Consider the following 57,671-nt stretch of genomic DNA (forward strand, 5'->3'; position numbering starts at 1 on the left):
CAGCAGCTCGGTGTCGCGGCGGCCGACCACCTCGTCGTGGCTCTTGCCGAATAGCTCGGCACAGGCCTGGTTGATGCCCATGTAGCGGCCCTTGGCATCCTTGAACCAGATCGGATCGGGAATCGCGTTGATCAGTGCCAGCAGCGTGCTGCGTTGGCGCTGGGCCTCGGCCTCGGCGCGCTGGCGCTCGGCGATCTGCACGGCCAGGCGGCGGTTCCACACCAGCACGAAGGCGATCAGTGCGACCAGGCCGAGCAGATAGGGCCAGCCCACCTGCAACAGGCGCCGCCAGTTGAAGGCCGTCAGCGGTGGCAGCCAGCGATCCTTGATCGCCTCCTGCTCCTCGCCGCTCAGGCTGGCCAGGGCCTTGTCCAACAGGGCGATCAGCGGCGTATGGTCGATCCGGCTGGCAAAGCGGAACTCGCTGGTGGAAAGGCCCGTCTCGCCGCGCAGCTCCAGGTTGGTCAGGTTCAGCTCGCGGATCAGGTAACTGGCCACGATCATGTCGCCGACATAGGCATCGGCGCGCCCCGACGACACCGAGCGCAGCGCCGCCTCGGTGTCCGCCACTTCCAGCAGCTGCGCCTGCGGCACCTTGTCGTGCAGCGCCTGTTGCAACACGTAGCCACGCTCGATGGCCACCACCTTGCCGGCCAGGTCGCCGGGGCGCTGCACCGCCACGTCGGCGCGGGTGAAGATCAGGCTGCTGCTGACCAGGTAGGGGCGAGTGAACGCCATGTAGGCCTGGCGTTCGGCGGTCATGGCCACCGAGGGCAGCAGGTCGACCTTGCCCTCGCGCAGAGCGCTCAGGGCCGCGTCCCAGTCCTCCAGCAGCACCGGCTCCAGGCGCAGGCCGAGGCGCTGGGCGAGCAACGCCAGGTAATCGCCGCTGAGCCCGCGATGGCGGCCCTGTTCGTCGAGCACGTCGAACGGCGGCCAGCCGCTGCGCTCGATGCCCACCCGCAGTACCGGGTGCTCGGCCAGCCAGGTGCGCTCGGCCTCGTCCAGCTGCAGCGCAGCGGGTGCGGCCAGCGGCAACAGGCAGAGCAGGAGCAGGCAGCAGAGACGCGGCATGGGGTACTTCCTTACCAGGCGGATGCGCTCTCAGCATAGGCTTTGAAAGTCAGATGCGGATTGGCAGGCCGCCGCCCCGGGCCGACAATCGAGCCATGCCAATCAACGGGACCTTCGCCATGCTCGACCAAGACCACTGCTGGCAGGCCGTGTGCGACCGCGATGCCGGCCAGGACGGGCGCTTCTTCTTCGCCGTGAAGAGCACCGGCATCTACTGCCGACCCAGCTGCCCGGCGCGCCGGCCACGGCGCGACAACGTCAGCTTCCACACGAATGCGGCCAGCGCCGAGGCCGCCGGCTTCCGCCCGTGCAGGCGCTGCTCGCCCACCGGCAAGAGCAGCGCCGAGCAGCTGGACGAGCTGGTGATCGCCGCCTGCCGCCTGCTGGAGAACAGCGACACGCCGCCGACCCTGGACTGGCTGGCGACACGCATCGGCCTGTCCGCCTCGCACCTGACGCGCGCCTTCAAGGCCCGCACCGGGCTGACCCCGCGGGCCTGGTTCGATGCCCATCGCCGTCAGCGCCTGGAGGCCACGCTGCCGCAGTCCGGCTCGGTGCTGCAGGCGGCGCTGGACGCCGGCTATTCCGGCACCCGCGCCCTGTACGAACAGCCCGCCGGACTGAGCCCGGCGCAGCGTCGACAGAAGGGCGCCGGCGAGGTGCTGCGCTACGCCATCACCCTCTGCCCGCTCGGCCTGCTGCTGCTCGCAGCCAGCGACAAGGGCGCCTGCGCCCTGCTATTCGGCGATGACGAGTTGGAATTGGAAGCCGAGCTGCAACAGCGCTTCGCCGCCGCCGAACTGCGCCGCGACCAGCGCGGCCTGCGCGACTGGCTGCGCGAGGTGGTGTCCCAGGTCGAGGAGCCGAGCCGCGCCGCCAGCCTGCCGCTGGACATGCGCGGCACCGCCTTCCAGCAGCAGGTATGGCAGGCCCTGCGCAACATTCCGCCGGGGCAGACACGACGCTACGGCGAGCTGGCCGAGCAGCTTGGCAGCCATGCCCGCGCGGTGGCCCGTGCCTGCGCCAGCAACCCGCTGGGCCTGCTGGTGCCCTGCCACCGGGTGATCGGCGCCAGCGGCGCGCTCACCGGCTACCGCTGGGGCGTGCCGCGCAAGCAGGCGCTGCTGGACCAGGAAGGCGCCACGCTGGGTGACTGATGCCCTCCTTCCCTCGCTGACTCCCCTCTCCCCCTGGGAAAGGGGCCGGGGATAAGGGACTGCCAGGCTACTGCGTGTAGCCCGTGGCACCCTCACCCCAACCCTCTCCCGAAGCGAGAGGGAGTCAGCTCCCAGACTTGCGACAATCCTCTGCCGGGCCGAAGCTATGCGGCCTGAAGGAGAGCCCATGGATATCGCCGAACTCACCCGCCGCCTGCACGCCATTCGTGACCACAACGACTGGCGCCGTTTCCACAGCCCGAAGAACCTGGCCATGGCCGCCAGCGTGGAGATGGCCGAGCTGGTGGAAATCTTCCAGTGGCTCTCCGAAGACCAGGCCCGCCAGCTCTCCGCCGAGCAGCTGGAACATGCCGGCCAGGAGGTCGGCGACATCGTGCTCTACCTCCTGCTGCTGTGCGCCGAGCTGGGCATCGACATGGAGCAGGCGGTACGCGCCAAGCTGGCCGACAGCGAGAGGCGCTTCACATGAGCGACAGGCACTTCGACGAACTGGCCACCCGCTTCGCCGAGAAGATCTACGGCGGCGCCAAGGGCGCCATTCGCCTGGCGGTGCTGCAGGCCGACCTCAAGGAAGCGCTGCCGGAGCGCCCGCTGCGGGTGCTCGACGTCGGCGCCGGCCTCGGCCATATGAGCCTGTGGTTGGCCCAGCGCGGCCACAGCGTGACCCTGGCCGAGCCGGCCGAACCGATGCTGGAAGGCGCCCGCCAGCGCTTCGCCGAAGCCGGTGTGGAGGCGCAGTTCATCCAGGCGCCCTGGCAGGAGCTGCTCGGCCAGCTCACCGAACCCTACGACCTGGTGCTGTGCCACGCGGTGCTGGAATGGCTGGCCGAGCCCCATGCCATCCTGCCGGTGCTGCACCAGCTGGTCGCGCCCGGCGGCTGGCTGTCCCTGGCCTTCTACAACAAGGACGCGCTGGTCTACCGCAACCTGCTCAAGGGCCACTTCCGCAAGCTGCGCAAGGAACGCTTCGCCGGTGAAGGCCAGAGCCTGACGCCGCAGAAGCCGCTCGACCCGCGCGAACTGGCGGCGCAACTCGACGGCCACTGGCAGGTCGAAAGCCAGAGCGGCGTGCGCGTTTTCCATGACTACATGCCGAGCGAATTCCAGGCCAAGGCCGAGCTGTCCGATCTGCTGGAGATGGAGCTGGCGCACCGCCGTCACCCGAGCTTCGCCGGCCTCGGCCGCTACCTGCATTGGGTCTGCCGGCCGCTGTAGCTGACTCAAGCCTGCGCACGACTTCCGGAGCCAATATGAAAGTCCTGCTCATCTCACCACTGCTTCTGCTGCTCGCCGCCTGCCAAAGCGACAATCCCTACGTCGCCGGCGGCAACCCGCTACCAGCGGCGCCCGCCAACGCGGCCAATCATTTCGACCGCAGCGCCTACCCGGTGGCGCCGCGCGACTACGGCCGCTATCGCGACTGGAGCTGGCGCCAGCAGCCGGCCGGCAGCGCCTGGGCCGATGGCGCGCTGGTGGCCGAGGCAGTTGGCGGCGGCCTGGACCAGCGCGGCCTGCGCCCGGTGCGTGCCGGCAAGGCCGCCGACCTGCAGGTGAGCGCCTACCTGAGCCTGGAGCGCCGCCAGTACCAGGTGCGCGACGACTACGGCAGCTACTACGGCCACGGCCCCTATGGCGACCACTACGGCATGTACGGCAGCGTGCCACTGGTGCGTACCTACGAAGTGGAAGTGGCGGTGGTGCAGATAGAACTGTTCGACGGCGCCAGCGGCGAGCCGGTGTGGAACGGCAGCGCCGAGGCACGCAGCGAGGGCAGCCAAAGCGAACGCGCCGACGCCCTGCGCCGCGCCGTGACAGATGCCCTCGGCGCCTACCCGCCGGAGTGATGCCGGGCTTGCCGAACGGCGCCACTTGGAGTTCGATAGAGGCTCTACCTCGGAGGTTTCGATCATGTCCCCGCGTCTGTTGCTGATCCCGGTTCTGCTGCTCCTGGCGGCCTGCCAGAGCGCTCGCGTCGAACGCGATTTCGATGCCAGCCGCGACTTCGCCGCCTACCGCAGCTGGAGCTGGCAGGAGCCGGCCCTGCAGTACCGTCCGGACGATCCGCGGATCAAGAGCGACCTCACCGAACAGCGCATCCGCAGCGCCGTCGGCGAGCAGCTCGACCAGCGCGGCCTGCGCCCGGCCCAGGCCGGCAGCGCCGGTGATCTCAAGGTGCAGGCCTGGCTGATCGTCGACGAGCGCCAGGACCAGGTCAGCACCAACTACGGCGGCTACTGGGGCGGTTATTGGGGAGGCTACTGGGGCGGCCCGACCTATACCGAGACCCGCACCGTGGACTACAAGGTGGCCACCATCCAGGTCGACCTGTTCGACGGCAAGGACGGCAAGCTGGTCTGGCGCGGCAGCGCCGAGCAGATCATGCGCCAGTCGCCGCCCAGCCCCGAGGAGCGCGAGGCGGCGATCCGCGCCACGGTGACCCAGGTACTGGCGCAGTATCCACCGCAATGAGCGAGCAGCAGCTCGGCCATCGTCCAGCCAGCGACGACGACCTCGACCAGGTGGTGTGCTTCGTGCGCAACGCCGACGAGCTCTTCTATGCCTTCCCCCGCGCCCACTGGCCACTGACCCGCGCGCAACTGGCGGCGGCCTGCGCGGAACGCCAGGGCAGCACCCTGGCGCTGCTCGACGGACAGCCTGCCGGCTTCGCCAACTTCTACCAGAGCGTGGCGGGCGAGTATTGCGCCCTGGGCAACCTGATGATCGCGCCCTGGGCCCGCAGCCAGGGCGTGGCCAGTTACCTGGTCGGCGTGATGGAGCAGCTCGCCCTGCGCGACTTCGACGCCCGCGAGCTCAAGGTCTCCTGCTTCAACGACAATGCCGCCGGCCTGCTGCTCTATGCGCGCCTGGGCTATCGCCTTGCCGGCCTGGAGGAGCGCCAGCGCGGCGAGCAGCGGGTGGCACTGCTGCAGTTCGTGAAGAGCCTGCGAAGCTGACCGCCAGGACAGCAAAGCGCATACTACCCGCCCCTTTTCCCGGAGACCGCCATGCCCAACTGGTGGCTGCTCGCCCTGCCCCTGCTCGCCGGCGCCGTGATGCCGCTGCAGGCCGGCATCAATGGCCAACTGGCCAAGCACCTGTCCAGCGTGATGGCCGCCGCCCTGGTGTCGTTCCTGGTCGGCACCCTGGCGCTGCTGATCATCGTGCTGTCTCAGCGCGAAGTAGCCGGCCTATCCGCCTTCAAGGGCCTGACCTGGTGGCACTGGAGCGGCGGCCTGCTCGGCGCCTTCTTCATCGCCACCGCGGCCTTCGCCGGGCCGCGCATCGGTGCCCTGCTGTTCATGGTGCTGGTACTGGCCGGCCAGCTGGGCATGGCCTTGGTGCTCGACCACAACGGCTGGGTGGGCTTTCGCGAAGCACCGATCACGGCGGGCAAGGCCGCCGGTCTGGCACTGATCGTCGGAGGGATCTGGCTCATTCGTCGCGGTTGACGACGGAATGCTGGCACATTGCTTTCCTTGCCCCTGCGGCAACGCTATGCTGCTGATATGCCGAATTTGTGATCACAGCAGCACATGGCCCCCGACGCGCAGTTCCCCCGCAGCAGCTCCTTTATCCTCCTCCGCGAAAGTCAGGACACCCGCGTCCGCACGCGCCTGGGCGGCATCTACTACCTGTTCGCCTGGGTGCTGACCTGGAGCTTCAGCGCCGCGCCCAACGCCATGCTGGTGCTGGGCCTGGGCGGCACTGCGTTCTTCGCCCTGATGATGGTCCTGCGCTGGCTGCATCGCCTGCCCGTCCACCAGAACGACGAATACCTGCGCCAGTGGATCGACCGCCACTGGGCGCTGATCCTGCTCACCAGCCTGGCCTGGGGCCTGGCCCATGCCTGGGCACTGCTGCGCCCCGATTTCGAGCCGTCACGGCTGATCGCCACCCTCAGCACCGTGGCCTTCGGCACCGCCATGGCCTTCAACTTCCCCATGCGCAAGCAGCGCTGCGTGGTCGCCATCCTGCTGCTGTACGCCCCGGGTATGGCCGTGCTGGCCTGGCAATGGCCGAACCAGGAAGCCCTGGCGGTGACCCTGGCCTTCTATCTCAGCTACCTGCTGCTGGCGCTCAACCGCAGCCATCGCGAGTACCACGCCACCCTGACCATGGAGCAGCAGTTGGTCGACCAGCGCGAGCGCTACGAGCAGCTCAGCCGCACCGACAGCCTGACCCAGCTGGGCAATCGCCTGCAGTTCAACGCCCTGTTCCCGGCCATGGTTGCCAACGCCCGCCGCCAGGGCACGCCACTGTCGCTGGTGCTGCTGGACATCGACTTCTTCAAGCGCATCAACGACGAGCATGGCCACAGCAGTGGCGACGCCTGCCTCAGCGACTTCGCCGAGCGCATGCGCCAGGTGTTCCGCCGCGACAGCGACGCCCTGCTGCGCCTGGGCGGCGAGGAATTCGGCGTGCTGATGCCGGGCACCCCGCTGGACGAGGCCTGCCAGTTGGCCGAGCGCTTCCGCATGGAACTGGCCACCCGTGGCTTCGAGCTGCACGGCCAGCGCCTGCCGCTGACCACCAGCCTCGGTGCGGGCTGCCTGGACACCGAGCTGGACGAGAGCGCCGAGGCCTTCTTCAAGCGCGTCGACGACGCCCTCTACCGGGCCAAGGCCGAGGGCCGTGACCGTTTGGCCCTGGCCCTCTCCTGAGCCTATTCGCCGACCTGGAATTCCACCCGCGCCGTCGCCCCGCTCTGATCGAGCAGGCTGAGCTGATACAACCCAGCCGCCGCCAGCTTCTGCTCGACACTCTCCCCGGGCTGGCTCTCGCCCACCGGCGCGCCGTTGAGGAACCACCAGCGCGTACCGCTGCCACCCAGGGCCGAGAGCTTGAGCTGCAACGGCCCGTCGCTGCTGGCCGGGCGGCGCAAACGATCACCCTCGCGCACCCCGACGATGGACAGCGGCGCCGCCGGTGGCGGCAATGCCGGCGGACACTCGGCCGAGGCCGCCGGCAACCGCGCCGCGCGCCGCTCGCGGCGTGGCAGCCAAGGCTCCAGCGGCGCCGGCCACAAGGCGATCTGGGTTTCCCGCGCGCCCGCGCAGTTGGCCGCCACCTGACGGCCATTCGCGTCCAGCCAGACCCGTTGACTCAGGCCCAGCCCCAGTGGCTGGTCGGATGCCTGCAGGGTCGGCGGCGTGGTGCCGTCCAGGGTCCAGGCGAAGCGCTGACGCCGGCAGTTGGGGTCGCTGCGCGCCAGCTCCTGGCCCAGCGGCCAGCAGATCGCCGCCACGCCGAGGCTCGCCGGCACCTCCTGTACCGGCGGCGCCAGGCCGCGCTGGCGGTCACGGTTGACCAGCAGATCGTGCACCTGCAGCAGCAGCGGCGCGGCCGAGGCCAGGCCGAACTGGCCAGGCACCGGAGTGCCGTCCGGCCGGCCGATCCACACCCCGATCAAGTGGCGCGGGCCGACGCCGACGGCCCAGGCATCGCGGAAGCCGTAGCTGGTGCCGGTCTTCCAGGCCAGCAGCGGGCGCTGCACCAGCTCGGCACGCGGGTCGCGGTCCGGACGCGCCTGGCCGGCGAGGATGCGCCGCACTATCCAGGCCGCGCCGGGCGACAGCAGGCGCCGCTCATGCAGTACGTCCTGCGGTTGCAGCCGTGGCCGCGCGGCCAGACCATTGCGGGCGAAGGCGCTGTAGCCGGCCACCAGTTCCTCCAGGCGGCTGCCGGCGCCGCCGAGGATCAGCGCCAGGTTCGGCTCGGCGCCGGCCGGCAGTGCCAGCGGTACCCCGGCGCCACGCAGCTCGCCGGCGAAACGCTTCGGCCCATAGGCCTCCAGCAACTGCACGGCAGGCAGGTTGAGCGAGGTTGCCAGGGCCTCGCTGGCCGACACCGGGCCGATAAAGCCGGCGGCGAAGTTGCCTGGGCGGTAGTCGCCATAGCGTCGTGGCACATCCTGCAGCAGCGACTCGGAGTGGATCAGCCCGGCGTCCATGGCCAGGCCGTAGAGAAACGGCTTGAGGGTGGAGCCGGGCGAGCGCTGGGCGCGGATCATGTCGACATGGCCGAAGCGGCGCTCGTCGCCGACATCCAGCGAGCCCAGGTAGGCGCGTACCGCCATGCTCTCGCTGTCCACCACCAGGATGGCCGCCGAGGTGCGTTCCGGCAGGCGCGCGCGCCAGCCCAGCAGCAGGTCCTCCAGGCGCCGCTGCAGATTGGCGTCGAGCGTGGTGCGGATCAACGGCGGGCTGCCCGCCACATTCAGCCGCCGCGCCAGCAGCGGCGCCAGGTCGGGCTCGCGGCGCGGCGCCAGCAGCACCGGCTCCTGCAGCGCCTCGTCCACTGCCGCCTGCGGCCATTGCTGGAACTGCGCCAGGCGCCGCAGCACCTTGTCGCGTGCGGCCTGGGCGCGTTCGGGGTGGCGGTCCGGGCGAAGCCGGCTGGGCGCCTGGGGCAGCACCGCGAGCAGCGCTGCCTCGGCGCGGGTCAACTGGCTCGGCGACTTGCCCAGGTAGGCCCAGCTGGCCGCCGCCACGCCCTGCAGGGTGCCGCCGAACGGCGCGCGGTTCAGGTACAGGGCGAGGATCTCGTCCTTGGACAGGTGCCACTCCAGCTGCAGGGTGCGCCACAGCTGCTTGAACTTGCCGACCAGGGTCCGCTCGTGCGGATCGAGCAGGCGCGCTACCTGCATCGACAGGGTGCTGCCGCCGGACAGCACCCGCCCGCCGGTGAGGTTCTGCCAGGCGGCGCGGCCCAGGGCCAGCGGATTGACCCCGGGGTGCGCGTAGAACCAACGGTCCTCGTAGGTCAGCAGCGCCTGCAGGTAATAGGGCGAGACCTCGCCCGGCGCCACCGGGTAGCGCCACACGCCATCGGCATCGGCGAAGCGCCACAGCGGCGTGCCATCCTCGGCCAGCACCACGCGGGCCAAGCCGTCCTCCGGCAGCGGCAGGGGGAACAGCCGGTCGGCCGTCCACAACCCCAGCAGCAGGACGAGTGGCAGCCCCAGCCAGGGCCGGCGCAGGAGCCGCCAGAAGCGCTGAAGAAACGGCATGTTCATCGGCTCGGGTACTTCGCCATGGACGGGCTCGGACGCAACGGGGGGAACTCGGCTCGGGCCCGTGCAGCCCAAGCTTGAGGATCACCCACAGAGTGTAAGGAAGGATCGATGGGAACCGAGAGCTTCTTCGAGCGACTGGGCGAGGTACTGGGCAACTTCATTCGTGTCCTGGTCGAGGCCCTGACCGGCTTCTTCCGCATGATCGGTCAGGCCGGGGCCAACTTCATCGACGGGCTGTCCCGCTCACTAGGCATGGACCCGAACTGGATCAGCATCCTGGTGCTAATCCTGGGCCTGCTGTTGCTGTTCAGCGCGATACGCGCCTTCCTGCGCGGCTCGATAGTCTGGGGCCTGATCGTCCTGTTGCTGGCACTCTGGGTGCTTAGTCTGCTGATTGGTTGATAGCTGCTGGCAAAGGCATCCATCCGCGTCAGAGTACTAGACGTGAGCAGATCTCCAGTCGAATGCTTTCCAGCACCGCCTCCATCTCTGCCAATACCTGGTGATTCCAGAATCGCAGCACGCGATAACCTCGCCTGCTCAGATATTCATCCCGCTCGCGGTCGCCATTTGTCTGCTCCGCGTGCTGCCCACCATCCAACTCGATTATCAAGAAATGCTCCAGGCAAACGAAGTCGACGATGTAGCGGCCTATGGGCTTCTGCCGTTTGAACTTGAGGCCCATGCAGCGATGAGCACGCAGGTGGTACCAGAGCCGCGTCTCGGCGTCGGTCATATGGGTTCGCAGCGTCTTGGCGTTTTCCCTCAGGCCCATTGGAGCCTCCTTGCTCCCACTACCCTCTCCCCCGCCCCTCTCCACTAGGCGTGCCCCCACAAATGGGCGAGGGGTGACTCGGCCCTCATCTCCCTGCACGATCAGTCCCCTCTCCCGTTCCCGGGAGAGGGCTAGGGAGAGGGTGCTGCTCAGCGCTCGCGCACCACCAGCTGCGCCGGCGCGGCGCCCAGCGCATTCCATGCCGGGCGATACATCGACTCCACCTGGGGCGGCGGCACCCGGTAGGTGCCGGGGGTGACGGCGCGGGCCAGGTACAGCAGGTGGGTGGTGTCGTAGCCGTTCACGTCCAGGGCGGCGACGAAGCGGTCGTCGCGGAACTCCTGGTGCTTGATCGCGGCGTTCTGCATCGACTTCTGCCACTCCTTCACCGCGCTGCTGGCGTCGTCCAGGCTGGCGGCGCTCTGCGCCAGGTTCTGGTTCTCCAGCTCCAGGCCGGCCGGCAGCAGGTCCACCACCAGGGCGTCGGGCACTCGTTCCTCGGCGCGCACCGCCAGGTGCACCAGCACCAGTTGGCCGCTGGCCAGGTTGTTCAGGTCCAGCGGGCGACCGTCCAGGCCGTAGAAGCCGCGCTCAATGCCGAGGTTGTTGCTGCGCGCCGCCGGTGCCGAGGTCGGGTAGCCGGAGATGGTCAGCTGCTGGTAGAGCTTGTCGGCGAAGCCGGTGCTCAGGCTCAGCGGCTCGCTCAGGCTGGCTCCGTCCAGCTTCAGCGCCGGTTGAGCGTTGCTCAGCTCGCGCACTTGGCCGCCGGCTTCGAGCACGGCGTTCCAGCTCTTCTCGGGGGTCTTGATCAGGCCGCGACCGGCGAGGAACAGCGCGTTGCGCTCCTGGGTCGACAGGTAGTCCTGCAGGGCGCGTTCCTCGGCCAGGCTGAACAGCAGCTGATCGCGGCTACTGGCGGCCAGGTCGTTCTCCTCCAGCAGGGCATAGATCAGCGCCTGGTCGCGCAGCGGGCTGCCGTAGTCGGCCAGCCACTCCTGGCGCTGGCGGCCGAGTCCCAGGCCGAGGGCCAGGGCCTCGTCGGCGCGGGGCTTGTCGCCCATCTTCTGCAGGGCCACGGCCAGCTGTACCAGCGGCAGGCCGGACTTGGCGTCGGCGCGGCGGTCGTACAGCGCGCGCAGGCTGCCCAGCGGCGCCTGCTGACTGCGCGCCAGCACCAGGCCGGCGTAGGCCTGCACGGCGAAGCGGGTGTGGTCGAGGTTGTCGCTGTAGCCGGCATCCACCAGTTGGCGGTCCTGCAGGTAGCGCAGCAGGCGCTCGTTGGCCTTCTCCAGTGCCTCCGGCGGCACGGCGAAGCCCTGCTCGCGGGCGCGCAGGAGGAAGTCGGTGACGTAGGCGGTCAGCCAGAATTCCTCGTCGCTGTCCGAACCCCACAGGCCGAAGCTGCCGTTGTAGCGCTGCATGCCGAGCAGGCGCTCGATGCCGATCTCGATGGAGTTGCGCCGTTGCTCTTCCGGCTCGCCCTCCAGGCCGAGTTTCTGCAGCGTCGCCGAGTCGGCATAGAGCGACGGATACAGGCCACTGGTGGTCTGCTCCAGGCAGCCATAGGGGTAGGCCCGGAGCGCCTGGATCTGCTCGGCCAGGTTCAGCGGCGGACGGCTGGAGACACTGAGCAGCGCCTCGCGTCCGGCCGGTTCGAAGGCCGCCAGGGTGCCGGCCGGCAGCTGCCAGCTGTCGCCCTGCAGCACGCTGCGCAGGTGCTTCTGCTGCGCCGGCCAGGCCGAACGCACGCCGATGCGCCACTCGCGGGCGAAGGCCGGCAGGCTCTCACCCGGCAAGCTCAGGCCGTTGACCTTGACCCGCAACACACCAGTACCGTAACCGCCAACGGCACGCACCGGGATGCGCAGGGTGGTGCGCTGGGCCTGGTCGAGCTGCAGCGGCGCCATGTAGCCGCCGGGCGTTTCGGACAGGCTCAGTTGGCCTTCGGCCTCGATCTGCACGTCGAGCTTCTGTGCGGCACCGGACAGATTGGTCAGGTCCAGGGCCACGCTGGTCTCGTCGCCACCGGCGAGGAAGCGCGGCGCCGACAGCTCGGCCACCAGCGGCGCGGCGACCACCGTCTTGCCCTCGCCCATGCCGTAGTGCTCGTCGGTCCAGGCCTGGGCCATCAGGCGCAACTCGCCGTTGAAGTCGGGGATGTCCAGGCTGACGTCGCCTTCGCCCTGGGCGTTCAGCTCGACCGGTACGCTCTGCAACGCGACGATGGTGACGCTGGTGTCCGGGCGCTTGCCGCCCTTGGCCAGCGCCGCGTCGCCACCGAAGGCCAGCTTGGCCAGGCGACCCTGGCCGGCCTCGATCAGCTGGCCGTAGACGTCGAGTTGGTCGACGCCATAGGCCTTGCGACCGAACAGCTCGGCGAACGGATCGGGCGTCTTGTATTCGGTGATGTTGAGAATGCCGACGTCCACCGCCGCCACCAGCACGTTGACCTTCTGCGCCGCGCTACCGTCGGCATTTTTCGCCTGCACCTTGACCTTCAGCGGCTGCTGCGGACGCATCTTCTCCGGCGCGGTGAGGCTGACCTGCAGCTGGCGTGGCGCGCGGTCGAACGGCAGGTGCAGCAGGCCCACGGCACGCTTGGGCGTGGCATTGGCCTCGCGCTCACCGGGGCGGATGACCAGGGCGCTGACGTACAGGTCATGCCGCGCCCACTCCTTGGCCAGGGGGATATCGAAGCTCTTGCCCTCGGCGGGCACCTCGATTTCCTCCCACCACAGCGGGCCGTCGCTGGACTCGACCATCAGGTAGCCGCTGCCACCGGACGGCGGCGTGACGGTGACCTTGGCCGTATCGCCGCTACCATAGGCCGGCTTGTCCAGGGCCAGCTTGACCTGGTCCGGGCGCACCGCGCCGCCTTCGGTGTTGTCCTGCCAGGAGTAGCCGGCCCAGAAGCGCAGGCTGCTGGTGATGTCGGTCTGGGGATCGGTCACTTCGACGCGATAGGGGCCCCACTCCACCGGGAAGCTGACCTTGGCGGTGCCGCCGGCGGCGACTTTGATGCCCTCCTCACCGAGGTTGAGGAACTTCTCGTTGTAGTGATAGTTCCAGCCCTCACTCTCCGAGAAGCTCCAGTAGTAGTCGCGGCGCTCGCGGATCAGGCGCACCTGCAGGTTGTCGCTGGCCAGCTTGTTGCCGGCCGGGTCGGCCAGCAGGATCTCGAACTCGGCCAGGCCATCGCCATCCACATTCTCGCCATCGAACAGGCCACGCAGCCCCGGCAGGCGCTCGGCCGGCCACACCGGCTGCACCAGGCGCCGGGTGATCGGGCGGCCGCCGGATTCCTGCAGGCTGGCCTGGAGGATCAGCTGCAGCGGCGACTTGGCCTCGGCCCAACGGTTTTCCACACCGACCGTGGCCTTGCCCTGGGCATCCAGGGTGGTTTCTTCCAGTTCCAGGTCCTGGCTCAGCTCTTCCTCGGTGACCGAGCCGAACTGGTAGCCGGGCAGCGCCTTGACCGCCTCGCGCAGCGGGCGCACGTAGACCTGGCCCGTCAGGCGATTGCCGGACGCCGGCGCACCGTAGAGATAGCGGCCTTCGACCTGGAAGCGCGCCTCGTCGCTCGGCTTGATCGGGTTGTCGCTACCCTTCAGCTCCAGGGCCAGGCGTTCGGGAAGGAAGTCCTCGACGAGGAATTCATAGATCTGCTGGCGGCCGCCGCCGAAGTCGAACAGCAGCTGCCAGCGCCCGGTCGGCGCCTCGCCGGCCAGTTGCAGCTTGTACTGGTACAGGCCGTTTTCGCCCGGCTCCCAGACGAACTTGCGGCTGACCTGCTCGTCCGGCCGGCGCACTTCCACGTTGACCGGTTGCGGCTTCACCGCGCGGCCATCGGCATCGCGCAGCAGGGCGTTGAGCAACACCAGCTCGCCCGGGCGATACAGGTCGCGCGGGCCGAACACGAAGAACTGCAGCGGGTTGGCCACCGCACCGGCGATATCGAACTCGGCCAGGTCCAGGGCCGGGCTGCCGAGGTTGAGCAGGCTGGTCTGCTCGCCCTGACGGGCCAGCACCACGGCGGCCTTGTCCGGCAGCGGCAGTTCGGCATGGCCGGCGCCGTCGGTCTTGGCGCTGGCCAGCACCTGGCCGTTGCCGCCGAGCAGTTCGACCTCCACACCGGACAACGCCTTGCTGCCTTCCAGGGCCTGGGCGAAGGCGTCCAGGCGACCGTGGTAGCGATGCACGGACAGGCCGATGTCGCTCAAGGTGAACAGGCTCGCCGGCTGCGAATAGTTGTAGGTGCCGGCCTGGCGCATCACCGCCAGGTACACGCCGGGCTGCTTGAAAGGCTCCAGGCCGGCGATCGGCAGCAGCAGGGTCTCGCGGGTGTTGCGCGCCGGGTTGAGGTCGAAGCGGCCGCTGTAGACCAGCTCGGCCATGGGCAGCAGCTCGCGCGACTGCCAGGTGTCCAGGTTGGAGCTGCGCCCCCACTGGGCGAGGAAGTTGGGCAGCGACTCCTGCTTGATACGGAAGAACTCGACGTTGACCTTGTCGACGTTCAGCGCGATCACCGGCAGGCCTTCGGCCAGGCGTGTCGGCAGCAGCGAGCCGCGGCTGGCGAAGCCGACGGTGGGCTGCAGGTCGCGGGTATCAATGGTGGTGCTGTATTCGGCGGCCAGCTCGCTGCCGTTGATCGCGCGCAACCCGCGGTCGACCGAGAGCACCAGGCTGCGCTGTGGCTCCAGATGGCGCAGGCGCAGCTCCATCAGGTTGTCGGACAGCTCCCAGGCGCCGTCGACCTTGCCGCTCTTCTTGTCCACCAGGTGCAGCTTGGCGGCGAAGTCCTGCTCCGGGTCCAGCGGCACGCTGAAGCTCACCGACAGGGTGCTGGCGCCATCCAGCTGGACTTCCGAGGCGTCCGCCACGCTCAGCTCGCGGCCGGCGTAGCGCTTGCTCAGCGCGGCCTTGTCCACCGCCGGGCGGGCGGCATCCTCCTGGACGGCGGGTTTGCCGGGCGGGGCCGCGGCGGTATCGGGGGTGGAGGAGTCGCAGGCGCTCAGCAAGCTGAGCGCGAATGCCAGAAACAATCCTTTGTACTGCATGGCGGGCCTCGCGCAGATATCTGAGGCCCAGCACTATAGCCGAGCGCCGGCGCTCTTACAGGCGAAAGCGTCCCACTTGCGCACTGAGGGCCTGGGCCAGATCCTGCAGCGCCTGGCAGTTGTCACGGCAGGAGGCGACTTCGCTGGCGGTGGAATGGGCCAGGTCGGCGATGCCCTGCACGTTGCGGTTGATTTCCTCGGTGACCGAGCTCTGTTCCTCGGTGGCCGTGGCCACCTGGTGGTTCATGTCGCTGAGGCGCTCGACCTGGCCGGCAATCGACTCCAGCGCGCGCCCGGTGCTCTGGCTGGCCTCGACGCCGGTGCCGGTGGCCTGCTGGCCGGCCTGCATGGAACTGACCGCCGCCTCGGCGCCCTGCTTGAGGCGCAGGATCATCTGCTGGATCTCGTCGGTGGAGTTCTGCGTGCGGCTGGCCAGGGTGCGCACCTCGTCGGCCACCACGGCGAAGCCGCGGCCCTGCTCGCCGGCACGCGCCGCCTCGATGGCGGCGTTGAGCGCCAGCAGATTGGTCTGTTCGGCGATGCCGCGGATCACCGCCAGCACCTGGTCGATGGTCGCCACCTGAGTGGCCAGTTCGCCGACCGCCCCGGCCGCCGTGCCGATCTCCCCGGACATGCGCTGGATATGCGCGATGGAGCCGTTCACCTCGCTGCGCGCGCTGGCCGCCTCGTCGCGCGCCCTCTGCGACACCTCCGCGGCGGAGCCGGCGTTGCGGGCGATCTCCTGCACGGTCAGGCCCATCTCGTGCACCGCGGTGGCCACCAGGTCGGTCATGTCCTGCTGCTGGCCGGAGCGTAGCGCGGTGTTTTCCACCACCCGCGTCACCTGGGAGATCGAGTCGCGCAGCTTGTCGCTGGTGGCCAGCACCTCGCCGATCAGCTGCCGCTGGCCTTCGAGGAAGCGATTGAAGCCACGCGCCAGGTCGCCCAGCTCGTCGGCGCGCGACTCATCCAGGCGGCGGGTCAGGTCGCCTCCGCCACCACCGATTTCCACCAGCGCCCGGGTCACCCGGCGGATCGGTCGCACCAGGCCACGGGCCAGCAGCACCACCAGACCCAGGCACAGCAGCGCCACGCCAGCACCGATCAGCGCGGTCACCAGCAGCGCCTGGCGTGCCTCGCCGTACACCTGCTGCTCCGGCAGCTCCGCCACCAGTTGCCAGTCCAGCGACTGCAGCGGCATGGCCATGGCCAGGAAGGTTTCGCCGTCACGCTCGAAACGCTGGACCTGGCCGGCCCGGCCGACCAGCGCCTGGGCCGCCTCGGCCCCGACCAGTTCGCTGAGGCTGCGCTTGTCGCTGATCTGCGCATCCGGGTGAATCTTGACCCGGCCACCGGCATCCACCAGGTAGACGCGGCCCGCCTCGCCCAGGTGGAAGCCGCGCACCAGGTCGGACATGGCACTGAGGCTCAGGCCCAGGCCACCCACGCCGAGGGTACGGCCGCCAACCTCGATGCGCTGGTTGATGAACAGGGTGGGCACCGCCGTGGTCTTGTCGATGTCGACGTCCAGCGAGCGCGGCTTGCCGCCGTCGACGAAGTCGTAGAACCAGGCGTTTTCCGGCGCCCGGGCGAGGGTGCGATCCAGGCCGTCGCCGGTGTAGTACTGGCCGGAGTCCACGGCCACCAGGAAGGTGGTGAGGGCCTTGTTGGCGCCCTGCTCCTGCTTCAGGTAGCGCACCATGGCATCCAGCTGCGCCGGGTCTTCACCGGCGGCCAGCCAGTCGCCGACCAGGCTGTTGCCGGCAATGCCGCGGGCGGCGGTGAGGGGTTCGCTCAGTACCCGCTCCAGGTCGTTGCGCACCGCCTCGACCCGCGCCGGCAGCTCGCCGTTGACCAGGTAGCGCTCGATCTGCCGGTTGGCCACGCCGGAGTAGATGACGATGACGATCAGCACGCTGATCATCAACGCCGCGCCCATGCTGAGGATCAGTTGCCACTGGATGCTGCTGCGCCAGAACCCCATTTTCCGCTCCTCGACTTCGAACACCGCCTGAGGCCCGACCGCAGCCCGTGTAGCTGGCTATATCGACCGACTTGCGGCTGCGCTTGAGTAGCACCGGAGTGAGGGTCGTAATCTGCACGATAGACCAAACGGCAGGACCTGGAGAAAGCGCCGCAGCGCACGGATGGCACCGTCTGCAGCGCAACTCGGCAGCGCGCCGGTATTGGAGGAAACAGGCGAGTTGCTCAAGCGCTCAGTTCACATAGCCGGGCATTGGGCGTCAGGCGCAAGAATGCCTCGATCGGCAGGCGCACCAGGTTCTCGTGGTCGCCGGCCTCCAGGTAGATGTCGGCCTGCCGCGCCAGCATCGGGTCGATCAGCATGCCCATACCGTAGGCCTCGCCCAGGGCCGGAATGGCGCCGCGCTCGCAATCCTTGAACAGGCTGCCGAGGCTCTGCTCGCTGGTCAGCTGCCAGCGCCAGGGGCCGCTGCGCACCTTGCCCAGGTCGAGCTGGCGATTGGCCGGCAACACCGCCATCAGGTAGTGGCCGCGTCGATCGTCGAGGATCACCGGCTTGGCCATGCGGGCGGCGGGAATGCCGGCCTTGCGCGCCGACTCCAGGCTGGTCGCGGAATGCTCGTGCTCGACCAGATCGAAATGACAGTCGGCCCGCTGCAGGCTACGGGCCAGGGTTGCGGCCATGTGCATGATCCACCTCGACTGCTGTGGCACCGGTAATATCAGTCTAGCCCTGCCGCTGCCGACGCCCGTGTCAGTCCATGCAACGCTTGCTGCTATCGAGGCCTGCGCATAGTCGCTCTGGCGCTATGCCGGCGCGCCTATAATCCAGCCTTTTGCCGGGGATGCCCATGTCCGCACTGCTCGACGCCTGGCGTCACGCACCGACCCATCGCCGGGTCTGGGCGCTGGCCGCGCCGATGATCCTGTCCAACCTCTCGGTACCGCTGGTGGCGCTGGTGGATGCGGCGGTGATCGGCCACCTGCCGCACACCCAGCAACTCGGCGCGGTAGTGGTCGGTGGCAGCCTGTACGCCATGCTGGTCGGCGTGTTCGGCATCCTGCGCATGAGCGCCACCGGCTTCGCCGCCCAGGCGGCCGGCCGTGGCGACGGTGGGGCATTGCGCCTGGTGCTGCTGCAGAGCCTGGCGCTGGCCACCGCCATCGCCGTGCTGATCGGCCTGCTGGCGATTCCGCTGAGCGACCTGGCGCTGCAGCTGATGCGCCCCTCGGCCGCGCTGGACGCGCTGACCCGCGACTTCTTCCACGCCCGCCTGTTCGGCCTGCCGGCCACCCTGGCCTGCTCGGCCCTGGTCGGCTGGCTGCTCGGCACGCAGAACGCCCGCGGCGCGCTGGCGGTGATGCTGACCACCAACCTGCTCAACGTCGCGCTCAACCTGTGGTTCGTCCTCGGCCTGGACTGGGGCGTGCTCGGCTCGGCGCGCGCCTCGGTAGTCGCCGAATGGTGCGGCGCGCTGCTCGGCCTGGCGTTGGCCTGGCGCACTCTCGGCCGCCACCCCGGGCAGATATCGCTCGACGCCCTGCGTCAGTGGCGCGGCTGGCAGGCGCTGCTGGCGGTGAACCGCGACATTCTGATCCGCACCCTGGCCCTGCACCTGGTGTTCTTCCTCATCACCGTGCAGGGCACCCGCCTGGGCGATGCCACGGTGGCGGCCAACGCCCTGCTGCTCAACGGCCTGCTGGTCGCCGCCTTCGCCCTGGATGGCCTGGCCCACGCGGTGGAAGCCCTGTGCGGCCATGCCATCGGCGCCAATGATCGCCTCACCCTGCGCCGCTCATTGGTGGTGGCCGGCGGCTGGTCACTGTTCGGCAGCCTGCTGTTCGCCGTGCTGTTCCTGCTCGGCGGCCAGCTGTTCATCGATCTGCAGAGCGACATCGCCGAAGTGCGCAGCGCCGCCTACCCTTATCTGCCGTACCTGGCGCTGTTGCCGCTGATCGCGGTGTGGAGCTACCTGCTCGACGGTCTGTTCATCGGCGCGACCCGGGCCAGGGAAATGCGCAATGCGATGCTGGTCAGCGTGGCCCTGGGGCTGCTGCTCGGCTGGCTGCTGCAGGGCCTGGGCAACCACGGACTGTGGCTGGCTTTTCTATGCTTCATGCTGATGCGCGGTCTGACCCTGGCCACCCAGGCCTGGCAGCTGCGCCGACGAGACGCCTGGTTCGGCGCGAATCACTGAGCGGAGACGGATATGTTGCCTGCCCCCAGCCCTGCCGATGAAACCCTGCGCCAACGGGCGCTGGACAAGCTGGATGTGGTCGACACACCGGCCGAGCTGTACCTCGACACCCTGGTGCGCCTGACCCGCGAGCTGTTCGAGGTGGAAACGGTGCTGATCAGCCTGATCGACCGCGACCGCCAGTGGTTCAAGGCGCGCATCGGCCTGGACGTGGCGGAGACCCCGCGCGACATCTCCTTCTGCGGCCACGCCGTGGCGGCGCGCAGCCCGCTGGTGGTGGAGGACGCGCACCTCGACCCGCGCTTCGCCGACAACCCGGTGGTCACCGGGCCGCCCTTCCTCCGCTTCTACGCGGGCCAGCCGCTGTACAGCAGCGACAACCAGCCGATCGGCACCCTGTGCATGCTGCACCCGCAGCCGCGCGGCCTGAACCAGCAGGAGCGCTTCCGCCTGCGCGACCTGGCCACCCTGGTGGAGGGCTATCTGCAGCTGCGCAGCGTCAGCCAACAGGCGCACAAGCTGCGCGAGGCGGTAGACCGCGAACAGCGCAAGGCGCTGATCGACCCGCTGACCCAGCTGTGGAACCGCGCCGCCCTCAACCAGTTCTTCTCCCGCGAACTGGCCAGCGCCACTGGCGCGGGCCTGCGCCTGGGGCTGATCTACGGCGACCTCGACCACTTCAAGCAGGTCAACGACCAGTTCGGCCACGCCGGCGGCGACCAGGTGCTGTGGGAAAGCTCACGACGCATGGGCACGGCGCTACGCCCGGACGACCTGCTGGTGCGCCTGGGCGGCGAGGAGTTCATCGCCCTGGTCTCGGTGCACGATGCCCGCGAGCTGGGCCATATCGCCGAGCGCATGCGCAAGGCGGTCGGCGACACGCCGATGACGGTCGCCGCCAAGCCGCTGCCCGTCACCATCAGCCTGGGTACCGCGCTGCTGGAGTCCGGGGAGAACCAGGGAGACCTGCTGGAACGCGCCGACCGGGCCCTGTACCTTGCCAAGAAACAGGGCCGCGACAGAACGGTCCACGCCGAACCAGCCACCTGAGGAGTTCCCATGGCCGACGCCATCGCCGCCAGCCTGCACTACCTGTCGATCTTCGTGCTGTTCTCCCTGCTCACCTGCGAGCATGTGCTGTTCAAGGCCGATGTGGATGTGGCCACGGCGCGCAAGCTGCTGCGCATCGACATGATCTACGGCGCCACCGCCGGCGTGGTCCTGCTCACCGGGCTGGCGCGGGTGCTCTGGTTCGGCAAGGGCCTGGACTACTACCTGCACAACTGGGTGTTCCACGCCAAGGTCAGCCTGTTCATCCTGGTCGGCCTGCTGTCGATCCTGCCGACCCTGACCTTCTTCAACTGGCGCAACGATCTGCTGGCCGGCAAGGCGCCGACCATCACCCCGGCCCAGGCCAAACGCACCATCATGGTGATCCGCCTGGAGCTGCTGATCCTGGTCTGCCTGCCGTTCCTGGCCAGCCTGATGGCGCGCGGGGTCGGTTACTTCAACTGAGCAGCAAGTAGCCCGGATGCAATCCGGGAAGGTCGCTCCCGGAGTGCATCGGGGCTACCAGCGGCCATAGAAAAGCCCGGCGATTGCCGGGCTTTTTTGTTGCTTGAGCCGGGTGGAGAAGCGGCCGCGCAGTGGCTGCGAGCCCCTCACCCCGGCCCTCTCCCGGAGGGAGAGGGAGCACTTCAGCGACCAGTCCTCAGGTCGCCAGGTACGAGGAACGGGTCAGCCCCAGACGCAGCGCATCCAGATACTGCGAACGCTCATTGGCGGTGAGCTTGGCGCTGGCCACCTTGTCGCGGTAGTAGGTCATCAGCTCCTCGGGCGACAGGTGCACGTAGCGCAGCATGTCCTCGATGGTGTCGTGGGTCTCGATGCCGGTGTGGTACACGCTGCCGTCCGGGTGCTGGTAGATGTTCACCGAGTCGGTGTCGCCGAACAGGTTGTGCATGTCGCCCAGGATCTCCTGGTACGCGCCGACCAGGAACACGCCGAGCACGTAGTCCTCGCCCTCGCGCACTTCGTGCACCGGCAGGCTGGTCTCGATGGACTGCTCGTCGACGTACTGCTTGATCTTGCCGTCGGAGTCGCAGGTCAGGTCCTGCAGCACGGCGCGGCGCAGCGGCTCCTCCTCCAGGCGGGTGAGCGGCAGGATCGGCAGGATCTGGCCGATGGCCCAGGTGTCCGGCAGGCTCTGGAACACCGAGAAGTTGCAGATGTACTTGTCGGCCAGCTTGTCGTTGAGCTCATCAAGCACCGCGCGGTGCGAGCGCTGGCGCGCCTTCAGCTGGTTGTGCAGGCGGCGGCAGATGGCGAAGTAGCACTGCTCGGCCAGGGCCTTCTGCGACAGGCTCAGCTTGCCAGCGGAGTACTGCGCGGCCACTTCCTCGATGTAGTGGGTGGCGCGCCAGTAGGTCTCGGCGACCATTTCCGGATCGCTGTCCTCGAGCAGTTCGATCAGCACCTGCAGCACTTCCGGCTGCTCGACGCTGGCATCGATTTCCGGCACGTCGTCGTTGTGGCGCTCCACGTCGGTCACCTGCACCACCAGCACGGCGTGGTGCGCGGTCATGGCCCGGCCGCTCTCGGAGAAGATGTGCGGATGCGGGATGTCCTGGCGGTCGCAGAACTCCTTGAGCATGTCGACCACGGTGGCGGCGTAGTCCTCCATGTCGTAGTTGATCGAGCTGGCGTTGCGCGAGTGGGTACCGTCGTAGTCCACGCCCAGGCCGCCGCCGACGTCGATATGGTCGACCGGCAGGCCGAGGGCGCGCAGCTCGCCGTAGTAGCGGATGGCCTCGCGGAAGCCCTTGCGGTAGTCGGCCAGGTTGGCGATCTGCGAGCCCATGTGGAAGTGCAGCAGGCGGATGCCCTGGTCCAGCTTGGCCTGCTTGAGGCGCTCGACCACCGAGAGGATTTGCGCGGCGGACAGGCCGAACTTGGACTTCTCGCCGCCGGTGTCGGCCCACTTCGAGGACGCCAGCGAGGACAGGCGCACGCGCAGGCCGACCTGCGGAGTGACCTTGATCTTGGCCGCCTCCTCGATGACGAACTGCACCTCGGATTCCTTCTCGATCACGATGAACACGTTGTGGCCGAGCTTCTGGCCCATCAGTGCCAGGCGGATGAACTCGCGGTCCTTGTAGCCGTTGCAGACGATGGTGCCGCCCTTCGGCGCCAGCGCCAGCACGGCCATCAGCTCGGGCTTGGAACCGGCTTCCAGGCCGATGGAGACGTCCTGGGTGGCGATGATGTTCTCCACCACCGCTTCCTGCTGGTTGACCTTGATCGGGTACAGGGCGGTATAGCGGCTGCCGTATTCGAGGCGCTCGATGGCGGCGTCGAAGGCACTGGTCAGCTGGCGCACGCGCGACTGCAGGATGTCCGGGAAGCGCACCAGCAGCGGCAGCGACAGGCCGCTCTCACGCAGGCCGTCGAGCTGGGCGTAGAGGTCGATCGGCGCGCTTTGCGGGCCGTTGGGACGCACTTCGACACGACCGGCATCGTTGATCGAGAAGAAGCCGGCGCCCCAGTGGCGAATACCGTAGACGCTGCGGCTGTCCGCAACCGTCCATTGGCTACCGTCGTCTTTGCGTGTGCGTCTTGCGGCCATCGAGGTCTCCTGTGAGGCAGATAAAGAGCTGCCGCCCGGCAGCAGATATAAGGGTATGGATGTGACGATTGCAGGAGAGTGGACTGCCCCTCCTGCCTGGAAGTTTAGGAAGTGGCGCGTCAGCCGCCGGACTTCTTGGCCTTGAAACCGCGTTTGACCAGTTCTTCGAGCAGCAGCTCGACCATGTCGCCCTGGATTTCGATGACGCCGTCCTTCAGCCCGCCGCCGCAGCCACAGCGCTTCTTCAGGGCGCTGGCCAGCTCCTTCAGCTCGGCCTCGGCCAGCGGCACGCCGGTGATGGTGGTCACGGTCTTGCCGCCACGACCCTTGGTCTCGCGGCGCACGCGGGCGATGCCATCGCCTTCGGGGATGACGCTCTTCTTGCAGCTACAGGCGTCCACCGGCTGGCCGCAGTCGGGGCAATGCCGACCGCCATCGGTGGAATAGACGAGACCGCTCAGGGCGGAGAACGACGAAGCTTTCTTGACCACCGGCTTTTCCTCGTAGGGGTCAGGATAGCGACTGGCTGAACGGGGTCAGCCGCGGGGCCCCACTCAGGCAGGGGCAGCGCAACCAGGCATGGCGCCTGGCTTTGAAGGTGGCGCAGTGTAAGGGCAAACGCCGCGCGTGCTAAGTGCGAAATTGCGCCATTGATCGACGGATTGGCGACCTCGTGCGGCATAGCGCACGCCACGCACGGAAATACTGCACAAATCCGCGCCCGGCGCGGGTTTCGCCCTCCCTCTCCCCCGGGAGAGGGGGCGGGGGTGAGGGACTAGTGGGCTGCTCCGAGTTGCCTGTGACACCCTCCTCCCTGCCCTTTGCCAAAGGGAGAGGGAGTCATCCCTGCATCGCCAAGTACAGCCGCAGCGCCTGCAGCGAATCCGGGCAGTAGGGCTTTTCCAGCGCATCGCTTAAGGCCTGGCTCGGCGCGATGAAGCACGCCTCCAGCACCTCCTCCGGCTGCAGCACCAGTGGCGCGTTGGATACCGCGGAAAACACCGCGCCCCACAGGCGATTGCCCGGCTCGTCGAAGTAGAAGCGCCCGTGCTCGCGCAGTGCCACACCGACTACGCCCAGCTCCTCGGCCAGCTCGCGGGCGGCGGATTCGGCGTAACTCTCGCCCTCGCCAACCATGCCGCCGGCCGCCACGTCCCAATAGCCGGGATACACGGCCTTGCTCAGGGTGCGGCGGTGCACGCACAGCTCGCCACGGGAATTGAACAGCAGGATGAAGGTGCCGCGGCCGATCAACCCGCGCTCGCGCAGCTCGGCGCGAGGCAGGCCGCCGAGCAACTGGTCCTGCTCGTCGACCCAGGCGACCCGCTCGGCATCGGAGGCGGCGCGATGGGCCGCCTCGCGTTCGGCACCGGCCATCAGCCCTGGCTCAGCAGGGTCCGCAGGTCGATGATCGCCGCGTTGGCGCGGGAGATGTAGTTGGCCATCACCAGCGAATGGTTGGCCAGCACGCCATAGCCGCTGCCGTTGAGGATCATCGGGCTCCACAGCGGCTCCTGGGCGGCCTCCAGCTCGCGGATGATCTGGCGCACGCTGACGGTGGCGTTCTTCTTCGCCAGCACGTCGGCGAAGTCCACTTCGATGGCGCGCAGCATGTGCGACAGCGCCCAGGCCTGGCCACGGGCCTCGTAGAACACGTTGTCGATCTGCAGCCAGGGCGTCTTCACCTCTTCCTCGCGCACCGGCACGATCTGCCCCTCGGGAATCGGCTGGTTCGGCTCCACATCGGTGTTCAGGCGGACCCGACCGACGCTGGCCGACAGGCGCTGGGACAGCGAGCCCAGGCGCGTGGCGACATCGCCCAGCCAGTTGTTGAGGTTGTCGGCACGGGCATAGAACTGCGCCTTGGGCTGGCTCGGATCGGCAAGGGCCGCCAGGTAGCGATCCAGCGACTTGATGCCTTCGGTGTATTCGGCCTCGGAAGCCGGCAGCGCCCAGCTCTTGTTGTCGAAGTTGAAGCGCGGCTCGGCCTTGGCCAGGTTCGGGTCCTCGGTGGACTGCGACTGGGAGCGGGCGAAGTCCTTGCGCAGGGCCCGCGACAGGTCGCGCACCTGCACCAGCACGCCATATTCCCAGGCCGGCATGTTGTCCAGCCACAGGCCGGGCGGGGCGATGTCGTTGGACAGGTAGCCGCCGGGCTTGGTCAGCAGCGACTCGGACACCTGCTTGAGGGTCTCCACCGTGGTGTAGCCGCTGACCAGCTTGCGCTGGGCCTGCTCGGCCGCCGCCTGGGCGTGCTGCTGTACCGGAAACAGCTCCGGCTCCTGGCTCCAGTACCAGCCCACCAGCATGGCGCCCAGCAGATACAGCCCCAGCAGGGTGCCAACGGTCTTGCCCAGCCAGCCACCCGCGGCGTAGCTGCGCACACCATCGGCCTTGTCATCGACGTTGCCGCGCAGCTCGCCTGCGCGATTCTTCCAGTCCAGCATGATCTTGATCCTTGATTGCGTCTTCGCTTGATCCGACCCTATCCGCGGCCGATCGTTGTTCTGCACTATAAGTGAAGCTCAGGGTACGAGCAGCGACAGAATGGACTTGCTGCCGCCGATTCGGCCAAATGCTGGAAAATTGACGTCAAATGACCGATGGTTGTTCCTAGAGATATCAGCAGTGGTAGCATCACGCCATCATCCAGCCCACAAGGCTGAATAACCATCAGATGCGAGCATGAACGAGCACGAAGACCCCAGCCGCGATCGGCTCAAGCTGCACTTCGCCAAGCGCGTGATCCACCAGGCGCGCCAGGTACTCGAGGTGTGGCAGCGCCTGCAGCAGGAAGAATGGGGCGCTGCCGTGATGTCCGAACTGGCCGAGACCAATCTCGGCCTGCTGCGCTACGCCGAACGCTTCGAGCAGGACGTGCACGTACAGCTGGCCCGCTCCATCGTGCAGTGCCTGGAAGCGGTCGAGGCCAACCGCGGCCGCCTCACCAGCCAGCTGATCACCGAGCTCAACCAGCTGATGCAGCGCCTGTCGCGCACCGGCTTGCGCCATGGCGACCAGTACGAGCAGACCTTCCTGCCGCCGCTGCGCAAGCCGGTGTACCTGGCCCTGCAGGACCAGGACCGCGCAGAGCGCCTGGCCCAGCAACTGGAATTCTTCGGTCTGTACGCCCAGCCACTGGCCAGCGCGCAAGCCTTCCGCGCGGCCATGGCCGAGCGTCATCCGGCCGCCATCCTGATGGAAGTGGACTTCGCCGGCCCCGGCCAGGGCATGGTCCTGGCCGGCGAGGCGCAGGAAGGCCTGGAGCACAAGCTGCCGCTGCTGTTCTTCAGCCACGAGGACGTCGACACCCCGACCCGCTTGGCTGCGGTACGTGCCGGCGGCCAGGAATTCTTCACCGGCAGCCTGGACGCTTCCGGCCTGATCGAGCGCATCGAGATCCTCACCAACGTGGTCCACTACGACCCGTACAAGGTGCTGATCGTCGACGACTCGCGGGCCCAGGCCACGCATACCGAGCGCGTGCTCAACAGCGCCGGCATCGTCACCCGCACCCTGACCGAGCCGATCCAGGCCATGGCCGAGCTGGCCGAGTTCCAACCGGACCTGATCATCCTCGACATGTACATGCCCGACTGCAGCGGCACCGAGCTGGCCAAGGTGATTCGCCACAACGACCGCTACGTCAGCGTGCCGATCATCTACCTGTCCGCCGAGGACGACCTGGACAAGCAGCTCGACGCCATGAGCGAGGGCGGCGACGACTTCCTGACCAAGCCGATCAAGCCGCGCCACCTGATCGCCACCGTGCGCAACCGCGCGGCGCGGGCGCGCAACCTCAAGGCGCGCATGGTGCGCGACAGCCTCACCGGGCTGTACAACCACACCCATACCCTGCAGCTGCTGGAGGATGCGCGCTTCCGCGCCCGTCGCGACGGCCAGCCGCTGACCTTCGCCATGCTCGACATCGACCACTTCAAGAAGGTCAACGACACCTTCGGCCACCCCATGGGCGACCGGGTGATCAAGAGCCTGGCGCTGTTCCTCAAGCAGCGCCTGCGCAAGACCGACCATATCGGCCGTTACGGCGGCGAAGAATTCGCCGTGGTCCTGACCGATACCGATGCGGTCACCGCGGCCAAGGTGCTGGACGAAATCCGCAGGCGTTTCGCCGAGATCCACTACCCGGCCCAGCCCCATGACCTGACCTGCACCTTCAGCTGCGGCATCGCCGAAATGGCCGAGGGCATGGACAGCAACAGCCTGTCCAAACAGGCCGACGAGGCGCTCTACATGGCCAAGCGCGGCGGCCGCAATCGGGTCGAGATTTACCTGGGCGAGCCGACGTGAACCACGTCACAGCGTCATAAAGTCGTAACCAAACCGCAATAACCTGCGGACACCGCCTCAGTAGTTTTCCGGTGTCCGAACATGCGTCTCAAGCAGCTCACCAACCTCTCCACCACCCTCCTGATCACCGCCTGCCTGGCCCTGGGTGGCACGCTCTGGTGGTCGGAACGGGCGCTGGAGCAGCCTTACCTGCTGATGCAGCGCTACCTCAACCTGTCCCAGCAATTCCAACAGCAGATCGCCGCCAATGTGCAGGCCTACCTGGCCAGCGGCGATGCCGTGCGCCACAGCCAGGCGAGCCAGGCCATCGGCGAACTGGAAGCGCAGCTGAGCGAGTTGCCGAGTGAGCTGGCTGACTCCCTGCGCCCCAGCCTGGAAGAACTGAATCGCTTCGCCTCTAGCGACCTGCTCGCCGCCGGCAAGCTGGCCGGCGACCCACAGGGCCTGCTGCTGCAGGCGGAGCGGGAAATGGGCGGCGCCCTCGACCAGTTGGCCCGCTACGCCGCCGACAGCGGCAATCCGCAGGCTGCCAGCTATGCCCAGCCGCTGTTCGCCGCAGCGCAACACCTGGCACGCCTGGGCCATGCCCGCGGCAAGCTGGTGAGCAGCGGCCGCAGCGAACTGGCCGGCGACGTGGAACGCGAACTGGGCGCCCTCACCCAGCAGGCCGCTGCACTGGACGCCCTGCCCCTGCTCGGCGTGGCCGACAGCGCCGACACTGGCAACAGCTTCGCCGACCTGCTCGGCCTGGCTGGCGACGCCGACCAGCAGCAGACTGAAGACAAGGGCATCGCCCTCAAGCGCGACTTCGCCAGCCTGGTCAAACGCTACCCGGCCGAGTTGGCGCGCACCCGCGCGCTGATCCAGCAACGCAGCGAACTGGCCAGCGCCAGCGCCACGCGGATCGAGCAACTGCAGCGGGCCCTGGCCGGCCTCGAACCGCTGGTGCGCGCCGAGCACGGCCGCATTCAGGGCGAGGCGCGCCTGATCCAGGGCCTGGTGATCGGGCTGATCCTGCTGATCGCCCTGGGCCTGGACCAGATCCAGCGGCGCCTGGGCAACGTGCTCAGCCGCCTGGCACCGGCCCTGTCGACCTGGGCTGCCGGTGACTTCGCCGCGGACATCCAGCTGCAGGCGCGTACCCGCGAGATGCGCGATATCGAGGACTCGCTGAACCGCCTGCGCCGCTACCTGGTGGAGCTGGTCGGCACCATTCACCAGCACGCCGGCGAAGTGGCCGGCAGCAGCCGAACCCTGGCCGAGCTGAGCCAGGGCCTGCACGGCGGCGCCGAGCGCCAGCTGGCCGACACCGCGCAGATTCGCGATGCCCTGGGCGAACTGGAAGGCACCATCGCCCAGGTCGCCGACGACGCCAGTCAGGCGGCCGAAGCCAGCCGCGCTGCCAGCCGCGCAGTGGAGCAGGGCCAGCGGGTGATCGAGCAGAGCCTCAACGGCCTGCACGGGCTGGTCGGCGAGGTGCAGGGCAATGCCCAGTCCATCGAACAGCTGGCGGCCGAGACCGCCACCATCGGCTCGGTACTCACGGTGATCCGCGGCGTAGCCGAACAGACCAACCTGCTCGCGCTGAATGCTGCCATCGAGGCCGCTCGCGCCGGAGAAGCCGGACGCGGCTTCGCCGTGGTCGCCGACGAGGTGCGCTCGCTGGCCCAACGCACCAGCGGCGCCACCGAGGAGATTCAGCAGTTGATCGCCCGCCTGCAGCAGGCCGCCCAGCAATCGGTCAGCGCGATGCGCGCCCAGGTCGAGCACGCCGAGGCCACCGCCGGCCAGGCCGAACAGGCCGACGGCGCGCTGGACGAAGTGGTGGTGGCGATCCGCACCATCGCCAGCATGGCCGAACGCATCGCCGAGGCCACCGCCCAGCAGGGCGGCGCGGCCAGCGAGATCCGCGACCGCAGCGAGCGCATCCATCACCTGGGTGGCGACAACCTGACCCGCATCGGCGAGGGCCGCGCCCAGGGCGAGCAGTTGCTGCAGTTGGGTGGACGCCTGCATACGGCGGTACAGGCCTTCCGTGTCTAACCGCACATCGGCCGGCAATATCCACTGACACCCTGCGCCAGTAGGTCGCCTAGGGTCGCTCGGCCGACTTGGGTATGATGCCGCCACGTCTCTCGTGCGAGCCCGCCATGCGCCGTCTGCTGCCCCTGTTCCTGCTGCTGTTCACCCTGCCGGCCCTGGCCGGTCTGTTCGATGATCCCAAGCCACGCGGCGTGATCGAAGACTCCACGCTGAACAACAGCGGCGACTTCCTGCCGGTGCGCGAGGCCTTCCGCCTGAGCCTGGTGAGCAGCGACGCCAAGTCGGTGAAGCTGCGCTTCGTCAACGCCGAGGGCTACTACCTCTACCGCCATCGCTTCCAGTTCCGCATCGAACCCAGCGACCTGGCCAAGGGCGAGGCCTCGCTGCCGGCGGGCGAGCCCAAGCACGACGAATACTTCGGCGATGTCGAGGTGTACTACGGCATCACCGACGTCACCCTGCCGATCGACAACCCCATCGACCTGCCCTTCACCGTGCACGTCGGCTACCAGGGCTGCGCCGACAAGGGCCTGTGCTACCCGCCGGAGAACGAGCGTATCGAGGTGGATGGCGAGGGCGCCGCGCCGACCACTGACGCGACCGCCGCATCGGCCCCGGCCACCACACCGAGCGGCTGGACCTGGAAGGAGCTGGCACTGTTCTTCCTCGGCGGCCTGGCCCTGACCTTCACTCCCTGTGTGCTGCCGATGCTGCCGATCCTTACCGGCGTGGTCCTGCGCGGTCAGCCGGGCGGTGCGCGCAGCCTGGCGCTGTCGCTGGCCTACGTGCTGCCCATGGCGCTCAGCTTCGCCATCCTCGGCGCGCTGATGGGCTTGTTCGGCGCCGAACTCAACCTGCAGGCGCGCCTGCAGTCGCCCTGGGTGCTGGTGCCCTTCGCCATCTTCTTCGCCCTGTTCGGCGCCGCCAGCCTGGGCTTTCTCGAACTGCGCCTGCCGGCCGCCATCGATGGCCCGCTGCAACGCCTGAGCCAGCGCCTGAACGGCGGCACGGTGCTCAGCGCCGCCGCCCTCGGTGTGCTGTCCAGTCTGCTGGTCTCGCCTTGTGTATCGGCACCACTGGCCGGCGCCCTGCTGTATATCAGTGCCAGCGGCGACGCCCTCGGCGGCGGCCTCAAGCTGCTGGCCCTGGGCCTGGGCATGGGCGCGCCGCTGGTGCTGTTCGCCGTCGGCGGCGGCGCCCTGTTGCCCAAGTCCGGTCCCTGGATGCTTACGGTGCGCAATGCCTTCGGCGCTCTGCTGATGGCCGTAGCCGTATGGCTGCTGGAGCGCGTGGTGCCGGGCCCGGTCGCCCTCGCCCTGTGGGGCCTGCTGGCCGCCGGCGTGGCGCTCTGGCTCGGCGTGCTGGAGCTGACGCTGAAGACCCACCACCAGAAGCTGGCCCAGCTGATCGGTCTGCCACTGCTGGTTTATGCGGTCGTCGCCTGGGTCGGCGCCCTGCAGGGGGCGAGCGATCCGCTACGGCCACTGGGCCGCGCCGAGGCCGCCGTCGCCAGCACGTCAACCAGCGCTGTCCACAGCGAGTGGCAGACCATCACCACCCCGGCCGAACTGGACGCGGCCCTCGCCGAAGCCAGGAGCGCCGGCCAGCCGTTGCTGCTGGACTGGTACGCCGACTGGTGCATCAGCTGCAAGGTGATTGAGCGCGAGGTGCTGACGGCGCCGAGCGTGACTGCGCAGCTGGGCGGCTATCGGCTGATCCGCTTCGACATCACTGAGAGCCGCGAGGACCAGCGCGCCCTACTCGACCGCTACCAGCTGTTCGGCCCCCCGGCGATCCTGTTCTTCGGGCAAAAGGGTGACGAATGGTTGGATCTGCGTGTCGTAGGTGAAATCAGCGCCGCCGACTTCGCCGATCGCCTGACCCGCGCCGCCGCTCGCCAGAACTGACGACGTCATATTTCTGCCGCAAATTTCGTCCATCTTGCCGACTACTCCCGGCAACTGGACAGCCCGCAGCGCTTTCGGCATAGTCCCGGCCATTCCAAGGTCAGAACAATAAGGAAGCGCCCATGGCTACCCTCCTGGTGCTGCACGGCCCCAACCTCAATCTGCTGGGCACCCGCGAGCCCGACAAATACGGCGCCACGACCCTGGCCGAGATCAACCAGGACCTGGAGCAGCGCGCCCGCGCCGCCGGCCACCACCTGATGTACCTGCAGAGCAATGCCGAGTACGAGCTGATCGAGCGCATTCATGCGGCGAAAGGTGAAGGAGTCGACTTCATCCTGATCAATCCGGCGGCTTTCACCCATACCAGCGTCGCATTACGTGACGCGCTGCTGGCGGTGAGCATCCCATTCATCGAAGTGCACCTGTCCAACGTGCACAAGCGCGAACCCTTCCGCCATCACTCCTACTTCTCCGACGTAGCGGTGGGAGTGATCTGCGGCCTTGGCGCCAGCGGTTACCGCCTGGCCCTGGAGGCCGCCCTGGAACAATTAGAACGCCCCTGACCTCACCCTTGGGAGTTGCAAAACTATGGATATCCGTAAAGTCAAAAAACTGATCGAGCTGCTGGAAGAGTCCGGTATCGACGAGCTGGAGATCCGCGAGGGCGAAGAGTCCGTGCGCATCAGCCGCCACAGCAAGCAGCCGGCTTATGCTCCGCAGCCGGTTTATGCCGCCGCCCCGGCTCCGGCCGCCGCTCCGGTCGCCGCTGCTGCTCCGGCCGTCGCCGCTGACGCCGCTCCGGCCGCCGCCAAGCTGAACGGCCATGTGGTGCGTTCGCCGATGGTCGGCACCTTCTACCGCGCCGCCTCGCCGACCTCGGCCAACTTCGCTGAAGTGGGCCAGAGCGTGAAGAAGGGCGACATCCTGTGCATCGTCGAAGCGATGAAGATGATGAACCACATCGAGGCCGAGGCCAGCGGCGTGATCGAGTCCATCCTGGTGGATAACGGCCAGCCGGTGGAATACGACCAGCCCCTGTTCACCATCGTTTGATGCGCGGGGAACCTGCGATGCAGCTGGAAAAAGTCCTGATCGCCAACCGTGGCGAAATCGCCCTGCGCATCCTGCGCGCCTGCAAGGAGCTGGGCATCAAGACGGTGGCCGTCTACTCCACCGCCGACCGCGAGCTGATGCACCTGGGCCTGGCCGACGAGACCGTGTGCATCGGCCCCGCGCCCGGCGCCAAGTCGTACCTGAACATCCCGGCGATCATCGCCGCCGCCGAAGTCACCGGCGCCACGGCCATCCACCCGGGCTACGGCTTCCTCGCGGAAAACGCCGACTTCGCCGAGCAGGTGGAAAAATCCGGCTTCGCCTTCATCGGCCCGACCGGTGACGTGATCCGCCTGATGGGCGATAAGGTCTCGGCCAAGAACGCCATGATCAAGTCCGGCGTGCCCGTGGTACCCGGCTCCGAAGGCCCGCTGCCGGAAGACGAAGAAACCGCGCTGAAGATCGCCCGCGAGGTTGGTTACCCGGTGATCATCAAGGCCGCTGGCGGCGGCGGTGGTCGCGGCATGCGCGTGGTGCACAAGGAAGAAGACCTGATCAAGTCGGCCAAGCTGACCCGCACCGAAGCGGGCGCCGCCTTCGGCAACTCGATGGTCTATCTGGAGAAGTTCCTCGGCAACCCGCGCCACGTGGAAGTCCAGGTGCTGTCCGACGGCCAGGGCAACGCCATCCACCTGGGCGACCGCGACTGCTCGCTGCAGCGCCGTCACCAGAAGGTCCTGGAAGAAGCCCCAGCCCCGGGCATCGACGAGAAGGCCCGCGCCGAAGTGCTGCAACGCTGCGTCGACGCCTGTGTCGAGATCGGCTATCGCGGCGCCGGCACCTTCGAGTTCCTCTACGAAGACGGCCGCTTCTACTTCATCGAGATGAACACCCGTGTGCAGGTCGAGCATCCGGTCACCGAGATGGTCACCGGTATCGACATCGTCAAGGAGATGCTCAGCATCGCCGCCGGTAACAAGCTGTCGATCAAGCAGAGCGACGTGGTCATCCGCGGTCACGCCCTGGAGTGCCGGATCAACGCCGAGGACCCGGACAACTTCATGCCCTGCCCCGGCAAGGTCAAGCACTACCACGCCCCGGGCGGCAACGGCATCCGTGTCGACTCGCACCTGTACAGCGGCTATTCGGTACCGCCGAACTACGACTCGCTGATCGGCAAGCTGATCTCCTACGGCAAGGACCGCAGCGAAGCCATGGCACGCATGCGCAACGCCTTGGACGAGCTGGTGGTCGACGGCATCAAGACCAACATCCCGCTGCACCGCGACCTGACCCGCGACAAGGGTTTCGCCAAGGGTGGCGTGAACATCCACTACCTGGAGAAGAAGCTGGGCATGGACAAGCACTGAGTCCGTCCTCGCTTCACCACACGGGCTGCCTGCGGGCGGCCCGTGTGCTTTCCGGTCGGCGCCCGCGGTGGCGGCGGCCGTGCCCCTCAAGTAAGCTGCGCGCCCAAATCGCACCATCCTGCTGCACCGCACACGAGGTTCGCCATGCCCTGGTTACAAGTCCGTCTCGCCATCACCCCGGAACAGGCAGAGACCTACGAGGACGCGCTGCTCGGCGTCGGCGCCGTGTCGGTAACCTTCATGGACGCCGAGGACCAGCCGATCTTCGAGCCGGACCTGGGCACCACCCCGCTGTGGTCCAACACCCACCTGCTGGCCCTGTTCGAGGCCGACACCGACCCGGCCAACCTGGTCGCGCACCTGCAGCTGCTCACCGGCGGCGAGCTGCCGCAGCACGAGATCGAGCACATCGCCGATCAGGACTGGGAGCGCAGCTGGATGGACAACTTCCAGCCCATGCGCTTCGGCCGCCGCCTGTGGATAGTACCGAGCTGGCATGCCGCGCCTGAGCCGGAAGCGGTCAACCTGCTGCTCGACCCGGGCCTGGCCTTCGGCACCGGCACCCATCCAACCACCGCGCTGTGCCTGGAGTGGCTGGACGGCCAGGAGCTGAATGACTGCACCGTGATCGACTTCGGCTGCGGCTCGGGCATCCTGGCCATCGCCGCCCTGCTGCTCGGCGCCCCGCAGGCCATCGGCACCGACATCGACCCCCAGGCCCTGGAGGCCTCGCGTGACAATGCCGGGCGCAACGGCATCGACCCGGCGCGTTTCCCGGTCTACCTGCCCGCCGACATGCCGCAACAGCCGGCCGAAGTGGTGGTCGCCAACATCCTGGCCGGCCCGCTGGTGTCGCTGGCCCCGCAGATCAGCGCCCTGGTCAAGGCCGGCGGGCGCCTGGCGCTGTCCGGCATCCTCGCCGAACAGGCCGAGGAAGTGCGCGCCGCCTATGAGGGCGCCTTCGAGCTCGATCCGACCGCGATCAAGGACGGCTGGGTACGCATCAGCGGGGTGAAGCGCTAGCAGCGCTTGTATTCCCAGGCCCCTGCTTGGGTAAACTAGCGCCCTGTTTCGCACGGACCGCCGCATGACCGACAGTTTCGTCACTCAATGCCCCCACTGCCGTACCAGCTTCCGCATCAGCCGTGCGCAGCTGGGCGCAGCCCATGGCGCCGTGCGCTGCGGGGCCTGCATGCGCGTGTTCAATGCCGCCCAGCAACTGCTGGTGGACCAGAATCGAGTCAGCAAGCCGACTACGCCGGCGCCCGCTGCGGCGACGCCACCGCCAGCACCCGCCAGGCCGGCCGCCCCCGCCGAACAACCCAGTGCCGCGCAGCCGCCGCGCCCGGCACCTGCTGCCGCGCCAACGCCCAGCCAGCCAGCCGCCGTACCGCCGGCACCCGCACCAGTGCCGACCCAGCCGAGCCCGGCGCCCGCGGCGGAAAAGAAATCCGTCGACACCCTGTGGATTCACGATGATCTGGACCTGGACAGCCTCGACCTGGACGAGGAACTGGCCAAGCTGGAAGAGCAGGAGATGCAGCTGTCCCGCGAGTTTCTGGCGATGGGCAACGCCGCGCAGAACAACGAGCACCTGCTGCATGGCGACGAGGAAGACAATCGCCACGACGAGAGCTGGGCCGAATCGCTGATCAAGGATGAGCCGCCGCGCAAGCCGGAAGCCCTGCAGACGGCACGCCCACGCGTGGAGCCGCCGGCCGAGCCGCACTATCAGCCGCAGCCCAGCCCGGAACCGATCCCTGCCCCGGCACCGGCCATCAGGGCCGAAGCGCCACGCAAGGCGAAACCGATCGAGGAACCGGAAAGCGAGCGCGACGAGCCAGTCCTGGGCGATCTCAGCGCCGACGAGGATGCCGAGGAAATCGGCGACGGCGACTACGGCATCGCCGCCGAGCCGGCCGCCAAGTCCGCGCGCAGCGAGCCGGGGCTGCGCGACAACGGCCTGCTCGACCTGAATGACGATCCGCTGCAGCTGGACTGGCAGCAGCCGAAGAAGCCCTGGGGCCGCTGGATTGGCTGGGGTCTGCTGAACCTGATCGCCGCCGCCGCCCTGGCCACCCAGTACGTGATCTACCACTTCGAGGAGCTGGCCCGCCAGGACCAGTACCGCCCCTGGTTCGAGACCCTCTGTCCGGAGATCGGCTGCACCCTGCCGTCCAAGGTCGATATCTCCCAGGTGCGCAGCACCAACTTGGTGGTGCGCAGCCATCCGCAGTACATGGACGCGCTGATGGTCGACGCCATCCTCTACAACCGCGCCCCCTTCGCCCAGCCCTTCCCGCTGCTGGAGCTGCGCTTCGCCGACCTCAATGGCCAGCTGATCGCCAGCAGCCGCTTCCGCCCCAGCGAGTACCTGAGCGGCGAGCTGGCCGGCCAGGACGAGATGCCTCCGCAGACACCGATCCACATCTCCCTGGAGATCAAGGACCCGGGCGCCAAGGCGGTCAACTACAGCCTCAGCTTCCACTCCCCGGAATAGGCTGAAAACGCCGGATTCCCGGCGTTTGCGCCACTCCACCTAGCCAACGGCGATAACCCGATGGCTGCTCATAATTTGTTCAAAACAGCCTTTATCCGGTCACCGAGAGCGGGTATCATGCCCTCCCTTTTTCGCACTCCCCCGATCGCCGTTCCGCACTTTGGCAGGCTACGCCATTGCCCGAAACGACCCTCGAGACAACAGGGATGACCAGTCGGTGGTACGCATCGGCCCTTACACACTGCCCAATCAGCTGATCCTCGCCCCCATGGCGGGCGTCACCGATCAGCCGTTCCGGCAGCTGTGCCGGCGCCTCGGCGCCGGGCTGGTGGTCTCGGAAATGGTCACCAGCGACGTGCGCCTGTGGAACAGCCGCAAATCCAGCCTGCGCATGATCCATACCGGTGATCCCGAGCCGCGCTCGGTGCAGATCGCCGGTGGCGATCCCGAGATGTTGGCCGAGGCCGCTCGTCGCAATGTGGAGATGGGCGCGCAGATCATCGACATCAACATGGGCTGCCCGGCCAAGAAGGTCTGCAACAAGGCCGCAGGTTCGGCGTTGATGAAAGATGAAGAATTGGTGACGGCGATCCTCAATGCTGTGGTCAGCGCCGTCGACGTGCCGGTGACCCTGAAGATCCGCACCGGCTGGGATCGCGCCAACAAGAACGGCATCACCGTGGCCAAGATCGCCGAGCAGGCCGGCATCGCCGCCCTCGCCGTGCACGGCCGCACCCGCGCCGACCTGTACACCGGCGAGGCCGAGTACGACACCATCGCCGCGATCAAGCAGGCGGTCTCGATTCCGGTGTTCGCCAATGGCGACATCGATTCGCCGCACAAGGCCCGCGCAGTGCTCGACGCCACCGGCGCCGATGCCCTGCTGATCGGTCGCGCGGCGCAGGGGCGGCCGTGGATCTTCCGCGAGATCGCCCATTACCTGGCGACCGGCACGGAGCTGCCGGCGCCGACGCTGTACGAAGTAGAACGAATCCTGCTGGAACACCTGGCCGCGCTGCACGCCTTCTATGGCGACCTGATGGGCGTACGCATCGCCCGCAAGCACGTCGGCTGGTACCTGGCAACGCTACCCGGCGCCCGCGAGTTCCGCGCCGAGTTCAATCGTCTGGAAAGTACGGACGCGCAGTACACCGCCGCTCGGCAGTTCTTCGCCGAGCAGAACAATAAAGGAGAAGGGGTGGCCGCATGACGAGGATGACCGAGCCTTTTTTTGAGCAATCAGTTTTTGATGGGGCAGTACCCGTGAGCGACAACGCCAACCTGAAGCAGCACCTGAACACACCGTTCGAGCAGGGCCAAACCCTGCGCGACAGCGTGGAGAAGGCCCTGCACAACTACTTCGCCCATCTCGAGGGGGCCGACGTCACCGACGTCTACAACCTGGTCCTGACCGAGGTCGAAGCGCCGCTGCTGGAGACCGTGATGAACTACGTCAAGGGCAACCAGACCAAGGCCTCCGAGCTGCTCGGCCTGAACCGCGGCACCCTGCGCAAGAAGCTCAAGCAATACGATCTGCTGTAAGCCTCGAATACATGGAAAAGGGCGGCCCGCACATAAAAGGGGCTCGCCCTTTTTTACTGAATCTCCAGCTCCGATGGACTTTGCAATGACCGACCAGACCACCCGCCTCCCCGTTCGCCGCGCCCTGATCAGCGTCTCCGACAAGACCGGCATCCTCGAGTTCGCCCGTGAACTCGTCAGCCTGGGCGTGGAAATCCTCTCCACCGGCGGCACCTACAAGCTGCTCAAGGACAACGGCGTCGCGGCCGTGGAAGTGGCCGACTACACCGGCTTCCCGGAAATGATGGACGGTCGCGTGAAGACTCTGCACCCGAAGATCCACGGCGGCATCCTTGGCCGTCGCGCCCTGGACGGCGACGTGATGGAGCAGCACGGCATCAAGCCGATCGACCTGGTCGCGGTCAACCTCTACCCCTTCGCCGCCACCGTGGCCAAGCCGGGCTGTGACCTGGCCGACGCCATCGAAAACATCGACATCGGCGGCCCGACCATGGTCCGCAGCGCGGCGAAGAACCACAAAGACGTGGCCATCGTGGTCAACGCCAGCGACTACGCCGGCATCGTCGAGTCGCTGAAGGCCGGTGGCCTGAGCTACGCCCAGCGCTTCGACCTGGCCCTCAAGGCCTTCGAGCACACCGCCGCCTACGACGGCATGATCGCCAACTACCTGGGCACCATCGACCAGAGCCGCGACACCCTGTCGACCGAAGAGCGTGGTTCCTTCCCGCGCACCTTCAACAGCCAGTTCATCAAGGCCCAGGAAATGCGCTACGGCGAGAACCCGCACCAGAGCGCGGCGTTCTACGTGGAAGCACAGAAGGGCGAGGCCAGCGTCGCCACCGCCATCCAGCTGCAGGGCAAGGAGCTGTCATTCAACAACGTGGCCGACACCGACGCCGCGCTGGAGTGCGTGAAGAGCTTCGTCAAGCCAGCCTGCGTCATCGTCAAGCACGCCAACCCGTGCGGCGTGGCCGTAGCCACCGACGCCGAAGGCGGCATCCGCAAGGCCTATGACCTGGCCTACGCCACCGACACCGAGTCGGCCTTTGGCGGCATCATCGCCTTCAACCGCGAGCTGGACGGCGAGACCGCCCAAGCCATCGTCGACCGTCAGTTCGTCGAAGTGATCATCGCCCCGAAAATCTCCCAGGCCGCCCGCGACGTAGTGGCTGCCAAGGCCAACGTGCGCCTGCTCGAGTGCGGCGAATGGCCGGCCGAGCGTAGCGCTGGCTGGGACTTCAAGCGCGTCAACGGCGGCCTGCTGGTACAGAGCCGTGACATCGGCATGATCAAGGCCGAAGACCTGAAAGTGGTCACCAAGCGCGCACCGACCGAACAGGAAGTGCACGACCTGGTGTTCGCCTGGAAAGTGGCCAAGTTCGTCAAATCCAACGCCATCGTCTACGCCAAGGGCCGTCAGACCATCGGCGTCGGCGCCGGCCAGATGAGCCGCGTCAACTCCGCGCGCATCGCCGCGATCAAGGCCGAGCACGCCGGCCTGCAGGTCGCCGGCTCGGTCATGGCCTCCGACGCCTTCTTCCCGTTCCGCGACGGCCTGGACAATGCCGCCGCCAACGGCATCACCGCGGTGATCCAGCCGGGTGGTTCGATGCGCGATGCGGAAGTCATTGCGGCCGCCGATGAGGCGGGGATTGCGATGGTGTTCACCGGCATGCGTCATTTCCGTCACTGATTGACGAGGCGGTGGATGGCTGCGGCCATCCACCCTACTCCGCACCCATTTCGTAGGGTGGATAACGCTCTGCTTATCCACCAAACGGGCTCAAGGCCCGCCTCCACTGGGAGAGCAACATGAACGTATTGATCATCGGCAGCGGCGGCCGCGAACATGCCCTGGCCTGGAAAGTGGCGCAGGACAAGCGCGTCGAGAAGGTCTTCGTCGCCCCGGGCAACGCCGGCACCGCCACCGAGGCCAAGTGCGAGAACGTGAGCATCGACGTGCTGGCCATCGAGCAGCTGGCCGACTTCGCCGAGAAGAACGTGCAGCTGACCATCGTCGGCCCGGAAGCGCCGCTGGTGAAGGGCGTGGTCGACCTGTTCCGTTCGCGCAAGCTGGACATCTTCGGCCCCACCGCTGCCGCCGCCCAGCTGGAAGGTTCCAAGGCCTTCACCAAGGACTTCCTCGCCCGTCACGCGATCCCCACCGCCGACTACCAGAACTTCACCGAAGTCGAGCCGGCGCTGGCCTACCTGCGCGAGAAGGGCGCGCCGATCGTGGTCAAGGCCGACGGCCTGGCCGCCGGCAAGGGCGTGATCGTCGCCATGACCCTGGCCGAAGCCGAGGAAGCCGTGCGCGATATGCTCAGCGGCAATGCATTTGGCGACGCCGGCGCGCGGGTGGTGATCGAGGAATTCCTCGACGGCGAAGAAGCCAGCTTCATCGTCATGGTCGACGGCGAGCACGTGCTGCCGATGGCCACCAGCCAGGACCACAAGCGCGTCGGCGACGGCGACACCGGCCCGAACACCGGCGGCATGGGCGCCTACTCGCCGGCCCCGGTGGTCACCCCGGACGTGCACCAGCGCGTGATGGACGAAGTGATCTACCCGACCGTGCGCGGCATGGCTGCCGAAGGCAACGTCTACACCGGCTTCCTCTACGCAGGCCTGATGATCGACAAGGCCGGCAAGCCCAAGGTCATCGAGTTCAACTGCCGCTTCGGCGACCCGGAAACCCAGCCGATCATGGTCCGCCTGGAAAGCTCCCTGGTACTGCTGGTCGAGGCCGCCCTGGCCAAGGCGCTGGACAAGGTCGAAGCGACCTGGGACCCGCGTCCGACCGTGGGCGTGGTGATCGCCGCCGGTGGCTACCCGGCCGACTACGCCAAGGGCGACGTGATCGAAGGCCTGGACGCCGCCGCCAAGATCGACGGCAAGGTGTTCCACGCCGGTACCGCGCTGAACTCGGCCGGTGAAGTGGTCACCGCCGGTGGCCGCGTGCTGTGCGCCACCGCCATCGGCAAGAGCGTGTCCGATGCCCAGCAGCAGGCCTACCGCCTGGCCGAGCAGATCTGCTGGAACGGCAGCTTCTACCGCACCGATATCGGCTACCGCGCCATTGCCCGCGAGCAAGGCGAGAGCTGATTTTCAGCCGATAGAAAAAAGGCCCCGCATTGCGGGGCCTTTTCGTTTCTGCATTGCGATCAGATCCGCAGGGTGGGCTGCCGCTGCGCGGCGAGACCACCCTACTGCCGTTAGTGCCAGTTACGCAGATCGCGATCCTTGGTCTCCGGCATCAGGAACAGGCCGATGATGAAGGTCATCACCGCCACCACGATCGGGTACCACAGCCCGTAGTAGATGTTGCCGGTGGCGGCGACCATGGCGAAAGCGGTGGTCGGCAGGAAGCCGCCGAACCAGCCGTTGCCGATGTGGTACGGCAGCGACATCGCCGTGTAGCGGATGCGCGTGGGGAACAGCTCGACCAGTAGCGCGGCGATGGGCCCGTAGACCATGGTCACGAACAGCACCAGCACGGTCAGCAGCAGTACCAGCATCGGCGTGTTGATCTGCGCCGGGTCGGCCTTGGCCGGGTAGCCAGCGCTGCGGATCACCTCGGTCATCTTGGCGTTGAAGGCATCGGACTGCGCCTTGAACTGGTCGGCCGGCATGCCGGCGCCGGAGAACGAGGCGATGGTCTGCTCGCCGATACGGATGCTCGCCGGGGTGCCGGCCGGCGCCTCCTCGTTGGCGTAGTTCACCGAGTTGCGCGCCAGGAAGCCCTTGGCGATATCGCAGGAGGTGACGAACTTCGAGGTGCCCACCGGGTTGAACTGGAAGGAGCACTCGTTGGGATCGGCCACCACCGTCACCGGCGCCGAGACCTGGGCCTGCTCCAGCGCCGGGTTGGCGTAGTGGGTGATCAGGCCGAACAGCGGGAAGTAGGTCAGCGCCGCGACCAGGCAGCCGCCGAGGATGATCGGCTTGCGCCCGATCTTGTCCGACAGCCAGCCGAACACGATGAAGAACGGCGTGCCGATCAGCAGCGACAGGGCGATCAGGATATTCGCCGTGGCCGCCTCCACCTTCAGCGTCTGGGTCAGGAAGAACAGCGCGTAGAACTGGCCGGTGTACCAGACCACCGCCTGGCCGGCGGTGCCGCCGAACAAGGCGACCAGCGCCACCTTGGCATTCTCCCAGCGGCCGAAGGCCTCGGTCAGCGGCGCCTTGGAGGTCTTGCCCTCCTCCTTCATCTTCTTGAAGGCCGGGCTCTCGCTCAGGGTCAGGCGAATCCACACCGAGATTGCCAGCAGCAGGATCGACAGCAGGAACGGGATGCGCCAGCCCCAGGCGGCGAACGCTTCCTCGCCGAGCCAGGTGCGGGTACCGAGGATCACCAGCAGCGAGAGGAACAGGCCCAGCGTGGCGGTGGTCTGGATCCACGAGGTGTAGAAGCCGCGCCGGCCATGCGGTGCGTGCTCGGCCACGTAGGTCGCCGCGCCGCCGTACTCGCCACCCAGGGCCAGGCCCTGGAACAGCCGCAGCACGATGAGGATGATCGGCGCCGCGATGCCCCAACTGGCATACGACGGCAGGATGCCGACGATGAAGGTCGACAGGCCCATGATCAGGATGGTGATGAGGAAGGTGTACTTGCGCCCGACCAGGTCGCCCAGGCGACCGAAGAAGATGGCGCCGAACGGCCGTACCGCGAAGCCGGCGGCGAAGGCCATGAGGGCGAAGATGAAGGCCGCGGTCGGGTTGACCCCGGAGAAGAACTGCGCCGCGATGATCGCCGAGAGCGAACCGTACAGGTAGAAGTCGTACCACTCGAAGACGGTGCCGAGGGATGAGGCGAAAATCACTTTTCGCTCCTCGGCGGTCATGGGTCCGGCCTGTGCCTGGCCGGCGTCTGCCGTTGCTACGCTCATGGGGTGCCTCCCGACGCCAGTCGGCAGAGAGCGAGGATCGCCCTTTACCCGGACGTCTTTTCTTGTGATTGTTCTGATCTGGAAGGCTAGTCGGACGTTGCAGGGCCGGCATTAGACCTTAGTCTAATGTTCGATAAATCTGTGGTAGGCGCCTGCTGCGTGCGCGAACGATCTGCGCAAAACCGTCTCGAATGCCGATTCGAGACGGGTTACAGGGTAAAGATGCGGTAAAGCTCCCACTAAGGCCGCCGCCACGACTGCCTTTTATGTATTACCCATAGCTATAATCCGGAAATCTATCGAAGAAGGGACTCCGCCGTGCGCCGGCTCTGGATCGCCACAGGACTCATCGTCAGCCTGCTCCTGGGTCTGCCGGCTCTGGCCACGGCTGCGCCGACGGCCGAGGAAAGCTGGTCGATCCTGCTCGACAAGTCGGCCCAGCTGACCTTCGACGAGGTCCAGGCCCAGAGCTCGCGCTTCCAGCCCCTCGACCGCCTCGCCTTCACCCTCCCCGCTTCACCCCAGGCCATCTGGCTGAAAGTCGATACCCGCGCCCTCTCCGCCCCGCACTGGCTGTGGCTGTTCGCCCCGCGCGTGCAGCACCTGGACTTCTATCTGGTCCAGGACGGCGTGCTGGAGCAGCAGCTACGCACCGGCGAGGCTCTGACCCTGAGCTCGCGGCCGCTGCCGTCGCGGGCCTACCTGTTCAGCCTGCCCAACGACAACCAGCCGCGGGTCGCCTACCTGCGCATGACCTCCAACCACGCGCTGATGATGTGGTTCAAGGTGATCGACGAGACCCAGTTGGTCGCCCAGGAGAAGCCGGCCTATCTGTTCGGTGCTCTGCTCGGCGGCCTGCTGCTGCTGGCCCTGTTCAACCTGCTGCGCATGGCCTACTCGCCGACCGCCAGCAACCTGTGGCTGGCCGGCATGCACGTCGCCCTGGCCCTGTGCGCTACCGCCAACATCGGTCTATTGGCGGTGCTGCTCCCGGAACAGAGCTACAACCAGTCGCTGATCGCCGACCTGGCGGCGCTGACCGCCGCCCTGTGCATCCTCGGCTACACCCGCTTCTTCTTCAGCGGCAGCAAGGCCGAGCGCAGCCCGCTGCGCCATGTGCTGCACCTGGAGTTCGCCGTGCTCGCGCTGGCCGCGGCCATGATCGGCTTCACCGGCCTGTTCTGGCACAGCTGGCTGGTCTACGGCCTGGTGGTGCTGGTGGCGTTGACCGTGCCGGCCGTGGCCTTCGTCCACTGGCGCGGCGGCTACCGCCCGGCGCGCCTGATATTCGCCGGCATGCTGATCTTCGATATCGGCTTCGCCACCCTCGGCCCGGTGCTGTTCGGTTTCGACCAGCTCAATCCCGGCTGGCTGGTGCTTTGCCTGTTCAGCGTGGCCATGGTCGCCGGCCTGGTGCTCAGCATCGCGCTGTCCGAGCGCCAGCGGCAGATCCAGAGCGACACCCTGTTCCGTCGCACCAACGAGGCCGCCACCAGCGCCGAGCTGAAGGCCAAGGCCGAGTTCCTGGCCAAGATGAGCCACGAGATCCGTACGCCCATGAACGGCGTGCTGGGCATGACCGAGCTGCTGCTGGGCACGCCGCTGTCGGCCAAGCAGCGCGACTACGTGCAGACCATTCACAGCTCCGGCAACGAGCTGCTGACCCTGATCAACGAGATTCTCGACATCTCCAAGCTGGAGTCCGGGCAGATCGAGCTGGACGACGTGCAGTTCGACCTCAACGCGCTGATCGACGACTGCCTGGACATCTTCCGCGCCAAGGCCGAGCAGCAGAAGGTCGAGCTGATCAGCTTCACCCAGCCGCAAGTGCCGCGGGTGATCAGCGGCGACCCGACGCGCCTGCGGCAGATCCTCATGAGCCTGCTGGACAACGCCTTCCGCCAGACCGACGAGGGCGAGATCCTGCTGGTGGTGGCGCTGGACAGCGAAGCCAGGGAGCCACGCCTGCGCATCGCCGTGCAGGACAGCGGGCGCCCGCTGGAACCGAGCGAGCGCGATGCGTTGCTCAACACCCAGCTGCACAGCAGTGACTTCCTCAGCGCCAGCAAGCTCGGCGGCCGCCTGGGCCTGATCATCGCCCGCCAGCTGGTGCGCCTGATGGAGGGCGAGTTCGGCGTGCAGAGCGGCGGCAGCGCCGGCAGCACCCTGTGGCTGACCCTGCCGCTCGACCCGCAACGCCTGGAACAACCCACCGCCGACCTCGACGGCCCGCTGCAAGGCGCGCGCCTGCTGGTGGTGGACGACAACGAGACCTGCCGCAAGGTGCTGCAGCAGCAGTGCGCGGCCTGGGGCCTGCAGGTCAGCGCCGTGGCGTCCGGCAAGGAGGCCCTGGCCCTGCTGCGCACCAAGGCGCACCTGCGCGAATTCTTCGACGCGGTGCTGCTGGACCAGGAAATGCCCGGCATGACCGGCATGCAGCTGGCGGCCAAGATCAAGGAAGACCCCAACCTCAACCACGACATCCTGCTGATCATGCTCACCGGCATCAGCAATGCGCCGAGCAAGATCATCGCGCGCAACGCCGGGATCAAGCGCATCCTGGCCAAGCCGGTGGCCGGCTACACGCTGAAGACCACCCTGGCCGACGAACTGGCCCAGCGCCAGGCCGGCGCGCCGCGACAGCCGCAGGTCGACAGCGGCCCGCTGCAGGTGCCGGAAGACTTCCGCATCCTGGTCGCCGAAGACAACAGCATTTCCACCAAGGTCATCCGTGGCATGCTGAGCAAGCTCAACCTGCGCCCGGACACCGCCAGCAACGGCGAGGAAGCCCTGCGCGCCATGCAGGAGCAGCAATACGACCTGGTGCTGATGGACTGCGAGATGCCGGTGCTCGACGGTTTCTCCGCCACCGAACAGCTGCGCGCCTGGGAGCAGCGCGAGCAGCGCGGGCGCACGCCGGTGGTGGCATTGACCGCGCATATCCTCTCCGAGCACAAGGAGCGCGCGCGCCAGGTCGGCATGGACGGGCACATGTCCAAGCCGGTGGAAATGTCGCAACTGCGCGACCTGATAGCCCACTGGGTGGGCGAACGCGAACGCCGCCAGCGCGACGCCCTGCCCTCCTGAATGCTGGCGGTGGTCGACCATCGCCTTCTATGCTGTGCCCCTCTGCCCCTGAAGAGCCCTGTCCATGCTGTCGCTACTGTTCACCGTCTATCTGAAGATGCTGGTCCTCTACAGCCCGTTCTTCGTGCTGTCCTGCTTCATCAGCCTGACCCCGGGCTACAGCGCCAAGGAGCGCAAGAGGCTGGCCTGGAAGGTGGCGCTCGGCACCCTGGTGTCCAGCGTGCTGCTCTACCTGTTCGGCCAGACCATTTTCGAGATCTTCGGCATCACCGCCGACGCCTTCCGCATCGGCGCCGGCAGCGTGCTGTTCATCTCCGCGCTGGGCATGGCCCAGGGCAAGTCGGCGGTGCAGGCCGACAACGTGCAGCAGGACGTCACCATCGTACCGCTGACCATTCCGCTCACCGTCGGGCCCGGCACCATCGGTGCGCTGCTGGTGATGGGCATCAGCCAGCCGGAGTGGGACGACAAGCTCTCCGCCATCATCGCCATCGCCATTGCCAGCGCCACCGTCGGCCTGGTGCTGTATCTCTCCGACAAGGTCGAGCGCCTGCTCGGCCAGCAGGGCCTGCAGATTCTCAGCCGCCTGATGGGCCTGTTCGTCTGCGCCCTGGCCGCGCAAATTATCTTCACCGGCGTGCGCGGCTACCTCGCCCCCTGACCCCGCCCTCTCCTGGCGCACCAGCACAGCCCGCCGGCCCACAAACGGGGCGGCGGTGCGCCTCCGCACGCCCTATAAAAAGCAAAATAACTTACGAAACAATCACTTAACGAACTGGCACAACATCTGCTCTGGAAATTCCAACTTGGATACAAGAAGGAACCGAGAAAGATGTCCCACAGCGGATTCGGCTGGACCCTGGGCGAATGGCAACAGGCCTATCGCAGCGAACAACTGCAACCGAGCGTGCTCGCCGAGCTGCTCGCGCAACTGGCGAGCGACGATCCGGCCTGGATAAGCCTGGCCACACCGATCCAGCTGCAGGCCCAACTCGACGCCCTCGCCGAGCGCCTGGCCGCCGTCGAAGATGACTTGAGCAAGCTGCCGCTGTACGGCGTGCCCTTCGCCATCAAGGACAACATCGACGCGGCAGGATGGAAAACCACCGCCGCCTGCCCCGAGTTCGCCTACACGGCCGAGCAGGACGCCCATGTGGTCGCCAAGCTGCGCGCCGCCGGCGCCATCGTCATCGGCAAGACCAATCTCGACCAGTTCGCCACCGGCCTGGTCGGCACGCGCTCGCCCTACGGCGCGGTGCCCAACAGCTTCAACCCGGATTACGTCAGCGGCGGTTCCAGCTCCGGCTCGGCAAGCGTGGTGGCGCGCGGCCTGGTGCCCTTCGCCCTGGGTACCGACACCGCCGGCTCAGGCCGCGTGCCGGCCGGTTTCAACAATATCGTCGGGCTCAAACCGACCAAGGGCTGGCTGTCCACCACAGGCCTGGTACCGGCCTGCCGCAGCCTGGACTGCATCTCGGTATTCGCCCTGACCGTGGCCGACGCCCAGGCCGTGGCCAACATCGCCGGCGGCTATGACGCCAGCGATGCCTACAGCCGCAAGAACCCCAACAACGCCAAGGTCGGCATGCCGGCCAAGCCGCGCCTGGCCGTGCCGGCGGCGCCCGAGTTCTTCGGCGATGCCGGCAACCAGCAGGTCTTCGAGCAGGCGCTGGGCAAGCTGCGCGAGCTGGGCGCCGAGCTGGTGGAGATCGACTTCAGCCCCTTCCAGCAACTGGCCGAGCAGCTCTACTACGGTTCCTGGGTCGCCGAACGCACGGTGGCGCTGGAAGCTGTCGAGCCCGCCCACATCAACTCGGTGGTGCGCGGCATAGTCGCCAACGGCGAGAAATACAGCGCCTGCGATGCCTACAAGGCCGAGTACATCCGCGCCGAGCTGGCGCGCCAGATCAACGACGCCCTGGCCGGTTTCGACGCTCTGGTGGTGCCGACCTCGCCGACCATCCGCACCTTGGCCGAGATGGAGGCCGAGCCTGTGCTGTTCAACAGCCAGTTCGGCACCTACACCAACTTCACCAACCTCGCCGACCTGTCTGCCCTCGCTGTACCCGCAGGCCTGCGCGCCGATGGCCTGCCGGCCGGCATCACCCTGCTCGCCCCGGCCTGGCACGACCAGGCCCTGGCCGCCCTCGGTCGCCGCTGGCAGGAATTCCTCGCTCTGCCACTGGGCGCCACCGGCCGCTCGCTGCCGGCCCAGACTGTATCCGCCCAGGCACCGGGCAGCGTGCGCGTGGCCGTGGTTGGCGCACACCTCACCGGCATGCCGCTCAATTTCCAGCTACTCACCCGCGACGCGGTGCTGGTCGAGCAGACCACCAGCGCCGCCAGCTACCGGCTGTATGCCCTGCCCGGCACCGTGCCGCCCAAGCCGGGCCTGGCGCGGGTCAGTGAGGACGGCGCCGAGATCATCGTCGAGCTGTGGGATGTACCGCAGGCGCGCTTCGGTGAGTTCGTCGCCGAGATCCCGCCGCCGCTGGGCATCGGCAACCTGCAGCTGGCCGACGGCCGCTGGGTCAAGGGCTTTATCTGCGAGCCCTATGCGCTGGCCGGCGCCCGCGACATCACCAGCTTCGGCGGCTGGCGCGCCTTTATCACCAGCCTCAAGGGCTGAAGACATGTCCAAGCGCGTGGCACCACCCAGCCTGGCCGACGGCATCTACCGGCAGTTGAAGGAGGACATCTTCGAATTCCGCCTGCTGCCGGGTGATCGCTTCAGCGAGGGCGAGGTGGCCGAACGGATGGCGGTCAGCCGCACGCCGGTGCGCCAGGCGCTGTACCGGCTGCAGCGTGAGGGCTACCTGCAGGTGCATTTTCGCAGCGGCTGGCAGGTCAGCCCGCTGGACTTCGAGCAGTTCGAGGAGTTCTACGACCTGCGCACCCTGCTCGAACTGGAGGCGGTACGTCGCCTGTGCCAACGCCCCGAAGCCGAGCCGAGCCCCGCACTGCAACAACTCAGTTGCACCTGGTTGGTGCAACCCGAGCAGCGCCTGCGGGATGGCAGGGCGGTTTCCCTGCTCGACGAACAGTTCCACTGCCAGCTGGTGGAGGCCGGCGGCAACCGCGAGATGGCCCGCGTGCACCTGGAGGTCACCGAGAAGATCCGCATTCTAAGGCGCCTGGACTTCACCCAGACGCCACGGATTACCGCCACCTACAACGAACACGGACGGATTCTCGGCGCGATCCTCGCGCGCCGATGCGAAGAGGCACAGCTATTGCTCAGGACCCATATCGAGGAGAGCAAGGCGGAAGTGCGCAAGCTCACTCTGCACATGCTGCACAGCGCCCGACAGAAGGCGCAGGCGGCGCAGGGCGAGCGCGATGACCTTGGTTCCACTGCCAGAACGGATAACAACAACCCAGCAGTTCAACACTCAAGTTCGTGAATGGAGATCGCACTATGCAACGTCGCAGCCTGATCAAGGCCTTCACCCTTTCCGCTTCCATCGCCGCCATGGGCATGACCTGGACCGTACAGGCCGCCGAGACCATCAAGGTCGGCATCCTGCACTCGCTGTCCGGCACCATGGCCATCTCCGAGACCTCGCTGAAAGACATGGCGCTGATGACCATCGACGAGATCAACGCCAAGGGCGGCGTCAATGGCAAGCAGCTGGAAGCGGTGGTGGTCGACCCGGCCTCCAACTGGCCGCTGTTCGCCGAGAAGGCACGCCAGCTGCTGACCCAGGACAAGGTCGACGTGGTCTTCGGCTGCTGGACCTCGGTATCGCGCAAGTCCGTGCTGCCGGTATTCGAGGAACTCAACGGCCTGCTGTTCTACCCGGTCCAGTACGAAGGCGAAGAGATGTCGCCGAACGTCTTCTACACCGGTGCGGCGCCAAACCAGCAGGCCATCCCGGCCGTCGAGTACCTGATGAGCGAAGACGGCGGCGGCGCCAAGCGCTACTTTCTGCTCGGCACCGACTACGTCTACCCGCGCACCACCAACAAGATCCTGCGCAGCTTCCTGCATTCCAAAGGCGTGCAGGACAAGGATATCGAAGAGGTCTACACCCCCTTCGGTCATAGCGACTATCAAACCATCGTCGCCAACATCAAGAAGTTCTCCGCCGGCGGCAAGACCGCGGTGATCTCCACCGTCAACGGCGACTCCAACGTGCCGTTCTACAAGGAACTGGCCAACCAGGGCATCGAAGCCACCGACATCCCGGTGGTGGCCTTCTCGGTCGGCGAGGAAGAACTGCGCGGCATCGACACCAAGCCGCTGGTTGGCCAGCTGGCGGCCTGGAACTACTTCCAGTCGGTGGACAACTCGGTCAACACCGCCTTCGTCGACAAGTGGAAGGCCTATGCCAAGGCCAAGAACCTGCCGAACTACCAGACCGCGGTGACCAACGACCCGATGGAAGCCACCTACGTCGGCATCAACATGTGGGCCCAGGCCGTGGAAAAGGCCGGTACCACCGACGTCGACAAGGTGCGCGAGGCCCTGGCCGGCCAGACATTCGCCGCGCCGAGCGGCTACACCCTGACCATGGACAAGACCAACCACCACCTGCACAAGCCGGTGATGATCGGCGAAGTCCAGGAGGACGGTCAGTTCTCCATCGTCTGGCAGACCGAAGGCCCGCTGCGCGCCCAACCGTGGAGCCCCTTCATCCCCGGCAACGACAAGAAGCCGGACTACGCGGTGAAGTCCAACTGAGCTGAGTGAGGCTTTCGGGGAGTCCGCGTGCGTCATGGCATCCCCAGCCCCTCTCCCATGAGGCGAGGGGTGACGGAGCGCCAGCCACCGTAGACCTCTCATGGCACCACACGCTTCCCCTCTCCCTCCGGGAGAGGGGCCAGGGGAGAGGGTGTGTCAGCCGACACCGATCTCTCTCGGGCTCGTAGCCCGGATGCAATCCGGGAATCGCCTCCGGATTGCATCCGGGCTACGGCCACCTGCAAAGGACTCATCCGCAATGCCCACTGCCCTTTACCGAATCCTGCTGTCACTGGCGCTGCTGCTGCCACTGACCGCCCATGCCGGCGACGCCAGTGACTTCGTCGCCGCCAACCCGACCAAGCAGGCCAAGCTCCTCGAGAGCTGGGCCGCACAGCCCGATGCCACTCGCCAGCCGCTGCTCGATGCCTTGCAGGCCGGCCGCCTGGCCGCCGACAGCGGCAAAACCGCCTTTATCGAACAGGACGGCCAGTTCGTCGCCGCCGAGGGCGAGGCTCAACCCGCCTCACCGCCGAAGAAGCTGCGCCTGAACAACCGCCTGCGCGGCCTGCTGGCCAACGTGCAGGCCAGCCAGCAACTGCTCGCCGCAGAACCGGCCACGCGCCTGGCCGCCGCCCAGCAGCTGCAGAAGAGCGCCAAGCCGGCCCAGCTGGAACTGCTGAATGCCCGCGTCGCCGGCGAACAGGACGACAGCGTGCGCGCCGCCCTGGCCCTGGCCCTGGCCAACCTGCAGCTGGTCGATCCCGACCCGGCCGTGCGCCTGAGCGCCGTGCGCCTGCTCGGCGAGAGCGGCGACCCGCTGGCCCGCACCCGCCTGGAAGGCCTGCTGGCCGAAGGCGTGGAAAGCGACGCCGCCGTACGCACCGCCGCCGAGACCAGCCTGGCCCAGGTCAAGCGTCGCCTGCTGGTTGGCGAGCTGCTCGGCCAGGCGTTTAGCGGCTTGAGTCTTGGCAGCATCCTGCTGCTCGCCGCCCTTGGCCTGGCCATCACCTTCGGGCTTCTGGGCGTGATCAATATGGCCCACGGCGAGATGCTGATGCTCGGCGCCTACACCACCTACATGGTGCAGATCGCCTTCCAGAAATTCGCTCCCGGCTACCTCGCCCTCTACCCGCTGGCCGCCCTGCCGGTGGCCTTCTTCGTCACCGCCGCCATCGGCATGGCGCTGGAGCGCACGGTGATCCGCCACCTCTACGGCCGCCCGCTGGAAACCCTGCTGGCCACCTGGGGCATCAGTCTGATGCTGATCCAGCTGGTGCGCGTGGTGTTCGGCGCGCAGAACGTCGAGGTCGCCAACCCCGGCTGGCTGTCCGGCGGCGTGCAGGTGCTGCCGAACCTGGTACTGCCTTACAGCCGCATGGTGATCATCGGCTTCGCGCTGTTCGTGGTGGCACTGACCTGGCTGCTGCTGAACAAGACCCGCCTGGGCCTCAACGTCCGTGCCGTCACCCAGAACCGCAACATGGCCGCCTGCTGCGGCGTGCCGACCGGGCGGGTGGACATGATGGCCTTCGGCCTCGGCTCCGGCATCGCCGGCCTCGGTGGCGTGGCCCTGAGCCAGATCGGCAACGTCGGCCCGGACCTGGGCCAGAGCTACATCATCGACTCCTTCCTGGTGGTGGTACTCGGCGGCGTCGGCCAACTGGCCGGTAGCGTGCTGGCCGCCTTCGGCCTAGGCATCGCCAACAAGCTGCTGGAGCCGCAGATCGGCGCCGTGCTCGGCAAGATCCTGATCCTCGCGTTGATCATTCTGTTCATCCAGAAACGTCCGCAAGGCCTCTTCGCTCTCAAGGGACGGGTGATCGACTGATGACCGCGACCCTTATTGCGCCATCGACCGTAGGGCGGGTGAAACCCGCGCGACAGATCGAACGCATCGCTGCAGCCGCGGGTTGCACCCGCCCTACGGATTTAAAGGACGAGTGACAGATGAATGCGATTAATCAAACGCTGCTGGCGCGAGCCAGCAATGCCATCGGGCCGAAAGCCTCGCTAGCAGTTGGTGGACTGGTCCTTGCCATCCTGCTGGCCATGCCGCTGCTGCACCTGCTGCCGGCGGACAACGCCCTGCACGTCTCGGCCTATGGCCTGACCCTGGTCGGCAAGATCCTCTGCTACGCCATCGTCGCCTTGGCGCTGGACCTGGTCTGGGGCTACGCCGGCATGCTCTCGCTGGGCCACGGCCTGTTCTTCGCCCTCGGCGGCTACGCCATGGGCATGTACCTGATGCGGCAATCGGCCGGTGACGGCCTGCCGGCCTTCATGAGCTTCCTCGCCTGGAGCGAGCTGCCCTGGTACTGGTACGGCACCAGCAACTTCCTCTGGGCCTTGTGCCTGGTGGTGCTGGCGCCCGGCCTGCTGGCCCTGGTGTTCGGCTTCTTCGCCTTCCGCTCGCGGATCAAGGGCGTGTACTTCTCGATCATGACCCAGGCGCTGACCTTCGCCGGCATGCTGCTGTTCTTCCGCAACGAGACCGGCTTCGGCGGCAACAACGGTTTCACCAACTTCCGCACCATCCTCGGCTTCGATATCACCGCGCCGGGCACCCGCGCCTTCCTGTTCTTCTGCACCGTACTGCTGCTGGTCGGCAGCCTGGCGCTGGGCTTCATGCTGGCGCGCAGCAAGTTCGGCCGGGTGCTGACGGCGCTGCGCGATGCGGAGAACCGCCTGATGTTCTGCGGCTACGACCCGCGCGGCTACAAGCTGTTCATCTGGGTATTGAGCGCAGTGTTGTGCGGTCTGGCCGGCGCGCTGTACGTGCCGCAGGTAGGCATCATCAACCCCAGCGAGATGTCGCCGACCAACTCCATCGAGGCCGCCATCTGGGTCGCCCTCGGCGGGCGCGGCACGCTGATCGGCCCGCTGCTCGGCGCCGGCCTGGTCAACGGCATGAAGAGCTGGTTCACCGTGGCCTTCCCGGAATACTGGCTGTTCGCCCTCGGTGCGCTGTTCATCGTCATTACGCTGTTCCTACCAAACGGCGTGATCGGTCTGATCAAGAGGAAGTCATCATGATCGCTACTGCGCATTTCATCTGCGGCGTTGCGCGGTGCTCGCTCCTCGCCGTACCCGCTCGTACTGCCTCGTCGCTGTGCGCCGCGCGCCTTGCAGCTGAAATTGCTCGCGACGCGCTCCTGACGATTTCCACGGAGAAGGACCAATGAGAGCCACTCCGGTACCCGAATTCATGCTCGAACCCGCCTTCGACCCGGCCGGCAGCGGCCGCGATGCAGTCGGCCTCGGCAGCGCCGCGGCCAAGGGCCTGGATGTGCGCCACGGCACCATCCTCACCCTGGAAGGCATCAACGTCAGCTTCGACGGCTTCCGCGCCATCACCGATCTCAACCTGTACATCGGTGTCGGCGAACTGCGCTGCATCATCGGCCCCAACGGCGCCGGCAAGACCACCATGATGGACGTGATCACCGGCAAGACCCGCCCGGACAACGGCCATGCCTACTTCGGCGAGACCCTCGACCTGACGCAGATGAGCGAGGTCGAGATCGCCCAGGCCGGCATCGGCCGCAAGTTCCAGAAACCCACGGTTTTCGAGGCGCTGAGCGTGTTCGAGAACCTGGAGCTGGCGCTGAAGACCGACAAGTCGGTGTGGGCCAGCCTGCGCGCCAAGCTTTCCGGTACGCAGAAAGACCGTATTGAGGAAGTGCTCAGCACCATCCGCCTGGAAGGCTCGCGGCATCGTCCGGCCGGGCTGCTGTCGCACGGCCAGAAGCAGTTCCTCGAGATCGGCATGCTGCTGGTCCAGGACCCGCAACTGCTGCTGCTCGACGAGCCGGTAGCCGGCATGACCGACGCCGAAACCGAGTTCACCGCCGAGCTGTTCAAGTCGCTGGCGCGCAAGCACTCGCTGATGGTGGTCGAGCACGACATGGGCTTCGTCGGCACCATCGCCGACCACGTCACCGTGCTGCACCAGGGCAGCGTGCTGGCCGAGGGCTCACTGGAAGATGTGCAGGCCAACGAACGGGTGATCGAAGTCTATCTCGGCCGCTGACTAATGATCCGCTGATGGTTCCCACGCTCCAGCGTGGGAACCCCTCCCGGGACGCTCCGCGTTCCAGCGACGCAAAGCGTCGCCCGATGCATACCCACGCAGAGCGTGGGCACGATCAGACAAGGACAAAGACCATGCTGCAAGTCCAACAGCTTCACCAGTACTACGGCGGCAGCCACATCCTGCGCGGCCTGTCCTTCGAGGCCAAGGTTGGCGAAGTCACCTGCCTGCTCGGGCGTAACGGCGTGGGCAAGACCACCCTGCTGAAATGCCTGATGGGCCTGATTCCGGCCAAGGAAGGCAGCATCAACTGGGAAGGCCAGACCATCAACGGCCACAAGCCGCACCAACGTGTGCACGCAGGCATCGCCTATGTGCCGCAGGGCCGCGAGATCTTCCCGCGCCTGACCGTGGAGGAGAACCTGCTGATGGGCCTGTCCCGCTTCGGCGCCAGCGAGGCCAAGACCGTCCCCGAGTTCATCTACGAGCTGTTCCCGGTGCTGCGCGAGATGAAGCAGCGCCGTGGCGGCGACCTCTCCGGCGGCCAGCAGCAACAGCTGGCCATCGGCAGGGCGCTGGCCAGCAAGCCGCGCCTGCTGATCCTCGACGAGCCCACCGAGGGTATCCAGCCCTCGGTGATCAAGGAGATCGGCGTGGTCATCCGCAAGCTCGCCGAGCGCGGCGACATGGCCATCCTGCTGGTCGAGCAGTTCTACGATTTCGCCGCCGAGCTGGCCGACCAGTACCTGGTGATGAGTCGCGGCGAGATCGTCCAGCAGGGCCGCGGCGAAACCATGGAAGCGGATGGCGTGCGTGGCCTGGTGGCGATCTGAATAACGACGCTCCACCAGGACTTTGCGCATAATCGGCTCCTCTCCCCGCTGGATGCCGGCACCGATGACCGCACTGCGCCACCTGCCGCTCCCCCTCTGCGCCGTGCTCGGCTGCGCCATGGTCATCTATGGCGGCAGCCTGCCGGACTACTGGCTGCGTCGCTCCATGCCTGAGGGCATGGAGCCAGCCTATCCGCTGCAGTGGGTGCTGCTGTTCTGCGCCATCACGCTGGCCGAGTGCGGCTTGCTGCTGGCCGTGCTGCGGCCCCGGTCGTACTGCCGCTCCTGGGGCCGCGCTTGGTGCGCCACTCTGCTGGCAATACCGCTGGCGCTGTTCTGGATAACCGGCGTGCTGCATTCGCCACCGCACTATGGCCTGCATCTGCAGTGGTGGCTGCTGGTGTGCGCCGCTCTGCTAGTACTGAGCCTGTACTCCAGCATCGCCGCCTGGCTGCACAAACGCGCTGAGGCCCGTCGCTGAACAACCCCGATCGAGCCCCCGCGCAGCGTTTTTCCGCCAGCGGTTACTGCAACGAATCCACCAGAAAATTCAGCCGCGCCGGCTGCTCGCCATCCAGGCCGGGCAGTTCGGCTTCATCCTTCAGACTGACGCCCGACAGCTTGCGCCGGCAGGCCTCGCGCATCAGGTACAGCAGCTTGTGCGCGGCCAGGCCGTAGCTGAGGCCCTCCAGGCGCACGTTGGAGATGCAGTTGCGGAAGGCGTCGGTCAGCCCGACCTTCGGCGCATAGGTGAAGTACAGGCCGAGGCTGTCCGGCGAACTCAGGCCCGGACGCTCGCCGATCAGGATCACCACCATCTTCGCGCCGAGCAGCTCGGCCACCTCGTCGGCCACCGCCACCCGTCCCTGCGGCACCAGGCACAGCGGTGCCAGCGACCAGTCGTACGCGGCCATCTGCTCGCGCAGGCGCTGCAGGAATGGCTGGCTGTGGCGCTGCACGGCCAGGGCCGAGAGGCCATCGGCGATCACGATAGCCAGATCGTAGCCGTCGGGATGCTTGGCGCGATGCTGGCGCAGTAGTTCGACCGAGGCCGCATCCAGCCGCCGGCCCAGATCGGGGCGTTGCAGGTAGGTATGCCGGTCCGCCGCCGCGCTGTGCAGCAGCAGCGCTTGCTGGCCATCGCCGCCGAGCTGCGCGGCCAGCGCGGAACAGTCCAGCGGCAGGTGCACGGCATCGCGTGCCTGGGCATGCGCGAACTGGAAGTCCAGCTGCGCATCGGTCGGCAGGCTGGTGCCGGCGCGGCCCAGGGCGATGCGCGCCGGGGTCAGGCGGCGCAGTTCCTGCCAGGGATTGTCGATGGCACCGCTCAGTGGCTTGTCGTCTTTCAACGCTTGTTTCCTTGTGTAGCTCCCGCGGGTTGCACCCGCCCTACACGTCGTAGGGCGGGTGCAACCCGCGCAATCATCTAGCCCAACTGCGCCAGCGCCTGGCGAAATGCCGGCGGCAGGTTGCCGCCGAGGCGCACCTGGCCATCGCGCTGGGAGAGGATTTCCATGCGCTCCAGCCACGCCTCGAACTCCGGCGCCGGGCGCAGGCCAAGCACCTGACGGGCGTAGAGCGCGTCGTGGAACGAGGTGGTCTGGTAGTTGAGCATCACGTCGTCGGAGCCGGGGATGCCCATGATGAAGTTGATGCCGGCCGTGCCGAGCAGGGTCAGCAGGGTGTCCATGTCGTCCTGGTCGGCCTCGGCGTGGTTGGTGTAGCAGATGTCGCAGCCCATCGGCACGCCGAGCAGCTTGCCGCAGAAGTGATCCTCCAGGCCGGCGCGGATGATCTGCTTGCCGTTGTACAGGTACTCGGGGCCGATAAAGCCGACCACGGTGTTCACCAGGAACGGTTTGTAGTGGCGCGCCACCGCGTAGGCGCGCACCTCGCACGTCTGTTGGTCGACGCCGTGGTGGGCGTTGGCTGACAGTGCGCTGCCCTGGCCGGTCTCGAAATACATCAGGTTGTCGCCCAGCGTCCCGCGCTGCTGCGACAGCCCGGCCTCGTAGCCCTCCTGCAGCACCTGCAGGGTGATGCCGAAGCCGGCGTTGGCCGCCTCGGTGCCGGCGATGGACTGGAACACCAGGTCCACCGGCGCGCCGCGCTCGATGGCCGCGATGGAGCTGGTGACATGGGTCAGCACGCAGGCCTGGGTGGGGATCTCGTAGCGCTGGATGATCGCGTCGAGCATCTTCAGCAGATCGGTGAGCGCGCCCAGGCTGTCGGTGGCCGGGTTGATGCCGAACATGGCGTCGCCGTTGCCGTAGAGCAGGCCGTCGAGAATGCTCGCGGCGATGCCGGACGGGTCGTCGGTCGGGTGGTTGGGCTGCAGGCGCGTGGACATGCGTCCGCGCAGGCCCATAGTGTTGCGAAAACGGGTGACCACGCGAATTTTCTGCGCCACCAGGATCAGGTCCTGCACGCGCATGATCTTCGACACCGCCGCCGCCATCTCCGGCGTCAGTCCGGGAGCCAGGGCACGCAGGCTGGCCTCGTCGGCGC

At 67.4% G+C, this 57,671-nt stretch carries 48 protein-coding genes (2 of these 48 only partly in view); 35 read left to right on the forward strand and 13 right to left on the reverse strand.

The window, feature by feature from the left end; translation table 11 throughout:
- Positions 1-1,074, reverse strand: the start of a protein-coding gene (locus N7607_RS02090; RefSeq protein WP_279867034.1) for a response regulator. The gene continues 2,427 nt to the left of window position 1, outside the view; 1,074 of the gene's 3,501 nt are visible here — the first part of the coding sequence; its start codon is at positions 1,072-1,074; the stop codon falls past the left edge of the window.
- Between the two features lie 119 nt (positions 1,075-1,193).
- Here N7607_RS02090 and ada point away from each other — a divergent pair, with 119 nt between their 5' ends.
- From ada to N7607_RS02130, 8 genes are all read left to right on the forward strand, one after another.
- Complete coding sequence (ada, locus tag N7607_RS02095) at positions 1,194-2,231, forward strand: bifunctional DNA-binding transcriptional regulator/O6-methylguanine-DNA methyltransferase Ada (RefSeq protein WP_279867032.1); 1,038 nt, start codon at positions 1,194-1,196, stop codon at positions 2,229-2,231.
- 187 nt (positions 2,232-2,418) lie between these two features.
- Entirely contained in the window at positions 2,419-2,721 is a 303-nt protein-coding gene (locus tag N7607_RS02100) for a nucleotide pyrophosphohydrolase (protein ID WP_279867030.1), read from the forward strand.
- Positions 2,718-3,467: a methyltransferase domain-containing protein gene (locus tag N7607_RS02105; RefSeq protein WP_279867029.1), complete on the forward strand. Its 750-nt coding sequence runs from the start codon at positions 2,718-2,720 to the stop codon at positions 3,465-3,467. The genes N7607_RS02100 and N7607_RS02105 overlap by 4 nt, the downstream gene beginning before the upstream one ends.
- Positions 3,468-3,502: 35 nt before the next feature.
- Positions 3,503-4,096: a DUF4136 domain-containing protein gene (locus N7607_RS02110; protein WP_279867027.1), complete on the forward strand. Its 594-nt coding sequence runs from the start codon at positions 3,503-3,505 to the stop codon at positions 4,094-4,096.
- Positions 4,097-4,160: 64 nt separating this feature from the next.
- Positions 4,161-4,721, forward strand: a complete 561-nt coding sequence (locus N7607_RS02115; protein WP_279867025.1) for a DUF4136 domain-containing protein — start codon at positions 4,161-4,163, stop codon at positions 4,719-4,721.
- Positions 4,718-5,206: a GNAT family N-acetyltransferase gene (locus N7607_RS02120; RefSeq protein ID WP_279867024.1), complete on the forward strand. Its 489-nt coding sequence runs from the start codon at positions 4,718-4,720 to the stop codon at positions 5,204-5,206. The genes N7607_RS02115 and N7607_RS02120 overlap by 4 nt, the downstream gene beginning before the upstream one ends.
- 51 nt (positions 5,207-5,257) lie before the next feature.
- A complete protein-coding gene (locus N7607_RS02125) occupies positions 5,258-5,701 on the forward strand; it encodes a DMT family transporter (protein WP_137974143.1) in 444 nt (147 codons plus the stop codon).
- 84 nt (positions 5,702-5,785) lie between these two features.
- Entirely contained in the window at positions 5,786-6,913 is a 1,128-nt protein-coding gene (locus tag N7607_RS02130) for a GGDEF domain-containing protein (protein ID WP_279867023.1), read from the forward strand.
- A 2-nt stretch (positions 6,914-6,915) separates the two neighbouring features.
- Here the strand turns inward: N7607_RS02130 and pbpC are convergent, their stop codons facing one another.
- Positions 6,916-9,261 (reverse strand): peptidoglycan glycosyltransferase PbpC, encoded by a 2,346-nt coding sequence (gene pbpC / locus N7607_RS02135; RefSeq protein ID WP_279867021.1) that lies wholly within the window; start codon positions 9,259-9,261, stop codon positions 6,916-6,918.
- Positions 9,262-9,375: 114 nt separating this feature from the next.
- Between pbpC and N7607_RS02140 the strand changes: the two genes are divergently transcribed.
- Positions 9,376-9,669: a hypothetical protein gene (locus tag N7607_RS02140; protein ID WP_279867019.1), complete on the forward strand. Its 294-nt coding sequence runs from the start codon at positions 9,376-9,378 to the stop codon at positions 9,667-9,669.
- Positions 9,670-9,697: 28 nt separating this feature from the next.
- Here the strand turns inward: N7607_RS02140 and N7607_RS02145 are convergent, their stop codons facing one another.
- The 4 genes from N7607_RS02145 to N7607_RS02160 form a co-directional block, all read right to left on the reverse strand.
- Positions 9,698-10,042, reverse strand: coding sequence for an endonuclease domain-containing protein (locus N7607_RS02145; protein ID WP_279867017.1), 345 nt, complete (start codon positions 10,040-10,042; stop codon positions 9,698-9,700).
- Between the two features lie 149 nt (positions 10,043-10,191).
- Positions 10,192-15,099: an alpha-2-macroglobulin gene (locus N7607_RS02150; RefSeq protein WP_279867015.1), complete on the reverse strand. Its 4,908-nt coding sequence runs from the start codon at positions 15,097-15,099 to the stop codon at positions 10,192-10,194.
- 55 nt (positions 15,100-15,154) lie between these two features.
- Complete coding sequence (locus N7607_RS02155) at positions 15,155-17,083, reverse strand: methyl-accepting chemotaxis protein (protein ID WP_279867014.1); 1,929 nt, start codon at positions 17,081-17,083, stop codon at positions 15,155-15,157.
- Positions 17,084-17,307: 224 nt separating this feature from the next.
- Positions 17,308-17,772 (reverse strand): YbaK/EbsC family protein, encoded by a 465-nt coding sequence (locus N7607_RS02160; RefSeq protein WP_279867013.1) that lies wholly within the window; start codon positions 17,770-17,772, stop codon positions 17,308-17,310.
- A gap of 161 nt (positions 17,773-17,933) precedes the next feature.
- Here N7607_RS02160 and N7607_RS02165 point away from each other — a divergent pair, with 161 nt between their 5' ends.
- Genes N7607_RS02165 through N7607_RS02175 form a run of 3 tightly spaced genes read left to right on the forward strand, consistent with a single transcriptional unit; the run spans position 17,934 to position 20,795 of the window.
- Positions 17,934-19,280: an MATE family efflux transporter gene (locus tag N7607_RS02165; protein WP_279867011.1), complete on the forward strand. Its 1,347-nt coding sequence runs from the start codon at positions 17,934-17,936 to the stop codon at positions 19,278-19,280.
- Positions 19,281-19,292: 12 nt separating this feature from the next.
- Entirely contained in the window at positions 19,293-20,330 is a 1,038-nt protein-coding gene (locus tag N7607_RS02170) for a sensor domain-containing diguanylate cyclase (RefSeq protein WP_279867010.1), read from the forward strand.
- A 9-nt stretch (positions 20,331-20,339) separates the two neighbouring features.
- Entirely contained in the window at positions 20,340-20,795 is a 456-nt protein-coding gene (locus tag N7607_RS02175) for a DUF2214 family protein (RefSeq protein WP_279867009.1), read from the forward strand.
- Between the two features lie 196 nt (positions 20,796-20,991).
- Here N7607_RS02175 and speA read toward each other — a convergent pair whose 3' ends face one another.
- The 4 genes from speA to N7607_RS02195 form a co-directional block, all read right to left on the reverse strand.
- Positions 20,992-22,905: an arginine decarboxylase gene (speA, locus tag N7607_RS02180; RefSeq protein ID WP_279867008.1), complete on the reverse strand. Its 1,914-nt coding sequence runs from the start codon at positions 22,903-22,905 to the stop codon at positions 20,992-20,994.
- A 119-nt stretch (positions 22,906-23,024) separates the two neighbouring features.
- Complete coding sequence (locus N7607_RS02185; RefSeq protein WP_279867007.1) at positions 23,025-23,396, reverse strand: translation initiation factor Sui1; 372 nt, start codon at positions 23,394-23,396, stop codon at positions 23,025-23,027.
- Positions 23,397-23,745: 349 nt separating this feature from the next.
- Positions 23,746-24,282, reverse strand: coding sequence for an NUDIX hydrolase (locus N7607_RS02190; RefSeq protein WP_279867006.1), 537 nt, complete (start codon positions 24,280-24,282; stop codon positions 23,746-23,748).
- Positions 24,282-25,352, reverse strand: coding sequence for a DUF2333 family protein (locus N7607_RS02195; RefSeq protein ID WP_279867005.1), 1,071 nt, complete (start codon positions 25,350-25,352; stop codon positions 24,282-24,284). The genes N7607_RS02190 and N7607_RS02195 overlap by 1 nt, the downstream gene beginning before the upstream one ends.
- Before the next feature lie 238 nt (positions 25,353-25,590).
- Here N7607_RS02195 and N7607_RS02200 point away from each other — a divergent pair, with 238 nt between their 5' ends.
- The 12 genes from N7607_RS02200 to purD all read left to right on the forward strand — a co-directional run bounded on the left by N7607_RS02200 (position 25,591) and on the right by purD (position 40,739).
- Positions 25,591-27,216, forward strand: coding sequence for a PleD family two-component system response regulator (locus N7607_RS02200; RefSeq protein ID WP_279867002.1), 1,626 nt, complete (start codon positions 25,591-25,593; stop codon positions 27,214-27,216).
- A gap of 81 nt (positions 27,217-27,297) precedes the next feature.
- Positions 27,298-29,259 carry a methyl-accepting chemotaxis protein gene (locus N7607_RS02205; protein WP_279867000.1) on the forward strand — a complete coding sequence of 654 codons (1,962 nt, stop codon included), beginning with the start codon at positions 27,298-27,300 and terminating at the stop codon, positions 29,257-29,259.
- A 107-nt stretch (positions 29,260-29,366) separates the two neighbouring features.
- Positions 29,367-31,166 (forward strand): protein-disulfide reductase DsbD, encoded by a 1,800-nt coding sequence (dsbD, locus tag N7607_RS02210; RefSeq protein WP_279866999.1) that lies wholly within the window; start codon positions 29,367-29,369, stop codon positions 31,164-31,166.
- A gap of 122 nt (positions 31,167-31,288) precedes the next feature.
- Positions 31,289-31,732 carry a type II 3-dehydroquinate dehydratase gene (aroQ, locus tag N7607_RS02215; protein WP_279866998.1) on the forward strand — a complete coding sequence of 148 codons (444 nt, stop codon included), beginning with the start codon at positions 31,289-31,291 and terminating at the stop codon, positions 31,730-31,732.
- Positions 31,733-31,757: 25 nt separating this feature from the next.
- On the forward strand, positions 31,758-32,222 hold the full coding sequence (gene accB / locus N7607_RS02220) for an acetyl-CoA carboxylase biotin carboxyl carrier protein (protein WP_279866996.1): 465 nt from the start codon (positions 31,758-31,760) through the stop codon (positions 32,220-32,222).
- Positions 32,223-32,239: 17 nt separating this feature from the next.
- Positions 32,240-33,592, forward strand: a complete 1,353-nt coding sequence (gene accC, locus N7607_RS02225; protein ID WP_279866994.1) for an acetyl-CoA carboxylase biotin carboxylase subunit — start codon at positions 32,240-32,242, stop codon at positions 33,590-33,592.
- 144 nt (positions 33,593-33,736) lie between these two features.
- Positions 33,737-34,615: a 50S ribosomal protein L11 methyltransferase gene (prmA, locus tag N7607_RS02230; protein ID WP_279866993.1), complete on the forward strand. Its 879-nt coding sequence runs from the start codon at positions 33,737-33,739 to the stop codon at positions 34,613-34,615.
- 64 nt (positions 34,616-34,679) lie between these two features.
- A complete protein-coding gene (locus N7607_RS02235; RefSeq protein ID WP_279866992.1) occupies positions 34,680-36,092 on the forward strand; it encodes a DUF3426 domain-containing protein in 1,413 nt (470 codons plus the stop codon).
- Between the two features lie 175 nt (positions 36,093-36,267).
- A complete protein-coding gene (dusB, locus tag N7607_RS02240) occupies positions 36,268-37,302 on the forward strand; it encodes a tRNA dihydrouridine synthase DusB (protein ID WP_279867200.1) in 1,035 nt (344 codons plus the stop codon).
- On the forward strand, positions 37,299-37,634 hold the full coding sequence (gene fis, locus N7607_RS02245) for a DNA-binding transcriptional regulator Fis (RefSeq protein ID WP_043307105.1): 336 nt from the start codon (positions 37,299-37,301) through the stop codon (positions 37,632-37,634). Before dusB ends, fis begins: the two co-directional genes overlap by 4 nt.
- An 85-nt stretch (positions 37,635-37,719) precedes the next feature.
- Positions 37,720-39,327, forward strand: coding sequence for a bifunctional phosphoribosylaminoimidazolecarboxamide formyltransferase/IMP cyclohydrolase (gene purH, locus N7607_RS02250; RefSeq protein WP_279866990.1), 1,608 nt, complete (start codon positions 37,720-37,722; stop codon positions 39,325-39,327).
- Between the two features lie 119 nt (positions 39,328-39,446).
- Positions 39,447-40,739, forward strand: coding sequence for a phosphoribosylamine--glycine ligase (gene purD, locus N7607_RS02255; protein WP_279866988.1), 1,293 nt, complete (start codon positions 39,447-39,449; stop codon positions 40,737-40,739).
- A gap of 110 nt (positions 40,740-40,849) precedes the next feature.
- Here the strand turns inward: purD and N7607_RS02260 are convergent, their stop codons facing one another.
- Positions 40,850-42,526, reverse strand: coding sequence for an MFS transporter (locus tag N7607_RS02260; protein ID WP_279866987.1), 1,677 nt, complete (start codon positions 42,524-42,526; stop codon positions 40,850-40,852).
- Positions 42,527-42,844: 318 nt separating this feature from the next.
- On the opposite strand from N7607_RS02260, the gene N7607_RS02265 reads away from it, so the two are divergent.
- The 11 genes from N7607_RS02265 to N7607_RS02315 all read left to right on the forward strand — a co-directional run bounded on the left by N7607_RS02265 (position 42,845) and on the right by N7607_RS02315 (position 55,644).
- Positions 42,845-45,613 (forward strand): hybrid sensor histidine kinase/response regulator, encoded by a 2,769-nt coding sequence (locus N7607_RS02265; protein WP_279866985.1) that lies wholly within the window; start codon positions 42,845-42,847, stop codon positions 45,611-45,613.
- A 64-nt stretch (positions 45,614-45,677) separates the two neighbouring features.
- On the forward strand, positions 45,678-46,274 hold the full coding sequence (locus tag N7607_RS02270; RefSeq protein WP_192396595.1) for a MarC family protein: 597 nt from the start codon (positions 45,678-45,680) through the stop codon (positions 46,272-46,274).
- A gap of 171 nt (positions 46,275-46,445) precedes the next feature.
- Positions 46,446-48,242: an allophanate hydrolase gene (gene atzF, locus N7607_RS02275; protein ID WP_279866984.1), complete on the forward strand. Its 1,797-nt coding sequence runs from the start codon at positions 46,446-46,448 to the stop codon at positions 48,240-48,242.
- A gap of 4 nt (positions 48,243-48,246) precedes the next feature.
- Entirely contained in the window at positions 48,247-49,017 is a 771-nt protein-coding gene (locus N7607_RS02280) for a GntR family transcriptional regulator (RefSeq protein ID WP_279866983.1), read from the forward strand.
- 14 nt (positions 49,018-49,031) lie between these two features.
- Positions 49,032-50,297, forward strand: coding sequence for an urea ABC transporter substrate-binding protein (gene urtA, locus N7607_RS02285; protein WP_279866981.1), 1,266 nt, complete (start codon positions 49,032-49,034; stop codon positions 50,295-50,297).
- 259 nt (positions 50,298-50,556) lie between these two features.
- Positions 50,557-52,128 carry an urea ABC transporter permease subunit UrtB gene (gene urtB / locus N7607_RS02290; protein WP_279866979.1) on the forward strand — a complete coding sequence of 524 codons (1,572 nt, stop codon included), beginning with the start codon at positions 50,557-50,559 and terminating at the stop codon, positions 52,126-52,128.
- 119 nt (positions 52,129-52,247) lie between these two features.
- A complete protein-coding gene (urtC, locus tag N7607_RS02295; protein WP_279866978.1) occupies positions 52,248-53,333 on the forward strand; it encodes an urea ABC transporter permease subunit UrtC in 1,086 nt (361 codons plus the stop codon).
- Entirely contained in the window at positions 53,330-53,482 is a 153-nt protein-coding gene (locus N7607_RS02300; RefSeq protein ID WP_279866977.1) for a hypothetical protein, read from the forward strand. Before urtC ends, N7607_RS02300 begins: the two co-directional genes overlap by 4 nt.
- A complete protein-coding gene (gene urtD / locus N7607_RS02305) occupies positions 53,479-54,330 on the forward strand; it encodes an urea ABC transporter ATP-binding protein UrtD (protein ID WP_279866976.1) in 852 nt (283 codons plus the stop codon). Before N7607_RS02300 ends, urtD begins: the two co-directional genes overlap by 4 nt.
- 134 nt (positions 54,331-54,464) lie before the next feature.
- The gene (gene urtE / locus N7607_RS02310) at positions 54,465-55,163 is read left to right on the forward strand and encodes an urea ABC transporter ATP-binding subunit UrtE (protein ID WP_279866974.1); all 699 of its coding nucleotides are present in this window, start codon (positions 54,465-54,467) and stop codon (positions 55,161-55,163) included.
- 64 nt (positions 55,164-55,227) lie between these two features.
- Positions 55,228-55,644 carry a hypothetical protein gene (locus tag N7607_RS02315; RefSeq protein ID WP_279866972.1) on the forward strand — a complete coding sequence of 139 codons (417 nt, stop codon included), beginning with the start codon at positions 55,228-55,230 and terminating at the stop codon, positions 55,642-55,644.
- Between the two features lie 43 nt (positions 55,645-55,687).
- Here the strand turns inward: N7607_RS02315 and eutC are convergent, their stop codons facing one another.
- Together eutC and N7607_RS02325 are read right to left on the reverse strand one after the other, a co-directional pair.
- Positions 55,688-56,512, reverse strand: coding sequence for an ethanolamine ammonia-lyase subunit EutC (gene eutC, locus N7607_RS02320; protein ID WP_279924011.1), 825 nt, complete (start codon positions 56,510-56,512; stop codon positions 55,688-55,690).
- 77 nt (positions 56,513-56,589) lie between these two features.
- Positions 56,590-57,671, reverse strand: partial view of an ethanolamine ammonia-lyase subunit EutB gene (locus N7607_RS02325; protein WP_279924012.1) — the 3' portion only. It continues 313 nt past the right edge of the window; 1,082 of the gene's 1,395 nt are visible here — the last part of the coding sequence; the start codon falls outside the window, past its right edge; the stop codon is at positions 56,590-56,592.

This window comes from Pseudomonas sp. GD04019 (assembly GCF_029837695.1).
GTDB lineage: Bacteria > Pseudomonadota > Gammaproteobacteria > Pseudomonadales > Pseudomonadaceae > Aquipseudomonas.

Coding starts and splice junctions, on each gene's coding strand:
- N7607_RS02130 (WP_279867023.1), top strand. CDS start 5,786: ATGGCCCCCGACGCGCAGTTCCCCCGCAGCAGCTCCTTTATCCTCCTC.
- N7607_RS02160 (WP_279867013.1), bottom strand. CDS start 17,772: ATGCACATGGCCGCAACCCTGGCCCGTAGCCTGCAGCGGGCCGACTGT.
- accC (WP_279866994.1), top strand. CDS start 32,240: ATGCAGCTGGAAAAAGTCCTGATCGCCAACCGTGGCGAAATCGCCCTG.
- N7607_RS02235 (WP_279866992.1), top strand. CDS start 34,680: ATGACCGACAGTTTCGTCACTCAATGCCCCCACTGCCGTACCAGCTTC.
- speA (WP_279867008.1), bottom strand. CDS start 22,905: ATGGCCGCAAGACGCACACGCAAAGACGACGGTAGCCAATGGACGGTT.
- pbpC (WP_279867021.1), bottom strand. CDS start 9,261: ATGCCGTTTCTTCAGCGCTTCTGGCGGCTCCTGCGCCGGCCCTGGCTG.
- N7607_RS02110 (WP_279867027.1), top strand. CDS start 3,503: ATGAAAGTCCTGCTCATCTCACCACTGCTTCTGCTGCTCGCCGCCTGC.
- N7607_RS02190 (WP_279867006.1), bottom strand. CDS start 24,282: ATGGCCGGTGCCGAACGCGAGGCGGCCCATCGCGCCGCCTCCGATGCC.
- purD (WP_279866988.1), top strand. CDS start 39,447: ATGAACGTATTGATCATCGGCAGCGGCGGCCGCGAACATGCCCTGGCC.
- N7607_RS02260 (WP_279866987.1), bottom strand. CDS start 42,526: ATGAGCGTAGCAACGGCAGACGCCGGCCAGGCACAGGCCGGACCCATG.
- N7607_RS02145 (WP_279867017.1), bottom strand. CDS start 10,042: ATGGGCCTGAGGGAAAACGCCAAGACGCTGCGAACCCATATGACCGAC.
- atzF (WP_279866984.1), top strand. CDS start 46,446: ATGTCCCACAGCGGATTCGGCTGGACCCTGGGCGAATGGCAACAGGCC.
- N7607_RS02150 (WP_279867015.1), bottom strand. CDS start 15,099: ATGCAGTACAAAGGATTGTTTCTGGCATTCGCGCTCAGCTTGCTGAGC.
- N7607_RS02270 (WP_192396595.1), top strand. CDS start 45,678: ATGCTGTCGCTACTGTTCACCGTCTATCTGAAGATGCTGGTCCTCTAC.
- N7607_RS02315 (WP_279866972.1), top strand. CDS start 55,228: ATGACCGCACTGCGCCACCTGCCGCTCCCCCTCTGCGCCGTGCTCGGC.
- urtA (WP_279866981.1), top strand. CDS start 49,032: ATGCAACGTCGCAGCCTGATCAAGGCCTTCACCCTTTCCGCTTCCATC.
- N7607_RS02200 (WP_279867002.1), top strand. CDS start 25,591: ATGAACGAGCACGAAGACCCCAGCCGCGATCGGCTCAAGCTGCACTTC.
- N7607_RS02120 (WP_279867024.1), top strand. CDS start 4,718: ATGAGCGAGCAGCAGCTCGGCCATCGTCCAGCCAGCGACGACGACCTC.
- urtE (WP_279866974.1), top strand. CDS start 54,465: ATGCTGCAAGTCCAACAGCTTCACCAGTACTACGGCGGCAGCCACATC.
- N7607_RS02170 (WP_279867010.1), top strand. CDS start 19,293: ATGTTGCCTGCCCCCAGCCCTGCCGATGAAACCCTGCGCCAACGGGCG.
- urtB (WP_279866979.1), top strand. CDS start 50,557: ATGCCCACTGCCCTTTACCGAATCCTGCTGTCACTGGCGCTGCTGCTG.
- N7607_RS02105 (WP_279867029.1), top strand. CDS start 2,718: ATGAGCGACAGGCACTTCGACGAACTGGCCACCCGCTTCGCCGAGAAG.
- N7607_RS02300 (WP_279866977.1), top strand. CDS start 53,330: ATGATCGCTACTGCGCATTTCATCTGCGGCGTTGCGCGGTGCTCGCTC.
- aroQ (WP_279866998.1), top strand. CDS start 31,289: ATGGCTACCCTCCTGGTGCTGCACGGCCCCAACCTCAATCTGCTGGGC.
- accB (WP_279866996.1), top strand. CDS start 31,758: ATGGATATCCGTAAAGTCAAAAAACTGATCGAGCTGCTGGAAGAGTCC.
- N7607_RS02140 (WP_279867019.1), top strand. CDS start 9,376: ATGGGAACCGAGAGCTTCTTCGAGCGACTGGGCGAGGTACTGGGCAAC.
- N7607_RS02175 (WP_279867009.1), top strand. CDS start 20,340: ATGGCCGACGCCATCGCCGCCAGCCTGCACTACCTGTCGATCTTCGTG.
- N7607_RS02125 (WP_137974143.1), top strand. CDS start 5,258: ATGCCCAACTGGTGGCTGCTCGCCCTGCCCCTGCTCGCCGGCGCCGTG.
- prmA (WP_279866993.1), top strand. CDS start 33,737: ATGCCCTGGTTACAAGTCCGTCTCGCCATCACCCCGGAACAGGCAGAG.
- dsbD (WP_279866999.1), top strand. CDS start 29,367: ATGCGCCGTCTGCTGCCCCTGTTCCTGCTGCTGTTCACCCTGCCGGCC.
- N7607_RS02205 (WP_279867000.1), top strand. CDS start 27,298: ATGCGTCTCAAGCAGCTCACCAACCTCTCCACCACCCTCCTGATCACC.
- urtD (WP_279866976.1), top strand. CDS start 53,479: ATGAGAGCCACTCCGGTACCCGAATTCATGCTCGAACCCGCCTTCGAC.
- N7607_RS02155 (WP_279867014.1), bottom strand. CDS start 17,083: ATGGGGTTCTGGCGCAGCAGCATCCAGTGGCAACTGATCCTCAGCATG.
- N7607_RS02100 (WP_279867030.1), top strand. CDS start 2,419: ATGGATATCGCCGAACTCACCCGCCGCCTGCACGCCATTCGTGACCAC.
- purH (WP_279866990.1), top strand. CDS start 37,720: ATGACCGACCAGACCACCCGCCTCCCCGTTCGCCGCGCCCTGATCAGC.
- N7607_RS02165 (WP_279867011.1), top strand. CDS start 17,934: ATGTCCGCACTGCTCGACGCCTGGCGTCACGCACCGACCCATCGCCGG.
- N7607_RS02280 (WP_279866983.1), top strand. CDS start 48,247: ATGTCCAAGCGCGTGGCACCACCCAGCCTGGCCGACGGCATCTACCGG.
- N7607_RS02195 (WP_279867005.1), bottom strand. CDS start 25,352: ATGCTGGACTGGAAGAATCGCGCAGGCGAGCTGCGCGGCAACGTCGAT.
- N7607_RS02115 (WP_279867025.1), top strand. CDS start 4,161: ATGTCCCCGCGTCTGTTGCTGATCCCGGTTCTGCTGCTCCTGGCGGCC.
- ada (WP_279867032.1), top strand. CDS start 1,194: ATGCTCGACCAAGACCACTGCTGGCAGGCCGTGTGCGACCGCGATGCC.
- fis (WP_043307105.1), top strand. CDS start 37,299: ATGACGAGGATGACCGAGCCTTTTTTTGAGCAATCAGTTTTTGATGGG.
- urtC (WP_279866978.1), top strand. CDS start 52,248: ATGAATGCGATTAATCAAACGCTGCTGGCGCGAGCCAGCAATGCCATC.